Annotated in this window: 52 protein-coding genes, 1 other RNA gene and 1 riboswitch (1 of these 54 running past the window's edge); of the genes, 16 read left to right on the top strand and 37 right to left on the bottom strand. The window is 61.1% G+C overall.

All coding sequences use genetic code 11. The features are described 5' to 3' along the window. The 4 genes from AC2FNL_RS16240 to rpsL form a co-directional block, all read right to left on the bottom strand. Window positions 1-386 (bottom strand): GTP-binding protein (locus AC2FNL_RS16240; RefSeq protein ID WP_480860308.1); only part of this gene is annotated, 386 nt, incomplete at its 3' end. A 60-nt stretch (window positions 387-446) separates the two neighbouring features. Then, the gene (gene fusA, locus AC2FNL_RS16245) at window positions 447-2,564 is read right to left on the bottom strand and encodes an elongation factor G (RefSeq protein WP_093964349.1); all 2,118 of its coding nucleotides are present in this window, start codon (window positions 2,562-2,564) and stop codon (window positions 447-449) included. An 18-nt stretch (window positions 2,565-2,582) separates the two neighbouring features. After that, entirely contained in the window at window positions 2,583-3,053 is a 471-nt protein-coding gene (gene rpsG / locus AC2FNL_RS16250) for a 30S ribosomal protein S7 (RefSeq protein WP_093964348.1), read from the bottom strand. A gap of 15 nt (window positions 3,054-3,068) precedes the next feature. Then, a complete protein-coding gene (gene rpsL, locus AC2FNL_RS16255; RefSeq protein ID WP_005980675.1) occupies window positions 3,069-3,440 on the bottom strand; it encodes a 30S ribosomal protein S12 in 372 nt (123 codons plus the stop codon). A 374-nt stretch (window positions 3,441-3,814) separates the two neighbouring features. On the opposite strand from rpsL, the gene AC2FNL_RS16260 reads away from it, so the two are divergent. Further along, window positions 3,815-4,621, top strand: a complete 807-nt coding sequence (locus tag AC2FNL_RS16260) for a putative rhamnosyl transferase (protein ID WP_496834319.1) — start codon at window positions 3,815-3,817, stop codon at window positions 4,619-4,621. Here AC2FNL_RS16260 and AC2FNL_RS16265 read toward each other — a convergent pair. From AC2FNL_RS16265 to rplJ, 6 genes are all read right to left on the bottom strand, one after another. After that, entirely contained in the window at window positions 4,606-5,475 is an 870-nt protein-coding gene (locus AC2FNL_RS16265) for a DMT family transporter (protein WP_496834685.1), read from the bottom strand. The two genes, AC2FNL_RS16260 and AC2FNL_RS16265, sit on opposite strands and share 16 nt — an antisense overlap. A 168-nt stretch (window positions 5,476-5,643) precedes the next feature. Further along, window positions 5,644-6,753, bottom strand: coding sequence for an HlyD family secretion protein (locus AC2FNL_RS16270; RefSeq protein WP_170365024.1), 1,110 nt, complete (start codon window positions 6,751-6,753; stop codon window positions 5,644-5,646). Between the two features lie 195 nt (window positions 6,754-6,948). Further along, complete coding sequence (gene rpoC, locus AC2FNL_RS16275) at window positions 6,949-11,190, bottom strand: DNA-directed RNA polymerase subunit beta' (protein WP_496834320.1); 4,242 nt, start codon at window positions 11,188-11,190, stop codon at window positions 6,949-6,951. A gap of 50 nt (window positions 11,191-11,240) precedes the next feature. Further along, on the bottom strand, window positions 11,241-15,377 hold the full coding sequence (gene rpoB, locus AC2FNL_RS16280; RefSeq protein ID WP_093964344.1) for a DNA-directed RNA polymerase subunit beta: 4,137 nt from the start codon (window positions 15,375-15,377) through the stop codon (window positions 11,241-11,243). 251 nt (window positions 15,378-15,628) lie between these two features. Further along, on the bottom strand, window positions 15,629-16,006 hold the full coding sequence (gene rplL / locus AC2FNL_RS16285) for a 50S ribosomal protein L7/L12 (RefSeq protein WP_093964343.1): 378 nt from the start codon (window positions 16,004-16,006) through the stop codon (window positions 15,629-15,631). 79 nt (window positions 16,007-16,085) lie between these two features. After that, window positions 16,086-16,604, bottom strand: coding sequence for a 50S ribosomal protein L10 (gene rplJ, locus AC2FNL_RS16290; RefSeq protein WP_093964423.1), 519 nt, complete (start codon window positions 16,602-16,604; stop codon window positions 16,086-16,088). 332 nt (window positions 16,605-16,936) lie between these two features. Between rplJ and AC2FNL_RS16295 the strand changes: the two genes are divergently transcribed. Then, a complete protein-coding gene (locus AC2FNL_RS16295; protein ID WP_496834322.1) occupies window positions 16,937-18,208 on the top strand; it encodes a DUF2254 domain-containing protein in 1,272 nt (423 codons plus the stop codon). Window positions 18,209-18,273: 65 nt separating this feature from the next. On the opposite strand, the gene rplA is transcribed toward AC2FNL_RS16295, so the two are convergent. From rplA to AC2FNL_RS16345, 10 genes are all read right to left on the bottom strand, one after another. Beyond that, the gene (gene rplA, locus AC2FNL_RS16300) at window positions 18,274-18,972 is read right to left on the bottom strand and encodes a 50S ribosomal protein L1 (protein ID WP_170369229.1); all 699 of its coding nucleotides are present in this window, start codon (window positions 18,970-18,972) and stop codon (window positions 18,274-18,276) included. A 1-nt stretch (window position 18,973) separates the two neighbouring features. Then, window positions 18,974-19,423 (bottom strand): 50S ribosomal protein L11, encoded by a 450-nt coding sequence (gene rplK / locus AC2FNL_RS16305; RefSeq protein ID WP_093964340.1) that lies wholly within the window; start codon window positions 19,421-19,423, stop codon window positions 18,974-18,976. A gap of 230 nt (window positions 19,424-19,653) precedes the next feature. Then, the gene (locus AC2FNL_RS16310) at window positions 19,654-20,481 is read right to left on the bottom strand and encodes a DUF2189 domain-containing protein (protein WP_170369228.1); all 828 of its coding nucleotides are present in this window, start codon (window positions 20,479-20,481) and stop codon (window positions 19,654-19,656) included. A 221-nt stretch (window positions 20,482-20,702) separates the two neighbouring features. Then, on the bottom strand, window positions 20,703-21,236 hold the full coding sequence (gene nusG, locus AC2FNL_RS16315; protein ID WP_093964422.1) for a transcription termination/antitermination protein NusG: 534 nt from the start codon (window positions 21,234-21,236) through the stop codon (window positions 20,703-20,705). A 247-nt stretch (window positions 21,237-21,483) separates the two neighbouring features. Next, the gene (gene secE / locus AC2FNL_RS16320; protein ID WP_093964338.1) at window positions 21,484-21,681 is read right to left on the bottom strand and encodes a preprotein translocase subunit SecE; all 198 of its coding nucleotides are present in this window, start codon (window positions 21,679-21,681) and stop codon (window positions 21,484-21,486) included. 89 nt (window positions 21,682-21,770) lie between these two features. Continuing rightward, entirely contained in the window at window positions 21,771-21,929 is a 159-nt protein-coding gene (gene ccoS / locus AC2FNL_RS16325; RefSeq protein ID WP_093964337.1) for a cbb3-type cytochrome oxidase assembly protein CcoS, read from the bottom strand. Window positions 21,930-21,934: 5 nt separating this feature from the next. Then, window positions 21,935-24,112, bottom strand: a complete 2,178-nt coding sequence (locus tag AC2FNL_RS16330; RefSeq protein ID WP_496834323.1) for a heavy metal translocating P-type ATPase — start codon at window positions 24,110-24,112, stop codon at window positions 21,935-21,937. Between the two features lie 4 nt (window positions 24,113-24,116). Continuing rightward, complete coding sequence (locus AC2FNL_RS16335) at window positions 24,117-24,575, bottom strand: FixH family protein (protein WP_496834324.1); 459 nt, start codon at window positions 24,573-24,575, stop codon at window positions 24,117-24,119. A 3-nt stretch (window positions 24,576-24,578) separates the two neighbouring features. Further along, entirely contained in the window at window positions 24,579-26,006 is a 1,428-nt protein-coding gene (ccoG, locus tag AC2FNL_RS16340) for a cytochrome c oxidase accessory protein CcoG (RefSeq protein WP_496834325.1), read from the bottom strand. A 101-nt stretch (window positions 26,007-26,107) separates the two neighbouring features. After that, window positions 26,108-26,983, bottom strand: coding sequence for a LysR family transcriptional regulator (locus tag AC2FNL_RS16345; RefSeq protein WP_496834327.1), 876 nt, complete (start codon window positions 26,981-26,983; stop codon window positions 26,108-26,110). 99 nt (window positions 26,984-27,082) lie between these two features. Here AC2FNL_RS16345 and AC2FNL_RS16350 point away from each other — a divergent pair, with 99 nt between their 5' ends. Next, window positions 27,083-27,244, top strand: a complete 162-nt coding sequence (locus AC2FNL_RS16350) for a hypothetical protein (RefSeq protein WP_005980631.1) — start codon at window positions 27,083-27,085, stop codon at window positions 27,242-27,244. A gap of 150 nt (window positions 27,245-27,394) precedes the next feature. Here the strand turns inward: AC2FNL_RS16350 and ccoP are convergent, their stop codons facing one another. Genes ccoP through ccoN form a run of 4 tightly spaced genes read right to left on the bottom strand, consistent with a single transcriptional unit; the run spans window position 27,395 to window position 30,802 of the window. Continuing rightward, window positions 27,395-28,258 carry a cytochrome-c oxidase, cbb3-type subunit III gene (ccoP, locus tag AC2FNL_RS16355; protein ID WP_093964332.1) on the bottom strand — a complete coding sequence of 288 codons (864 nt, stop codon included), beginning with the start codon at window positions 28,256-28,258 and terminating at the stop codon, window positions 27,395-27,397. Further along, entirely contained in the window at window positions 28,255-28,440 is a 186-nt protein-coding gene (locus AC2FNL_RS16360) for a cbb3-type cytochrome c oxidase subunit 3 (RefSeq protein WP_093964331.1), read from the bottom strand. The genes ccoP and AC2FNL_RS16360 overlap by 4 nt, the downstream gene beginning before the upstream one ends. An 11-nt stretch (window positions 28,441-28,451) precedes the next feature. Further along, window positions 28,452-29,180 (bottom strand): cytochrome-c oxidase, cbb3-type subunit II, encoded by a 729-nt coding sequence (gene ccoO / locus AC2FNL_RS16365; protein ID WP_093964330.1) that lies wholly within the window; start codon window positions 29,178-29,180, stop codon window positions 28,452-28,454. Between the two features lie 14 nt (window positions 29,181-29,194). Continuing rightward, on the bottom strand, window positions 29,195-30,802 hold the full coding sequence (ccoN, locus tag AC2FNL_RS16370; protein WP_093964421.1) for a cytochrome-c oxidase, cbb3-type subunit I: 1,608 nt from the start codon (window positions 30,800-30,802) through the stop codon (window positions 29,195-29,197). Between the two features lie 196 nt (window positions 30,803-30,998). On the opposite strand from ccoN, the gene AC2FNL_RS16375 reads away from it, so the two are divergent. Beyond that, entirely contained in the window at window positions 30,999-31,838 is an 840-nt protein-coding gene (locus tag AC2FNL_RS16375; protein WP_093964329.1) for a universal stress protein, read from the top strand. A gap of 51 nt (window positions 31,839-31,889) precedes the next feature. Here the strand turns inward: AC2FNL_RS16375 and AC2FNL_RS16380 are convergent, their stop codons facing one another. Both AC2FNL_RS16380 and glyA read right to left on the bottom strand, forming a co-directional pair. Then, window positions 31,890-32,144 (bottom strand): GlsB/YeaQ/YmgE family stress response membrane protein, encoded by a 255-nt coding sequence (locus AC2FNL_RS16380; protein ID WP_093964328.1) that lies wholly within the window; start codon window positions 32,142-32,144, stop codon window positions 31,890-31,892. A 58-nt stretch (window positions 32,145-32,202) separates the two neighbouring features. After that, window positions 32,203-33,525 (bottom strand): serine hydroxymethyltransferase, encoded by a 1,323-nt coding sequence (gene glyA, locus AC2FNL_RS16385; protein WP_496834328.1) that lies wholly within the window; start codon window positions 33,523-33,525, stop codon window positions 32,203-32,205. Window positions 33,526-33,623: 98 nt separating this feature from the next. On the opposite strand from glyA, the gene AC2FNL_RS16390 reads away from it, so the two are divergent. Further along, window positions 33,624-34,496, top strand: a complete 873-nt coding sequence (locus AC2FNL_RS16390; protein WP_496834329.1) for a LysR family transcriptional regulator — start codon at window positions 33,624-33,626, stop codon at window positions 34,494-34,496. On the opposite strand, the gene fnrL is transcribed toward AC2FNL_RS16390, so the two are convergent. Continuing rightward, window positions 34,493-35,236, bottom strand: coding sequence for a transcriptional regulator FnrL (gene fnrL / locus AC2FNL_RS16395; protein ID WP_496834331.1), 744 nt, complete (start codon window positions 35,234-35,236; stop codon window positions 34,493-34,495). The genes AC2FNL_RS16390 and fnrL overlap by 4 nt on opposite strands. A 61-nt stretch (window positions 35,237-35,297) precedes the next feature. Between fnrL and hemN the strand changes: the two genes are divergently transcribed. Further along, the gene (gene hemN / locus AC2FNL_RS16400) at window positions 35,298-36,653 is read left to right on the top strand and encodes an oxygen-independent coproporphyrinogen III oxidase (RefSeq protein ID WP_496834333.1); all 1,356 of its coding nucleotides are present in this window, start codon (window positions 35,298-35,300) and stop codon (window positions 36,651-36,653) included. Window positions 36,654-36,865: 212 nt separating this feature from the next. Next, a complete protein-coding gene (locus AC2FNL_RS16405; RefSeq protein ID WP_496834335.1) occupies window positions 36,866-38,794 on the top strand; it encodes an elongation factor G in 1,929 nt (642 codons plus the stop codon). Here AC2FNL_RS16405 and AC2FNL_RS16410 read toward each other — a convergent pair. From AC2FNL_RS16410 to AC2FNL_RS16430, 5 genes are all read right to left on the bottom strand, one after another. Then, complete coding sequence (locus tag AC2FNL_RS16410; RefSeq protein WP_496834336.1) at window positions 38,791-40,368, bottom strand: ABC transporter ATP-binding protein; 1,578 nt, start codon at window positions 40,366-40,368, stop codon at window positions 38,791-38,793. The genes AC2FNL_RS16405 and AC2FNL_RS16410 overlap by 4 nt on opposite strands. Continuing rightward, window positions 40,365-41,471, bottom strand: a complete 1,107-nt coding sequence (locus AC2FNL_RS16415) for an ABC transporter permease (protein ID WP_496834337.1) — start codon at window positions 41,469-41,471, stop codon at window positions 40,365-40,367. Before AC2FNL_RS16415 ends, AC2FNL_RS16410 begins: the two co-directional genes overlap by 4 nt. Continuing rightward, window positions 41,472-42,566 (bottom strand): microcin C ABC transporter permease YejB, encoded by a 1,095-nt coding sequence (locus AC2FNL_RS16420; RefSeq protein WP_170341405.1) that lies wholly within the window; start codon window positions 42,564-42,566, stop codon window positions 41,472-41,474. A gap of 1 nt (window position 42,567) precedes the next feature. After that, window positions 42,568-44,478 (bottom strand): extracellular solute-binding protein, encoded by a 1,911-nt coding sequence (locus AC2FNL_RS16425; protein ID WP_496834686.1) that lies wholly within the window; start codon window positions 44,476-44,478, stop codon window positions 42,568-42,570. Window positions 44,479-44,650: 172 nt separating this feature from the next. Continuing rightward, complete coding sequence (locus AC2FNL_RS16430) at window positions 44,651-45,154, bottom strand: c-type cytochrome (protein ID WP_093964320.1); 504 nt, start codon at window positions 45,152-45,154, stop codon at window positions 44,651-44,653. Window positions 45,155-45,273: 119 nt separating this feature from the next. On the opposite strand from AC2FNL_RS16430, the gene AC2FNL_RS16435 reads away from it, so the two are divergent. Beyond that, a complete protein-coding gene (locus AC2FNL_RS16435) occupies window positions 45,274-46,107 on the top strand; it encodes a prephenate dehydratase (protein WP_496834338.1) in 834 nt (277 codons plus the stop codon). 56 nt (window positions 46,108-46,163) lie between these two features. Here AC2FNL_RS16435 and AC2FNL_RS16440 read toward each other — a convergent pair whose 3' ends face one another. Together AC2FNL_RS16440 and nudC are read right to left on the bottom strand one after the other, a co-directional pair. Beyond that, window positions 46,164-46,631, bottom strand: a complete 468-nt coding sequence (locus AC2FNL_RS16440; protein ID WP_093964318.1) for an SRPBCC family protein — start codon at window positions 46,629-46,631, stop codon at window positions 46,164-46,166. Window positions 46,632-46,669: 38 nt separating this feature from the next. Continuing rightward, on the bottom strand, window positions 46,670-47,653 hold the full coding sequence (gene nudC, locus AC2FNL_RS16445; protein ID WP_496834340.1) for an NAD(+) diphosphatase: 984 nt from the start codon (window positions 47,651-47,653) through the stop codon (window positions 46,670-46,672). A 212-nt stretch (window positions 47,654-47,865) separates the two neighbouring features. On the opposite strand from nudC, the gene AC2FNL_RS16450 reads away from it, so the two are divergent. Next, window positions 47,866-49,695, top strand: coding sequence for a 5'-nucleotidase C-terminal domain-containing protein (locus AC2FNL_RS16450; protein WP_496834342.1), 1,830 nt, complete (start codon window positions 47,866-47,868; stop codon window positions 49,693-49,695). Window positions 49,696-49,734: 39 nt separating this feature from the next. Further along, window positions 49,735-49,833: signal recognition particle sRNA small type (gene ffs, locus AC2FNL_RS16455), an RNA gene on the top strand. Between the two features lie 81 nt (window positions 49,834-49,914). Here ffs and AC2FNL_RS16460 read toward each other — a convergent pair. Then, window positions 49,915-50,772, bottom strand: coding sequence for an alpha/beta hydrolase family protein (locus AC2FNL_RS16460; protein ID WP_496834343.1), 858 nt, complete (start codon window positions 50,770-50,772; stop codon window positions 49,915-49,917). 84 nt (window positions 50,773-50,856) lie between these two features. Between AC2FNL_RS16460 and AC2FNL_RS16465 the strand changes: the two genes are divergently transcribed. Together AC2FNL_RS16465 and AC2FNL_RS16470 are read left to right on the top strand one after the other, a co-directional pair. After that, a complete protein-coding gene (locus tag AC2FNL_RS16465) occupies window positions 50,857-51,429 on the top strand; it encodes a TetR/AcrR family transcriptional regulator (protein WP_496834345.1) in 573 nt (190 codons plus the stop codon). Window positions 51,430-51,459: 30 nt separating this feature from the next. Next, window positions 51,460-51,675, top strand: a riboswitch (cobalamin riboswitch). 86 nt (window positions 51,676-51,761) lie between these two features. Next, complete coding sequence (locus AC2FNL_RS16470) at window positions 51,762-52,169, top strand: hypothetical protein (protein WP_170588675.1); 408 nt, start codon at window positions 51,762-51,764, stop codon at window positions 52,167-52,169. Window positions 52,170-52,172: 3 nt separating this feature from the next. Here the strand turns inward: AC2FNL_RS16470 and AC2FNL_RS16475 are convergent, their stop codons facing one another. Then, window positions 52,173-52,676 (bottom strand): protein-tyrosine phosphatase family protein, encoded by a 504-nt coding sequence (locus AC2FNL_RS16475; protein WP_170391127.1) that lies wholly within the window; start codon window positions 52,674-52,676, stop codon window positions 52,173-52,175. A gap of 155 nt (window positions 52,677-52,831) precedes the next feature. Between AC2FNL_RS16475 and AC2FNL_RS16480 the strand changes: the two genes are divergently transcribed. From AC2FNL_RS16480 to recR, 3 genes are all read left to right on the top strand, one after another. Next, the gene (locus tag AC2FNL_RS16480; protein ID WP_496834348.1) at window positions 52,832-54,586 is read left to right on the top strand and encodes a DNA polymerase III subunit gamma/tau; all 1,755 of its coding nucleotides are present in this window, start codon (window positions 52,832-52,834) and stop codon (window positions 54,584-54,586) included. Window positions 54,587-54,672: 86 nt separating this feature from the next. Further along, entirely contained in the window at window positions 54,673-55,017 is a 345-nt protein-coding gene (locus tag AC2FNL_RS16485; RefSeq protein WP_005980576.1) for a YbaB/EbfC family nucleoid-associated protein, read from the top strand. A 46-nt stretch (window positions 55,018-55,063) separates the two neighbouring features. After that, window positions 55,064-55,657, top strand: a complete 594-nt coding sequence (recR, locus tag AC2FNL_RS16490) for a recombination mediator RecR (protein ID WP_170341385.1) — start codon at window positions 55,064-55,066, stop codon at window positions 55,655-55,657. Window positions 55,658-55,728: 71 nt separating this feature from the next. Here the strand turns inward: recR and AC2FNL_RS16495 are convergent, their stop codons facing one another. After that, on the bottom strand, window positions 55,729-56,226 hold the full coding sequence (locus AC2FNL_RS16495) for a lactoylglutathione lyase family protein (RefSeq protein ID WP_496834350.1): 498 nt from the start codon (window positions 56,224-56,226) through the stop codon (window positions 55,729-55,731). Between the two features lie 196 nt (window positions 56,227-56,422). Between AC2FNL_RS16495 and AC2FNL_RS16500 the strand changes: the two genes are divergently transcribed. Next, on the top strand, window positions 56,423-56,531 hold the beginning of the coding sequence (locus AC2FNL_RS16500) for a hypothetical protein (protein WP_093964309.1). It continues 380 nt past the right edge of the window; only the first 109 of its 489 coding nucleotides appear in the window; its start codon is at window positions 56,423-56,425; the stop codon falls past the right edge of the window.

The following is a 56,531-nucleotide window of genomic DNA, read 5'->3' on the forward strand; positions in this document are numbered from 1 at the left end:
AACACGACCATCTTCGGGATGCCAACCTGGCGGCCCAGCAGGATGTGCTCGCGGGTCTGCGGCATCGGGCCGTCAGCGGCGTTCACAACCAGGATCGCACCGTCCATCTGAGCGGCACCGGTGATCATGTTCTTCACATAGTCGGCGTGGCCGGGGCAGTCGACATGCGCATAGTGGCGGTTGTCGGTCTCGTATTCCACGTGGGCGGTCGAGATGGTGATGCCGCGCGCTTTCTCTTCCGGCGCACCGTCAATCTGGTCATACGCCTTGAAGTCGCCGAAATACTTGGTGATTGCTGCGGTCAGCGTCGTCTTGCCGTGGTCAACGTGGCCAATCGTGCCGATGTTGACGTGCGGTTTTGTACGCTCAAACTTTTCCTTTGCCATGATGGCCTCCTTTTTCGGAAATGAAGGGAGCCCGGGCAGCAGGCTCCCTCTATTTTTCGGTTATGCGTATTTTGCCTGGATCTCTTCCGCGATGTTCTGCGGAACCGGATCATAGTGGTCGAACTGCATGGTGAACTGGGCGCGGCCCGACGACATCGAACGCAGAGTGTTGATGTAGCCGAACATGTTGGCCAGCGGCACGAATGCGTCGATCGCAATCGCGTTGCCGCGCGGCTCTTGTCCAGACACCTGGCCCCGACGCGAAGTCAGGTCGCCGATGATACCGCCGGTGTACTCTTCCGGGGTGATCACTTCGACCTTCATGATCGGCTCCAGCAGTTTCGCGCCGGCCTTTTTCAAACCTTCGCGCATGCACATCCGCGACGCGATTTCGAACGCCAGAACGCTCGAGTCGACGTCGTGGAATTTACCGTCCAGCAGGGCAACCTTGAAGTCGATCACGGGGAAGCCGGCCAGCGGGCCGCTGTCCATGACGGACTGGATGCCTTTTTCGACACCGGGGATGTATTCCTTCGGAACGGCACCACCAACGATGCGGCTTTCGAACGAATAACCTTCGCCCGGCTCGGTCGGAGTGATCTCGAGCTTGACCTCAGCGAACTGACCCGAACCACCCGACTGTTTCTTGTGGGTGTAGGTGTGTTCGATCGGCATCGAGATGGTCTCACGATAGGCCACTTGCGGCGCACCGATGTTGGCTTCGACCTTGAACTCGCGCTTCAGACGGTCAACCAGGATGTCCAGGTGAAGTTCGCCCATGCCCTTCATGATGGTCTGACCCGATTCCAGGTCGGTTTCCACGCGGAAGGACGGGTCTTCGGCGGCCAGACGGGCAAGACCCTGAGACATCTTTTCCTGGTCGCCCTTGGTTTTGGGCTCGACCGCGATCTCGATCACCGGATCGGGGAAGGTCATGGTTTCCAGAACCACGGGATCCTTCGGATCGCACAGGGTGTCACCGGTGGTGGTGTCTTTCAGACCCGCCAGAGCGATGATGTCGCCTGCGAACGCTTCTTCGATCTCTTCCCGGTTGTTCGAGTGCATCATCATCATACGACCGATGCGCTCTTTCTTGCCTTTGGTCGAGTTCAGGATCGAGTCGCCCTTGTTCAGAACGCCCGAGTAGATCCGGGTGAAGGTCAGCGAGCCAACGAAGGGGTCGTTCATGATTTTGAACGCCAGGCCCGAGAAGGCCATGTCATCGTCAGCGCGACGCGCGATGTTACGGACTTCTTCCTCGTCACCGGGTTTGAAGCCCATGTAGTCGACAACGTCCAGCGGGCTGGGCAGATAGTCGATCACGGCGTTGAGCAGCGGCTGAACACCTTTGTTCTTGAACGCCGAACCACCCAGAACCGGCACGAAGTGCAGCGCCAGGGTACCCTTGCGCAGCAGTTTGCGCAGGGTCGGAATGTCGGGCTCGTTGCCTTCCAGGTATTCCATCATCGCGTCGTCGTCTTCTTCGACGGCCGCTTCGATCATCTTGCCGCGCCATTCTTCAGCCATGTCCTTCAGGCTGTCGCGGATCGGAGCCTTGACCCAGCTTGCGCCCAGGTCTTCGCCCTGCCACAGCCATTCTTCCATGGTGACCAGGTCGATCAGGCCTTCAAGTTCGTTCTCTGCACCGATCGGGATACCGACGGGAACGGCGCGCGCGCCGGTGCGGTCTTCGATCATGCGAACGCAGTTGAAGAAGTCGGCGCCGATCTTGTCCATCTTGTTGACGAAGACCATGCGCGGAACCTTATAGCGGTCAGCCTGACGCCACACGGTTTCGGTCTGGGGCTCAACACCTGCGTTTGCGTCCAGAACGCAGACGGCACCGTCGAGAACCGCCAGCGAACGCTCGACTTCGATGGTGAAGTCAACGTGGCCGGGGGTGTCGATGATGTTCAGGCGGTGCTTGGGGGTATCGGCGGTCTGACCGTCCTCGGTGCGCTCCCAGAAGGTGGTGGTCGCAGCCGAAGTGATGGTGATGCCGCGTTCCTGCTCCTGCTCCATCCAGTCCATGGTGGCTGCACCATCGTGCACCTCACCGATGTTGTGGGATTTGCCGGTGTAATACAGGATACGCTCCGAGCAGGTGGTCTTGCCTGCATCGATGTGCGCCATGATACCGAAGTTACGGTATAGTTCGAGCGGATATTCGCGTGCCATTTGGATAAGCCTCTGGGATTACCAACGATAGTGGCTGAAGGCTTTGTTCGCCTCGGCCATCTTGTGGGTGTCTTCGCGCTTCTTAACGGCAGTACCGCGGGACTGTACGGCGTCCAGCAGTTCGCCGGCGAGGCGTTCTTCCATGGTGTTTTCGTTGCGGCCGCGCGCGGCGGTGATCAGCCAGCGGATGGCCAGAGCTTCGCGGCGCTCGGGGCGCACTTCGACCGGAACCTGGTAGGTTGCACCACCAACCCGGCGCGAGCGAACCTCGACCGACGGCTTGATGTTGTCGAGTGCTTCGTGGAACACCTCGACAGGAGCGCGCTTGATCTTGCTCTCAACGCGGTCGAAGGCGTTGTAGACGATACGCTCTGCGACCGACTTCTTGCCGTCGATCATCAGGTTGTTCATGAATTTGGTCAGGACCTTGTCGCCAAATTTGGCGTCAGGCAGGACTTCGCGTTTTTCGGCGGCGTGACGACGTGACATATCAGCCTCTCCTTCTTACTTGGGACGCTTCGCGCCGTATTTCGAACGACGTTGCTTACGGTCTTTGACGCCCTGGGTATCCAGAACACCACGCAGGATGTGGTAGCGGACACCCGGAAGGTCTTTCACACGGCCGCCACGGATCAGAACAACCGAGTGTTCTTGCAGGTTGTGGCTTTCACCCGGGATGTACGAAATGACTTCGTAACCGTTGGTCAGGCGCACCTTGGCAACCTTACGCATAGCCGAGTTCGGCTTCTTCGGCGTGGTGGTGTACACGCGGGTGCAGACGCCGCGCTTCTGCGGGCACTGCTCCAGGTGCATGGACTTCGAGCGTTTTACTTTGGGCTGCCGCGGTTTGCGGATCAGCTGTTGAATAGTTGGCATTCCGGTTTCTTCCCCGTTTTGCAACACACATGACATGCACGCGCGTTGCGTGCGGCTAACTTCGCTGCGCCAATGCGTCCACAAGCGCAAAACCCGCGAGCGCTCCCATTCCGAGGTGAACGTCGCGGTTGGTTATCAGAGGGCGCGAACTGCAAAATTGTCCGGGCCTTGACCAGTTCAATACTGAAATCGGTTTTGGGGCGGCCCCCGGTACCGAGATGACGGGCGTATAGGGGGAGTCGGCCCGACTGTCAACAGCCCCGGCAGATGGCCGCCCGCCTCGCAGCCGTGCGTCGCGGCGGAAGCGACATCGGTTGCGGTGTCACATCCCTCGGGGCATAGTCCGCACTGGTGTTTTCCTACCGGAAGTGAAGATGCAAGTCATTGGTCTGTGCCGTTTCTCCTACCCGGCCATCGGCGGGTTCCAGACCATGCACGAGTCGGTCGAAGCGCGCCGGCGCCACTTGTACGACCCCCGACGTCTGGACGAGCGGTTCCGCCTGTTCGAGACCTGCGCCCTGCCCGCCCTGCGCGCCCAAACCGATCCGCGGTTTCAGTTTGTGATCGTGACCGGGACCTGCCTGCCTCGGGTCGCCCGTGATCGTCTGAACGACCTGACTTCGGGCATGAAACAAGTGCAAATCGTCTCGCGGGAACCCGGCCGGCACCGCTCTGTCATGAAGGACGTCCTGAACCGGGCACGCTTGAACCCTGACCTGCCATGCCTGCAATTCCGTCATGATGACGACGATGCGGTTGCGGTGGATTTCGTCGAATTGCTCCGCCGCGCGGTTCAGGACGCCGAAGGGCTGGTACGGCGCAACAAGATGGTTGCCATCGATTTCAATCACGGCTTCCTTGCCCGGTTCGACGCCAGCGGAATCCAGGCCACGCCGGTTCACCGGTCGCTGCTGGGTGTTGGTTTTGGGATGTATGTGCACGGCGGGTGTGAGCTGACGATCATGAACTTTGCCCACCAAAAGATCGGCAACTTCATGCCAGTCATCAGCCAGAACGAACCACCGATGTGGGTGCGCAGTCTCAACGGGTTCAACGATTCACCCAACACCCGCACAAGCAAGGCCAAGCTGGAACCTCTGACCCCCGCTCTGGCAAAGCAGTTCGAAACCCGGTTTGCAATTGATCAGACGGTGGTCCGACGCGCCTATTCGGACGCCTGAAGTGCCCGCTCGCGAAAGAGGGTGAACAGGCCCGCGCTGACCACCAGTGCGGCGCCCAGCATGGTGATCCGGTCGGGCCAATCTCCGAATACTGCCCATCCCAGACCCAAGGCCCAGATCAGGCTCGAGTATCGGAACGGTGCGACAAAGCTAACCTCGCCAACGCGCATCACCATTACGCTGAAGAGATACCCGAGCAGGACGAAAACAGCCGCCGAGGCAATCAGCATCCCCGACCCGGCCGTCATCGGAACCCAACCCTGAAAAGCCGAGGCAATTGCCGCTCCGGTGGTAATCGTCAATGAGGTTGCCAAAGTGACGACCATCGACGGCACCTCTGGCGACATTCGGCGGGTGATCAAATCCCGAGCCGTCACGCAGATGACGGCAATCAGGGCATACATGGCATAGATGCTGAATCCGTCCGGACCCGGTCGCACGATCAGCAGCATGCCTGCAAATCCCAATGCTATGGCCATGATCCGCCGCCACCCGATCTGTTCCGAAAAGAACAGGGCCGCACCCAGGGTTACGGTCAGCGGCAGGGCCTGCAGAACCGCGGTCACATTGGCCAGTGGCATGTGCATCAACGCCGTGAGGAAGAGGAACGTCGCCGACAATTCCGCCACGCAGCGAAAAGCCACCAACCAGCGGTCGTGCCGCCCAAACCGCAGATGCAATGCCCCCAGATGCCGCGCCAACGCAAAAACCAGGATCGTCGCCAACAACCCGCGCAGAGCCACCAGCTGGAACAGTGGCACCTCCTGACCGGCCGCCTTGACCAGTGTATCGTTCACAGTGAATGCGGCCATGCTGCCCATCATCAGCAGGGCGCCTTTGACGTTCGGTGTCATTGCCATGGCCCGGTTTCAATCTGGTCCCGGCATTGGCATCTTACCTGAGCAGATTGTCAACTTGTGATCCGGCCAATTCGATTTTGTTTGGTCCGATCGCAGACCCGAGGTTCAACGGATCGTAGCTGTACCTGTTCACTTTTTTGGGGCGGGTCCCTGTGTTTCCGCCTACAGGTAGTTCAGCTTCTGGGTGACCCAGAACAGTATCTCTGCAAGTGGCGAAATCGGCCCGGCCTTGTCAGTCATCACAAGCGCGGTGCCCGACGCGCCGAATTGAAGTGTTTCCAGAGGTACATCGCCAGGAAGTTCGATGAGGACCGGAAAGCTAGTGATCCCGACAAGTTCGCGCATTGAAGGTAAACCGGACCGGAGATCCAGTGCGCCCTCAGACAGGGCCGGCGGAAACCCTGAAATAGTTCCCGTGATCTCGGATCCCGGCTGGGTTCGCAGCGCCACGCGGATTTCATCGCCAAGGCCGACATTGGATCGGCTGGATTGGGGCAGCGAGGCCACCAACGCGTGGTTCGTAGGATCTATGAAGGTCAATGCACCCTGGAAGGTTGTCGCGCGATTGCCCGGGCGCAGCGTGACCGCACTGACGATCCCGTCGCCCGGCGCAAAGACCTCCGTCTGCTTGAGGTTCCATTCGGCCTGCGCAAGCGCCTGTTCGGCCTCCACGACCGCCACATCCTCACCGTCGATCTGAGCCGCGATCCGGCGCTCCAGCCCCGCTTTTCGGGCTTCTGCTGCACGAATGCTTGCGGTGAGCTGTTCGATCGTTGCAACCGCTTCCTGCAGTTTGAAGGTGGTGGATGCGCCACGCTCTTCCAGTTGAACGATGTCATCCCGCCGCTGCTGCCCAAAAACAAGTTGCGCGGTCAATGAAGCGATATCTGCTTCGGCAGCCGCCAGATCCGTGGTCAATTGGTCCGCTGCAGACCGGGCGGCTTCCAGAGATGCCTCCAGCCGCGCTACCTCGAGCACGTAGAATTCGGGATCGATTCTGAACAAAAGATCGCCTTCGTTGACCTTCTGGTTCGGCTCAACCGCAACTTCGACGACCGTTCCGGAGACATTGGGCACAATGCTTGTCTGAACGCCCAGAACCGACACAGGCCCCGTAGGCGCCGTGTGGTTCAGAGCGCCTATGACAACCAACGCGACGACGGCGGCCCCACCGTATGACACGGTCTTCCAGAAGCCATTCCAAGGCAGCAGGCTGAACTTGGAAAAGACCAGCCAAATCACGCCAAAATACAATCCGAGGACTATGAGCATCCGTGCAAGACCCGTGTTGAATTCCAAACAGCGGTTACGGGAGCAACTCCATTACCACATTCCGATTTTTGAGTATCCAGCAGTTCCGTTTGAAATCACAGTGTTTGGATGGACCCCTGACCGCTTCCGGTACCGGCCAAAACAAAAAAGGCCCCGCGGAACCGCAGGGCCTTTCTGAGTTTCTCGTCGCCGATATTATTCGCGGCTTTCCGGAGTTTCCACCAGCGAGTCCAGCTCGTCGCCGACCATGTCATCATCCATCATCGGAGCGGCCAGCGCGGCTGCGGCCTCGGCCTCTTCGCGACGTGCCTCGATGACGACATTGTCACGCTGCTGCGCGATCTGGCGAACACGCTGCGTTGCACCACCGGTACCGGCCGGGATCAGACGGCCGACGATGACGTTCTCTTTCAGGCCAACCAGCTTGTCCTTCTTGCCCTGAACCGAAGCTTCGGTCAGCACACGGGTGGTTTCCTGGAACGACGCCGCCGAGATGAACGAACGCGTTTGCAGCGAAGCCTTGGTGATCCCCAGCAGGATCGGCTCGCCCTGGGCCGGACGACCACCGCGGGCGATGGTCTTCTCGTTGGCAGCATCGAACTCCTGCTTGTCGACATGCTCGCCCTTCAGCAGAGTGGTGTCACCCGAGTCCAGGATCTCCCACTTCTGCAGCATCTGGCGTACGATGACTTCGATGTGCTTGTCGTTGATCTTCACGCCCTGCAGACGATAGACGTCCTGCACCTCGTCGATCATGTAATCCGCCAGCGCTTCGACACCCATGATGGACAGGATGTCGTGCGGAGCCGGGTTACCGTCCATGATGTAGTCACCCTTCTGCACGAAGTCGCCTTCCTGCACCGGGATGTGCTTGCCCTTGGGCACCATGTACTCGATCGTCTCCAGCGACTCGTCGACCGGCTCGATGCTGATGCGGCGCTTGTTCTTGTAATCGCGGCCAAAGCGCACGTAACCATCGGCTTCCGCGATGATTGCGTGATCTTTCGGACGACGCGCTTCGAACAGTTCGGCCACACGCGGCAGACCACCGGTGATGTCCTTGGTCTTGGCGCCTTCACGCGGAATACGCGCAACAACGTCACCGGCTTCGATCTTCTGACCGTCTTCGACCGACAGGATCGCGTCCACAGACATCGGATAGTGAACCGGGTTGCCCGCATCGTTGCGGACCGGCTCGCCATTGTCATCCACAAGAATGATCTCGGGCTTCAGATCGCTGCCTTTGGGGGCGGCGCGCCAGTCGATCACGATCTTCTGGGTCATGCCGGTTGCATCGTCGGTCTCGTCGCGGACAGCAATGCCCGAAACCAGGTCGACGTATTTTGCGGTACCGGCTTTCTCGGCGATGATCGGCAGGGTGTAGGGGTCCCACTCGAACAGCTTGTCGCCGCGCTTGACCTTGGTGCCTTCCTTGACGAACAGCTTCGAGCCGTAGCCCAGCTTGAAGCTGGCGCGCTCTTCGCCGTGTTCGTCGTTGATCACCAGCTTCATGTTCCGGCCCATGACCAGGCTTTCGCCGGCGGCATTGACCAGGATCTGCGGGTTCTCAAAGGCAACGACACCGTCCTGGTTCGCTTCCTGGAACGACTGCTGACCACCTTGCGCAACACCACCGATGTGGAAGGTCCGCATCGTCAGCTGCGTACCCGGTTCACCGATCGACTGCGCGGCGATGATGCCGACAGCCTCACCGGTGTTCACCATGGTCCCGCGTGCAAGGTCACGACCGTAGCAGGTTGCACAGACGCCTTCCTCGGACTCACAGGTCAGAGGCGAGCGGATGCGCATCGAGGCAACACCGGCCTCGTCGATCGTATCGGCCATGCGTTCGTCGATCAGCTGTCCTGCGGCGACGATGACCTCGTCGGTCCCCGGACGCAGAACGTCATCCGCGGCCACACGGCCCAGAACGCGTTCTGCCAGCGACGCGACGACTTCACCGTCATTGACCGCAGCCTCGGCCGTGATCGCACGGTCGGTTCCACAATCAACCTCGCGCACGATGCAATCCTGCGCCACGTCAACAAGACGACGGGTCAGGTAGCCCGAGTTCGCCGTCTTCAGAGCGGTATCCGACAGACCCTTACGGGCACCGTGGGTCGAGTTGAAGTATTCAAGAACGGTCAGACCTTCCTTGAAGTTCGAGATGATCGGCGTCTCGATGATGTCGCCGTTCGGCTTGGCCATCAGGCCGCGCATACCGCCCAGCTGCTTCATCTGGGTTACCGAGCCACGCGCACCGGAGTGCGCCATCATGTAGACCGAGTTCGGCTCTTTGTCGGCGCCGTTCTCGTCCTTCTGGATTGCCGAGATGGTGCGCATCATGGCTTCGGTTACGCGGTCGTTACACTTCGACCAGGCATCGACAACCTTGTTGTACTTTTCGCCCTGAGTGATCAGGCCGTCCATGTACTGCTGTTCGAAGTCTTTCACCTGTTCGCGGGTTTCGTCCACGATTCCCCACTTGTCCTCGGGGATCACCATGTCGTCCTTGCCGAACGAGATACCGGCCTTGAACGCTTCCTTGAAGCCCATCGACATGATCTGGTCGCAGAAGATCACCGACTCTTTCTGACCGCAGTAGCGGTAGACGGTGTCGATCACCTGCTGCACTTCTTTCTTCCGCAGCAGACGGTTGACCAGTTCAAACGGTGCCTTGTTGTTCTTGGGCAGCAAAGCCCCCAAGCGAACACGGCCCGGCGTGGTTTCAAAACGCTTCTGAACCTCGTTGCCTTCTTCGTCGATCTGAGTGATCCGCGCGGTGATTTTCGAGTGCAGGTGCACCTCGCCCGCGTCCAGCGCGTGCTGGACTTCGTCGATCGAACCAAAGACCTTGCCTTCACCCGGCATGCCTTCGCGTTCCAGGGTCACGTAGTAGAGACCCAGGATCATATCCTGCGACGGAACGATGATCGGCGCGCCGTTTGCAGGCGACAGAACGTTGTTCGTCGACATCATCAGAACACGCGCTTCCAGCTGCGCCTCAAGGCTCAGCGGAACGTGCACGGCCATCTGGTCCCCGTCGAAGTCGGCGTTGAAGGCCGAACAGACCAGCGGGTGCAGCTGGATGGCTTTACCTTCGATCAGAACCGGCTCGAACGCCTGGATGCCAAGACGGTGCAGCGTCGGCGCACGGTTCAGCATGACTGGGTGTTCGCGGATCACCTCGTCGAGGATATCCCACACTTCGGGACGCTCTTTCTCGACCAGTTTCTTCGCCTGTTTCACGGTCGAAGACAGACCCTTGGCTTCAAGGCGCGAGTAAATGAACGGCTTGAACAGTTCCAGCGCCATTTTCTTGGGCAGACCACACTGGTGCAGCTTGAGTTCCGGACCGGTCACGATGACCGAACGGCCCGAGAAGTCGACGCGCTTACCCAGAAGGTTCTGACGGAAGCGGCCCTGCTTGCCTTTCAGCATGTCCGACAGCGATTTCAGCGGACGCTTGTTGGCGCCGGTGATCACGCGGCCACGACGGCCGTTGTCGAACAGAGCGTCCACGGATTCCTGCAGCATCCGCTTTTCGTTGCGGACGATGATGTCAGGCGCGCGCAGTTCGATCAGACGCTTCAGACGGTTGTTCCGGTTGATGACACGACGATACAGATCGTTCAGATCCGACGTTGCAAAACGGCCACCATCCAGCGGAACCAGCGGGCGCAGTTCCGGCGGAATGACCGGGATCACGGTCATCACCATCCACTCGGGCCGGTTGCCCGACTCGAGGAAGGATTCAACAACCTTCAGACGCTTGATGATCTTCTTTGGCTTCAGTTCGCCGGTCGCTTCGGCCAGATCAGCACGCAGCTGCTCGGCTTCGGCTTCCAGATCGATCTGGGCCAGCATCTCACGGATGGCTTCAGCACCGATGTTCGCGGTGAACGCGTCCATGCCATAAGCATCCTGCGCGTCCATGTACTCTTCTTCGGTCAGCATCTGGCCGTAGGTCAAGTCTGTCAGACCGGGCTCGATGACGACATAGTTTTCAAAGTACAGAACGCGTTCCAGATCGCGCAGCGTCATGTCCAGCATCAGACCGATGCGGGACGGCAGCGATTTCAGGAACCAGATGTGAGCGACGGGCGCGGCCAGTTCGATGTGGCCCATACGCTCGCGGCGGACTTTCTGCAGGGTGACTTCCACACCGCATTTCTCGCAGACAACGCCGCGATACTTCATCCGCTTATATTTGCCGCACAGACATTCGTAATCTTTGATCGGGCCAAAGATACGCGCGCAGAACAGACCGTCACGCTCGGGCTTGAACGTCCGGTAGTTGATGGTTTCGGGTTTCTTGATCTCGCCATAGGACCAAGACAGGATCCGCTCGGGCGACGCCAGCGAGACCTTGATCTCGTCGAAAACCTTCGGGGGCGTCAGCGGGTTGAACGGGTTGTTGGTGATTTCCTGGTTCATTTGTTACCTCAAATCTTGCGGAAGGGGGGACGGGAGAAAGGGCAGCGCCCTTACTCCTCAACCTCCGCATCCAGGAGTTCCATATTCAGGCCGAGGCCACGGACTTCTTTAACCAGAACGTTGAACGATTCCGGTACGCCCGCCTCGAAGTTATCCTCGCCCTTGACGATCGACTCATAGACCTTGGTCCGGCCGGCGACGTCATCCGATTTCACGGTGAGCATCTCCTGCAGGGTGTAGGCGGCGCCGTAAGCTTCCAGCGCCCAGACCTCCATCTCACCAAAGCGCTGACCACCGAACTGCGCCTTACCACCCAGCGGCTGCTGGGTCACCAGGCTGTACGGCCCGGTCGAACGCGCGTGGATCTTGTCGTCCACCAGGTGGTGCAGTTTCAGCAGGTACTTAATACCCACGGTCACCGGACGCGCGAACTGCTCGCCGGTACGACCGTCGAACAGGATCGACTGACCGCTTTCCGAGAAACCTGCGCGGATCAGTGCATCGTTGACGTCGGCCTCTTTGGCGCCGTCAAAGACCGGGGTTGCGATTGGAACACCGCGGGTCACGTTGCTGGCCGCTTCGATCAGCTGATCCTCGTCCATGCCGCTGATGCCCTCTTCGTAGACATCCTCGCCATAGGCGTGTTTCATCGCGTCACGGACCGGCGTCAGGTCGCCCGAGCGGCGGTATTCCTGCAGCGCCTCGTCGATCTTCAGACCCAGACCGCGCGCGGCCCAACCCATGTGGGTCTCAAGGATCTGACCGACGTTCATACGCGACGGCACGCCCAGCGGGTTCAGACAGAAGTCGACCGGAGTACCATCTGCCAGGAACGGCATGTCCTCCATCGGCACGACCTTCGAGATCACACCCTTGTTCCCGTGACGGCCGGCCATCTTGTCGCCCGGCTGCAGCTTGCGCTTCACGGCGATGAAGACCTTGACCATCTTCATCACGCCCGGTGGCAGGTCATCGCCACGGCGGACCTTCTCGACCTTGTCCTCGAAACGGGCATCCAAAGCGCGCTTCTGCACCTCGTACTGCTCGTTCAGAGCCTCGACGATCTGAGCGTCCTTCTCGTCTTCCAGCGCCAGCTGCCACCACTGACCGCGGGTCAGCGATTCGAGCAGCTCTTCGGTGATCTCCGAGCCCGCCTTGACGCCTTTCGGCCCCTTGACGGCGGTTTTACCCAGGATCATCGACTTGAGACGCGCATAGATGTTGCGGTCAAGGATCGCCAGCTCGTCGTCCCGGTCACGGGCCAGACGTTCGACTTCCTCACGCTCGATCTGCAGCGCACGCTCGTCTTTCTCGACGCCGTGACGGTTGAAGACGCGGACTTCGACGACCGTACCGTAATCGCCCGGCTTCACGCGCAGCGAAGTGTCGCGCACGTCAGATGCTTTTTCACCAAAGATGGCGCGCAGCAGCTTTTCTTCCGGGGTCATCGGGCTTTCGCCCTTCGGAGTGATCTTGCCGACCAGAATATCGCCCGGCTCGACATCCGCACCGATGTAAACGATGCCCGCCTCGTCGAGGTTGCGCAGCGCTTCTTCACCGACGTTCGGAATGTCGCGGGTGATCTCTTCCGGACCCAGCTTTGTATCACGGGCGGCGACTTCGAATTCCTCGATATGCACCGAGGTGAATACGTCGTCACGCGCGATACGTTCCGAGATCAGGATCGAGTCTTCGTAGTTGTAACCGTTCCACGGCATGAACGCGACGACCACGTTCTTGCCCAGAGCCAGTTCACCCATATCGGTCGACGGACCATCGGCAATGACCTCGCCCTTCTGGACGGTGTCACCCACCTTGATCAGCGGACGCTGGTTGATGCAGGTGTTCTGGTTCGACCGCTGGAATTTGCGCAGACGGTAGATGTCCACACCAGCGTCGCCCAGTTCCAGATCTTCAGTGGCGCGGATAACGATACGCTGGGCATCGACCTGGTCGATGATACCGGCACGTTTCGCCTGGATCGCAGCACCAGAGTCAATCGCAACCTTTTCCTCGATCCCGGTACCGACCAGCGGTGCCTCGGCCCGCAGCAGCGGAACCGCCTGACGTTGCATGTTCGAGCCCATCAGAGCGCGGTTGGCGTCGTCATTTTCAAGGAACGGGATCAGCGAGGCCGCAACCGAGACCAGCTGCTTCGGCGACACGTCGATCAGGTCAACATTCTCGCGCGGGGCAAGCGTGTAGTCACCGGCCTGACGGGTCGAGACCAGATCGTTGATGAACTTGCCATCCGTATCCAGCGTCGCGTTGGCCTGCGCCACGGTGTGACGCATTTCCTCGGTCGCGGACATATAGTGGACCTCGTCGGTCACCTGCCCGTCTTTCACGACGCGATAGGGGGTTTCGATGAAACCGTACTTGTTCACGCGAGCAAAGGTGGCCAGCGAGTTGATCAGACCGATGTTCGGACCTTCCGGCGTTTCAATCGGGCACATCCGGCCATAGTGGGTCGGGTGCACGTCGCGCACCTCAAAGCCCGCACGCTCGCGCGTCAGACCACCCGGGCCAAGCGCCGACAGGCGGCGTTTGTGGGTGACTTCCGACAGCGGGTTGGTCTGGTCCATGAACTGCGACAGCTGCGAGCTGCCGAAGAATTCACGCACCGCGGCCGCCGCCGGTTTCGCGTTGATCAGGTCCTGCGGCATGACGGTGTCGATCTCGACCGACGACATGCGCTCTTTGATGGCGCGTTCCATGCGCAGCAGGCCGACGCGGTACTGGTTTTCCATCAGTTCGCCGACCGAGCGCACACGACGGTTGCCCAGGTGGTCGATATCGTCGATGTCACCTTTGCCATCACGCAGTTCGACCAGCGCTTTGATGCAGGCCACGATGTCTTCGCGTCGCAAGGTGCGCAGCGTGTCCGGCGCATCCAGAGCCAGGCGCATGTTCATCTTTACACGACCAACAGCAGACAAGTCATAGCGTTCGCTGTCGAAGAACAGTGTGTCAAACAGGGCCGACGCAGCCTCGACGGTGGGCGGCTCGCCCGGGCGCATGACGCGGTAGATGTCCATCAGCGCGCTTTCGCGGCCCATGTTCTTGTCCTGCGCCATGGTGTTGCGGATGTACGGACCGACGTTGATGTTGTCGATGTCCAGAACCGGAATATCGGTGATGCCGGCATCGATCAGCTCCTTCACGGTGCCGCCGATCAGCTCGCCATCCTTGTCATATTCCAGCGTCAGCTCATCACCGGCTTCGACATAGATCGCACCGGTTTCTTCGTTGATGATGTCCTTGGCGACGAACTTGCCCACGATGTGGTCGAACGGCACCAGAAGGTCGGTGACCTTGCCCTCGTCGATCAGTTGCTTGACCGCGCGCGGGGTGACTTTCTTGCCGGCTTCGGCAATCACTTCACCGCTTTTTGCGTCGATCAGGTCATAGGTGGGACGGGTGCCGCGCACACGTTCGGGGAAGAACGGGGTGACCCAGCCCTTCTTCTTGTTCAGCTTGTAGGACACGGTGTCGTAATACGCGTCCATGATCGCTTCCTGGTCCAGGCCCAAGGCATAGAGTAGCGTGGTCACCGGCAGTTTGCGGCGACGGTCGATCCGGGCATAGACGATGTCCTTGGCGTCGAACTCGAAGTCCAACCAGCTGCCGCGGTACGGGATAATGCGGCAGGCAAACAGCAGCTTGCCCGAGGAGTGGGTCTTGCCCTTGTCGTGGTCGAAGAACACGCCGGGCGACCGGTGCATCTGGGACACGATCACACGCTCGGTGCCGTTCACGATGAAGGTGCCGTTCGGCGTCATCAGGGGCATGTCGCCCATGAACACGTCCTGTTCCTTGATGTCCTTGACCGATTTGGCCCCGGTGTCTTCGTCGACATCGAACACGATCAGGCGCAGGGTGACCTTCAGCGGCGCGCTGTAGGTCATGTCGCGCTGCATGCACTCTTCAACGTCGTATTTCGGCTTTTCCAGCTCGTATTTCACGAATTCCAGTACGGAAGTTTCGTTGAAATCCTTGATCGGAAAGACCGATTGGAACACGCCGTTGATACCTTCGCCGTCGGTCGGCTGGTCGGCATCGCCAGAGCGCAGGAATAGATCATAGGAGGATTTCTGGACCTCGATGAGGTTCGGCATTTCCAGGACTTCGCGGATTTTGCCGTAGTACTTCCGAAGACGTTTCTGGCCAAGGAACGATTGAGCCATGTCAGATGTCACCTTTCGATGTTCTCAGCGGGCAAAAACACCGTCGGGCCCCGGCGCCTTGCACATACGAGACGACACGTCCGGATCAATTCGTGGCCACCGTCCCGAATGGTAGCCTCCCGATCCGCGAACCGCGTCTTAGAAAACGCCCCAGCACATGAGGCCCTTTCTAAGACAGGTTCGGCTGGACCCGGATTTCTCCGGGCCCAGCCAAATTCCACGGCGCATCCGCGATGCACCGAAAGACAGGCTTAGGCCAGCTCGACCTCGGCGCCAGCTGCTTCCAGCTTGCCCTTGATCTCTTCGGCTTCTGCCTTGTCCACGCCTTCTTTGATCTTGCCGCCGGCTTCGACCAGTTCCTTGGCTTCTTTCAGGCCCAGGCCGGTGATGCCGCGAACTTCTTTGATGACGTTGATTTTCGAAGCGCCGGCGTTCTTCAGAACGACGTCGAATTCGGTTTTCTCTTCCTCAGCTGCACCGCCGGCATCGCCAGCTGCGCCTGCGACCATGACGGCGCCGCCAGCTGCGGGCTCGATGCCGTACTCGTCCTTGAGGATGGTTTTCAGTTCTTGTGCTTCCAGCAGGGTCAGACCAACGATCTCTTCTGCCAGTTTCTTCAGATCAGCCATTGTATCAGCTCTTTCCGTTTACAGTGTGTGTTCCAACGTCAGGGCATGTGCCCCACGCAGATCATTCAGTGCCAACCGCTTACGCAGCTTCCGCCTTCTCTTCGATGGTGGAAAGGATGCTTGCGATGTTGCTTGCAGGTGCGCCAATTGCACCGGCGATGTTCGAAGCAGGCGCGCCGATGCAGCCCACGATCGAAGCAATAAGCTCTTCACGCGACGGCATTTTCGACACGGCTGTGACACCAGCCCGGTCCAGAGCGTTCTCGCCCATTGCACCGCCAAGGATCTCGAACTTCTGGTTCTCCTTGGCGAAGTCCTCGGCCACCTTGGCTGCTGCCACGGGGTCCTCGGAATAGGTCAGAACAGTCATACCCGTCAGCAGGTCAGCAATGCTCGCACATGGCTTACCGTCGAGGGCGATTTTGGCGAGCCTGTTCTTGGCAACACGCACGGAGCCGCCCGCGTCACGAGCACGTGCGCGAAGGTCCTGCATCTCGGCAACTGTCAGACCGGCGTAGTGAGCAACCACTACGACGCCAGAGCTTTCGAAGATTTGGCCGAGTTCCTCGACCACTTTCTCTTTCTGGGCTCTATCCACAGTTCTCTCCAAGTTAGGGGCGATGTTTCACCCCGGCTCATATTTGCCGAGGGCTGCGCCCCGGCGTTCAGGTCCGTTGTTACGGGATTGGCCAAAATGCGCCCGAGGGTCTGGACCCTCGAAATTCTTTGGTCTTACCCGTCTCAGGCAGGCAATTAAGGGGCCGGAAGGACCCACCCACCGTCTTGGACGAAACGAAATAAAGCGCACGACGAATCGCACGCTTTACTCCGCAGCCCTCTTTAGGGCAGATGGCCGGGGTTTCCAAGGGGTAAATTGGCCCGCACCCCAAGCCGGTAGACAATGACCGCAAACCCGAACAGGATCAACGGATGATCAAGTTGAAATCCATTTCCAAGCCGCAATTCCTGTTTCGTCAGATTTCTCGCCAATTGTGGGTTCGCACCAGCCTGATCGCCGCTCTCGCCGTGGTCAGCGCAGGGATTGGCACCTACCTCGGCGGCTTCGTCCCCGACTTTCTCACACAACGGCTGAGCACCGAGGCCGTGGCAAAGATCCTCGGCATTCTGGCGTCGTCCATGCTGGCGGTCACGACCTTTTCGCTGTCGATCATGGTCGCAGCACAGCGATGGGCCTCAAACCAGTCCTCCCCGCGCGCGCAGCAGGTGATCGAAGAAGACAGTGTCTCGCAAAACGTGCTGGCCACGTTTCTCGGCGCATTCATCTTCGCGCTCGTATCGCTGATCCTTGTCGAAACCGGGGTCTACACCCAGCAGTCCATCGCCGTCGCGCTCGCGTTCACCTTGGTGGTGATCTTTTTGGTGACACTGGCGCTCTTGCTCTGGATCGACCAATTGCCCAGCTATGGCAGCATCTCCGAAACGGCACGCAAGATAGAAAAGAACGCCAGGGACACCATGGCCCGAGCCATGGAACTGCCGAGCCTCGGAGCCATTCCGTATCAAGCCGCCGCGGATGTTCCGCAAACCGGTCACGACGTGCGGGCCAGTTCGACAGGGAATGTGCGCCACGTGGATGTCGGTATGCTGAATTCCTGCGCCGAAGAGAATGACTGCGAGATCTGGATCATGGCGCTGCCGGGACAGTTCGTGACCGAAGGCCAACCCCTGGCCAGAGCGGCCCGGAAAATGGATGGTGAAACCATCCGGGAAGCCTTCGTGATCGGGACCGAGCGCAGCTTCGATCAAGACCCCCGCTTTGGCATTCAAACCTTGTCCGAAATCGCGCAGCGCGCGCTCTCGCCGGGTATCAACGACCCAATGACGGCAATTCAGATGGTCGAGAGGTTGCTGCGGGTTCTTCTGCCACTTGGCTCGCGGCCCACCCAGCCCGCCGACCCGCAGTTCCAGAGAATCCATGCCCCGGAGATCGCGATCGACACGTTTCTGCGTGACGCTTATGCGGCCATTTCCCGGGATGCCGGTGACAAAGTCGAAGTCCACGAGGCCATTCTCAGCGCGCTGACCCGACTGACGCAGACTCAAGACGGAGCAATGAAAACCGCGGCCCGGGCGGCTGCGAACCAGGCATTAACCGTTGCCGAGCGCGACCTCAGGCTGGAGGCCGACAAGGCACGCGTACGCGAAATACCCAATCAGGTCACAGTCGAACCTGCTATCTGAGAGCAAACTAAAACCCCGGGCAGCATGACCGCCCGGGGTTCGACTTTTCGAAAGAACGTGTCGGCTTATTCGCCCGCAGCTTGCGCCACATCCACGGTCACGCCGGGGCCCATGGTCGAGCTCAGCGCGATTTTCTTCATATAGGTGCCCTTGGCGCCCGACGGCTTCGCCTTGGCAACGGCCGAGATGAAGGCACGGACGTTTTCTGCCAGCTTGGCTTCGTCGAACGACGCCTTGCCAACGCCTGCGTGCACGACACCACCTTTTTCCGCCTTGAACTGAACTTCACCACCCTTGGCTGCTTCCACGGCCGCTTTCACGTCCATGGTCACGGTGCCAACCTTGGGGTTCGGCATCAGGTTGCGGGGGCCCAGAACCTTACCCAGACGGCCGACGATCGGCATCATGTCCGGGGTTGCGATGCAACGGTCAAAGTCGATGTTGCCGGCCTGGATGCTTTCCATCAGGTCCTCGGCGCCGACGATGTCCGCACCGGCTTCTTTCGCCTCGTCAGCCTTGGGGCCGCGCGCGAAGACAGCAACGCGCATGTCCTTGCCGGTGCCGTTCGGCAGACCGACGACGCCGCGCACCATCTGGTCTGCGTGACGGGTGTCGACGCCCAGGTTCATGGCGATTTCGATGGTTTCGTCAAACTTCGACGTTGCGTTGGCCTTGACCAGTGCAACTGCCTCTTCGACCGACAGGTTTTCCTTGCCGGCGACGGCTTCGCGCGCTGCGCGGGTACGTTTACCGAGTTTTGCCATCTTACTTCACCTCGATGCCCATGGAACGGGCCGAGCCCAGGATGATCTTCATTGCGCCTTCGACGTCGTTGGCGTTCAGATCCTTCATTTTGGCTTCGGCGATCTCGCGCACCTGCTTGGTGGTTACGGTTGCCACGGTCTCACGGCCGGGGTTCTCCGCGCCACGAGGGCGGTTACGCTTGCCGACCGGCTTCAGACCGGCCGCCTTCTTCAGGTAGTAAGACGCGGGAGGCGTCTTGATGTCCATGGTGAAGGACTTGTCCTGATAGTAGGTGATCACGGTCGGGCACGGAGCGCCGGGCTCCATGTCTGCGGTCTTGGCGTTGAACGCCTTGCAGAATTCCATGATGTTGATGCCGCGCTGACCCAGCGCCGGACCAACTGGCGGCGACGGGTTCGCCTGACCTGCAGGAACCTGCAGCTTCATCGTACCAGCAAGCTTCTTGGCCATTTGGTTTTCCTTTCAACGTGAATGGGACGCGTCCCATCCGGTTTTATGTTGCGTGGTCCGATCCGGAATCGCGATCCCTGCGATCTCCCACGAGAGAATCTCGCCCGAAGACGATAGGGGCGGCGTTTACAGGGGAACGAATGGGTTGGCAAGAGCATGCCACTGAAAACAGGATGGCTGGCGAAGCCTCCTTCCCAACGGCGTCCGTCGGCATGCAGGCCCCGCCCCCGCTATGGACCGGCAGACGACTCCGGCTGCACGGCGCGCTGGTAGAGATGCCAAGTGGTATGCCCAAGGATCGGCAACGTAAAGACAAGCCCAAGGAACGCCGGCACCAACGACAACAGCATAGTGACCGAGATGATGGCCGCCCAGCCTAGCATGACCACAGGGCTTTCGGCGACAACGCGGAGCGATGTAAGCATGGCCGTTACGAAATCGGTGTCGCGATCCAGCAGCAAGGGCATGGCAACAACAGTCACCGAAAACAGTACGGCGGACAGAAACGCACCGACGCAGGTGCCAACAGCCAGGAAAGCCCAGCCTTGGGGGGTAAAGAACACGGTGTTCAGGAACCCATCGAAATCCGAAAACGAGGCATTCTGCAGGATGATCGCCAACCAAAGCCGAACCTGGTAGATCCATACCCAGAAAACGAACAGCGTAACGAAGGCCATCCAGCCCATTTCCCGCTTACGCTGATTGGCCATGACCGTCAGTATTTCCGACCAGCCAAAATCCTCTCCGGCCTGAAGTCGACGCGACATCTCATAGAGGCCTGCAGCAGCGAAGGGGGCGACCAGCGGAAATCCCACGACGGCGGGAATGATCATCCAAATCTTGCCAAGCCAGACCAGGCTCCAGACCAGCAGAAATCCGAAGACGGCATAGAACAGTCCGAAAAAGCCGCTCATGATGGGACGCGCCAGGAAGTCGGAAAACCCGGCCTTCAGCGAGTCGGTGATGTCGGCGGCGGTGACCGTGTTGACCACAGGCATCGTCCGCTGAGGCGGGGTCGGCCTGTCGGGTGGCGCGGGGCCTGCAGCCTTGGATGTCATGACAGAGTCCTCCCAAAGCATCACTGCGCGCAAATCCTCTGGCCCATGAGCCCGGCTGCGCAACGGTCATGCCTGTACCAAGTATAAGTGTGCATCAGGCAAGGAGTTAGGGCAAGCGGCCAAGGCTGTGGCGAAACCTTACCGGCAACCACATGAAACAGTTGCGCCGCCTGTTACGGCGGCGCGTTCGATTCCTGCAAAGTCAGTTCCTGAAAGAAAAATCAGCTCTGCTTGGTGACCTGCGTAAAGTCCAGTTCGACCGGAGTTTCGCGCCCGAAGATCGAGACGGTAACTTTCAGCTTCTGGTTCTCGTCGTCCACGCCCTCGACCATACCGTCGAAATCCTCGAACGGGCCGTCGTTGACTTTGACCTTCTCGCCAACTTCGAAGCTGATCATCAGCTTGGGTGCTTCCTCACCTTCCTGAACACGGTTGAGGATCTGGTTCACCTCGGCGTCGCGCATCGGCATCGGGCGGCCCTGCGGACCCAGGAAACCGGTGACCCGGTTGATCGAGTTGATCAGGTGATAGCCCTGATCCGACATTTCCATGTGCACCAGAACGTAGCCGGGCATGAAACGGCGTTCAGTCGTGACCTTTTTGCCCCGGCGCACCTCGATCACCTCTTCGGTGGGAACCAGAACCTCGTCGATCTCGTCCTCAAGGCCGTGCTCGGCCACCGACGTGCGGATCTGCTCTGCGATCTTCTTTTCGAAATTCGAAAGAACGCTGACCGAGTACCACCGTTTCGCCATGAACCTGTCGTCCTTGTTTGCCTTTGGCGCGCCGCGTCGGGCGGACGCACCTGAATTGAAATTTTGTCGCGGCCCGGCCGCGGGTTCCGGAATAAAAAGCGGCGCGCAGTCCGAATCGCCGCACGCCCATCCCGAAAGGTCCCGCGTCAACTACTCTGACATTGCCTGCTGTGCAAGGGGGCAGTGCCGGTCCAGCACCCGAAACGGGCGCGTCTCGGCGCGATCCGACGGGACCCGGCAGTCGGCCTTAGCTGAACATACCCAGGATCAGTTGCAGACCGCCGCGAATGCCCAGATCCACCAGAGCAAAGAACACGGCTGTCAGTGCCGCCATGATGAACACCATGACCGTGGTCAGCAGGACCTCGCGCCGCGTCGGCCAGACGACCTTTGCAACTTCGGCACGGACTTGCTGAATGAACTGGATCGGGTTTGTGGTGGCCATTAGGCTTGGTCTCTCTGCTAGCGGATGGGCCGGACATAGCCGGGCATTGCGGCAATTTCAAGGGCCGTCGGCATCACGATTGCACCCGGTCAGGACTTGGGGCGATCATCCCACTCGTTGCTCAGAATCCGTCGGGCATCGCCTTCGGGGTCGTCATATTGGTTGCTGCGGACCGTATAGATGAACGCCACCAGCCCAACACCGCCCAACAGCAGCGAAATCGGTATCAGATAGGCCAGAACTTCCATTCGGATCACCTCAGGCGCAGAGCGTTCAGGGATACGGTAATCGACGATGTGGACATCGCCAAGGCCGCGATCAAGGGCGTCGCAAGGCCGGCAACGGCCAAAGGCACCGCGATGACATTGTAGATCGTCGCAATCTGAAAATTCTCGCGGATGCGCTTCGTCGCCCGGACAGCAGTATGGCAGGCATCGGCGATCGGCGACAGGTCATTGCCCAGCAGAACGATGTCCGAAGCCACGCGGGCCGCATCCAGTGCCGAAGCCGGAGAGATCGAGGCATGGGCCGCCGCCAGCGCGGCTGTATCGTTCAGCCCGTCGCCGACCATCAACACCCGGCGGCCTTGGCCTGCCAGCTTCTGAATGTGTCGCGCCTTATCCTGCGGCAGTGCCCGCGCGATCCAGGTCTCGATCCCCAGCTTCTCGGCCAGAGCTTTCACGGCGTTGGTCGTGTCCCCGGACATGAGGATGACGTCCTTGCCCGCATCGCGCAAAGCCGCAACCGCGTCGGCGGCACCCGGGCGTAAAGAGTCGGCAAAGCGGAACTCGACCGGGCGATCGCCTCCGACCGCCAACCAGGCCGCGGTGTGATCACCTTCCGTCGCGCCCACCCATTCGGCCCGGCCCAGCCGCACGAGTTGCCCCTGAAACTGGCCCTCGGTCCCATGACCGGGAATCTCGGTGACGTTTTCAACATCGGCCGGGGTATACCCCTCGGCCCGAGCGGCCTGGGTCAGGGCAACCGCCAGCGGATGCGCCGAAGCCTGTGCCAAGGCCAGAGCGATCTCGAACTCGCGGCCTGTGTGTTCGCCACCGTTGACCAGTTCCGGCGCGCCCGAGGTAAGCGTTCCGGTCTTGTCGAACACCACGGTGTCGATCTCGGCCAACCGCTCCAACGCCGTGGCGTCCTTGATCAGCATCCCCTTGCGGAACAGCCGCCCCGAGGCCGCGGTGGTGACCGCAGGAACCGCCAACCCCAACGCACAGGGGCAGGTGATGATCAGCACAGCGGCGGCGATGTTCAGCGCTGTGCGCAAATCGCCAGAATAGATGTACCAGCCAACAAAACTGAGTGCGGACAAGATATGAACCCCGGGGGCATAAAGCTTGGCCGCCTTGTCCGCCAAGGACGTATAACGCGACCGTCCGGATTCCGCGATGGCCACAAGATCGGCCATGCGGTGCAGCGAAGTCTCTTCGCCCACCGCCGTTGCCTGAATGGTCAGCGGCCCGGTCAGGTTGACCTCACCCGCGCTGACTTGCGTGCCCGGCTGGGCAAATACCGGCAGGGTTTCACCGGTCAGCAACGACCGGTCCAACTCGGATTCGCCGGTCACGATCTTGCCGTCCACCGGCATCCGCCCCCCGGGTCGCACCAGGATCAGGTCACCGACGGCCAGTTCGGCAACAGCGACCTCGTGCTCGGTCCCTTCAACAAGACGGATAGCGCGCGGCACCTCGAGGGCTGTCAGCTCTTCCGCGGCGGAGCGGGCCGCGGCACGGGTGCGGTAATCCAGATAGCGCCCCGCCAGCAGAAAGAAGGTCAGGGTCAAAGCCGCATCGAAATAGGCGTGCTCACCGCTCAGCGCCGTTTCCCAAAGCGAAGTGACTAAGGCCAGCAAGATCGCCAGAACGATCGGCACGTCCATGTTCAGGCGGCGAACACGCAGCGCGCTCCACGCGTTGGCAAAAAACGGTTGGGCCGAGAACGCGATGGCCGGAAGGGCGATGGCGGCCGAAATCCAGTGAAACATGTCGCGCGTCGCGTCGGTGGCGCCGGACCAGACGGACACAGACAGCAGCATAACGTTCATCGATGCAAAGCCGGCGACCGCGAGGCGCATCAGCAGATCCCGTCCGGCCTTGTCCGATTGCGTGGCTGACAGAGCACCCGGATCCAGCTCATGCGCCTCGTACCCGGCCCGATCGAGGACCGGGATCAGATCCGTTGCCCGAACCTCGGGCCCCGCCTTGATCAGAGCGCGCTTGAGCGTCAGGTTGACCCTCGCGTCCTGTACGCCGGGGTGCGCGTTCAACGCACGTTCGACATTGGCAATACAGGCCGAGCAATGAATGCCCGGCAGTGACAGCGCGATCTGAACGTCGACCGGAACCGGCCTGGCCGGTTCCGCGGGAGCCGCGATGCAGCCCGGACAGGCTGCGGTCCCGGATGTCACCTGCGACGACATTAGCCTAACCCTTGATGTACAACGGAATGCGCCGACTGAATTCCGCGCCGTCCGCATCGCGCGCGACAATACGGACATTCCAGTTGCCTTTTCCAAGCGTCGCCGGGGTGGAATACGCCACACCGTCAAAGGTGAAGTCCGGCGAAAAATCCTCGCGCATATGAGTTGCGCGGCCGACCACGGCCTGCAGTTCGGCCACCCGCACAGGCACGCCTTGCGCATCCGTGATGCGAAGGATCAGCAGGCCGCCCTTGGTTTCCACCTCTGCACCCCAGCCCAGAGACTGCTGCTCCTGCAGCTTTTCATTGAACTCCTGACTGGCAACGTAGGAGTTCTTGACCTCGAGCCCGGGGAATGTCGCGACTGCCTTGTAGGCCAGCACCAGATTGACTGCGATGATGACCCCGAAGGCCCCGACAAAAACCGCAAGAGCGTGCTTTCCGGTGAATTTGCGCTCGGCCATTATTCAGTTCCCCCGCCCGTTGAACGTGGTGTCTTTGTAGGCGCGCTCGCCGCTTTGCAGGTCTTCGACCCAGATCCGGACCGGTGTCGTTTCAGCCATTGCGGGCGCTGTATCTTTCGTGGCGACGATGTAGACCCGGGTCAACTGTGCCGTGTCCGCAGTTACATTTACCGTATCCAGTTCCGTTCCTTCAATCTGAACCTGCAGGCTTGGGTCACCGACCAGAGACAGTTTGAACAGGCGGTCTTCGCCATGTTTGTTCCGCAACCGCACGTCGTAGGTGTTGCGGATCGAACCGTCGGACATGGTCACGAATGTCGGATTGCGCACTGGCGCCACCGTCAGATCGATATCCGACCGGATGAACAGCGCAAACAGCAGGCCAAAACCCACCAGCGACCAAAGCGCGGTATACATGATCGTCCGGGGCCGCAGGATGTGCTTCCACACATTTTTTGGGGGGTGGCCCGCGCGTTCACGCGTTTCGTCGCTGAGCGCCATATAGTCGATCAAACCGCGCGGCTTGCCGATCTTGGCCATCATGTCGTCGCAGGCATCGATGCACAGCGCGCAGGTTATGCACTCCAGCTGTTGGCCATCACGGATGTCGATCCCGACCGGGCAGACATTGACGCAGGCCATGCAGTCGATGCAGTCGCCCAGTTCAGAGTCGGCCGTCCGTTTGCCCTTGCCGCGCGGCTCGCCCCGCCACTCTCGGTAGCCAACCACCAGCGTGTCCTCGTCCATCATCGCCGCCTGAATTCGCGGCCACGGACAGGCATAGATGCAGATCTGCTCTCGCGCGAACCCGCCGAAGAAAAAGGTCGTGCCGGTCAGAACCAGCATGGTGGTATAGGCGACCGGATGAGCGTTGCCAGTCACAAGGTCCCGCGCAAGGGTCGGCGCATCCGCGAAATAGAACACCCAGGCCCCGCCGGTCGCCAGACCGATCAGGAACCAGACCACCCATTTGGTCAATCGCAGGCGAGCCTTGCGGAAATCCAGCTTCTTCTGACGATGCAGGCGCAGGCGGGCGTTTCGATCGCCTTCGATCCAGCGCTCGACCAGAATGAAAAGGTCGGTCCAAACCGTCTGTGGGCAGGCATAGCCGCACCACACCCGCCCCAAGGCCGACGTAAACAGGAACAGCCCCAAGCCGGCCATGATCAGCAGACCGGCCACAAAGTAGAATTCGTGTGGCCAGATCTCGATCCAGAAGAAGTAAAAGCGGCGGTTCGCAAGATCCAGCAGCACCGCCTGATCCGGAAGGCTAGGCCCCCGATCCCACCGGATCCACGGCGTCACATAGTAAATGCCAAGCGTGACGGCCATTATGATCCATTTGAGGTTCCGAAACTTGCCGGAAACGCGCCGTGGAAAGATCGGTTCCCTTGCGGCGTAAAGGCTGGGGGCTGGGGTGTGATCGCTCACGGCATGGCTCCGGATCTTGCTGTTTGTCGGGCGACTTGTTCCAGATCATACACCGGACAACTTTGACATGGGTCAAAAGCGCATCGCGCAGACACCTTTTGTCACACCTGGTTCGCTTGGCGTTTCAGCCACCCGACGAACGTCTTCACCGCCTTTCTCTGCGGCGTTTGCGCCGTCACGATGTGGTAGCCTCGGGCGTCCGGTGCGACATGAAGTTCAACTAGTCTTCCGGCCACGATATCACGTTCGACGAAATGTCGCACCGTCACCGTGACCCCCTGCCCCGCGCGCACGCCCTCAAGGACCAGATTGCCCGGCAGACTGGTCCGTCCAGCGCCGGGGTCCATGGCCGTCCCATGTTGTGCCAGCCATGTGCTGGCTTCGGTCGTGCCCACCTCTTCCAGCCACGGCAAACGGGCCAGATCAGCCGCCGGCCACTCGGACTTGGAACCCAGAAGACTGGGCGCGGCAACGATGACCATCGGGGTTTTCAACAACATCTCGGACCGGACGCCCGGCCAACCGCCCGCCCCGTATCGAATCGCGACATCCACCCCGCCGGGGCGCAGATCGACCAGTTCCGGTGACGGATCCAAGGTCAGATCTATCCCGGGGTGATCCGACCGGAAAATCGGCAGCCGCGGCATCAGCCATGAAGCTGCAAATGAGGAGGTCAGCGAGACGTGCACCGGCCGATCCTCTCCCGCGTGCACCAGGTCCGAGACCGCCGCATGGATGGCGCCAAACCCCAGCTGAACGCTGCGGGCCAGGTGTTCGCCATCCGACGTCAGGACCAGCGTTTTGCCCGACCGGTCCAACAGGGTCACGCCCAGATGCGCCTCAAGCGCGCGCAACTGCTGGCTTATGGCGGCATGACTTACATTCAACGCATCGCCGGCCTTGACGATATTTCTGTGCTCGGCAAAAGCAGAGAAAGCCCGTAGCGCCGACAAGGGCGGAAGGTTCAGCCAGTCCATATGTAACCTCTGCTTACATCTGAACACGGTAATTGAGTCGCAAATATCCGGTCAAGAGCCGATGCTGGAACCCGAGTTCATCGCATCAGGAGAAAGACCATGCTGAACATCTACGCTGCTTCCTTCATGACCGCCACGCGGTTGAACGCCCCCAAGCTGCGCGACGCGCCCAAACCGAATGCGCCAAAAAGGAAAAGATGGCTGCCCGCCGGACACTGGTGGATCAGCAAGAGCCGCGAGTTGGATCCGCGCAACCTTTAGGATCGGTTTGCGTGCCCGCGCTGGACCGGGGCCATTGTCAGCACTATTTTCGGAAAATGCGGTGCCGGCTGTTCAGGAAACGCGCGAACAGATGGAACAGCCGGCACCTAGGCCTTCGGGCGGCACGCCGCCCGAAGGTGTTCCTGGATTTTATTGACCGCCACCCAACTGGTGGACATAGGCCGACACGGCGCGGATCTGCGCCTCGGTCAGACGCGTGTCCCAGGGGGGCATGACGCCAAACCGGCTGTAGGTCACCGTTTCAGTCAGCGTTTTCTCATCGCCGCCATACAGCCAGATCGCATCCGTCAGGTTCGGCGCGCCCTGCGCGATATCGCCTTTGCCGTCTTCACCGTGACAGGCCGCGCAATTGTCCTCGTAGACAACCTTGCCCGCCTGCGCCGCAGCATCGTCGGTTTGGGCTTTGGTCAGCGACATCACATATTGCACGACCTGGGTGATTTCCTCGGACTCGAGGATCTCGCCGAACGCCGGCATTTCGGAGTAGCGCGCGTCGTCGCTTTCTTCGTTGCGAATGCCGTAGCTGACCGTGGTGACGATGTCATCCAAGGTGCCGCCCCACAGCCAGGCGTCGTCCAGAAGGTTCGGGAAACCCTTTGCGCCCTGCGCGCCCGAACCGTGGCACTGAGCGCACCAGGTGCGGAACACGGCACCACCGGCGTTGACCGCATATTGCTGCAGCTCGGCATCCTTGGCGATATCATCCAGCGGTGTCTCGACCAGCTTGGCGTTCCACGGAGCGTTGGCCTCTTCAAACGAAACCATCTCCTTCTGCACCAGTTCACGCGAGGACCAGCCAAGCACACCGGCGGTTGCAGATTGCACCAGCGGCCACGCCGGATACATGATCGTGTAGATCACACCCCAGAAGATGGTCGCGTAGAAGGTCCACAACCACCAACGCGGCATCGGGTTGTCGAATTCCTCAATGCCATCCCAGCTGTGACCGGTCGTCTTGGGATCACCCGGCTGTTTTTCAGGTGTCTTGCTCATTTCCGCGCCTCCTCGGATGTGGCGGGTTTGTCTTGATGCCGGAACGGGATGTTTGCGGTGTCCTTGTATTCCTTGCTGGCACCGGGGCGGAACACCCAGATGACGATGCCGACAAAGAAGGCGAACAACAGAAGCAGCATCCAGCTATCCGCGAATTGCCTCAGGATCGTGTATTCTTCCATTACACCCTCCTTTAGCGGCTTGCATCCGGGGTGAAGGTCGAGAAGTCGACCAGCGTTCCCAGCATCTGCAGATATGCAACCAACGCATCGGCTTCGGTCAGTTCCGGCTGACCATCGAAGTTGCGCACGTTGACGTTTTCGCCATAACGCTCCAGCAGCCCGTCATAGTCGCTGTCCGGATCGGCCTGCGCGCGGAAATCGGCAACTGCGTTTTCCAGCATCTCGTCCGTATAGGGCGTGCCCAAAACCGCATTGGTGGCCATGATGTCACCGATATACCGGCCGTCGATCTTGCGGTTTTCCAGGAAGCCGTATTTCGGCATCACGGATTCCGGCACCACCGATTGCGGATCACGCAGATGGTCCACGTGCCATTGATCCGAGTAGCGGCCACCCACACGGGCCAGATCAGGCCCGGTGCGTTTGGACCCCCACTGGAACGGGTGGTCGTACATCGACTCGGCCGCCAGCGAGTAGTGGCCATAGCGCTCGACCTCGTCCCGCATCGGGCGGATCATCTGACTGTGGCAGACATAGCAGCCTTCGCGGATGTAGATCTCACGCCCCGCCATCTCGAGCGGGGTGTAAGGGCGCATGCCCTCCACCTTCTCGATTGTGTTCTCAAGGTAGAACAGCGGGGTGATCTGAACGATGCCACCGATGGTCACGACCAGGAAGCTGAAGATCAGCAGGAGGGTCGCGTTGGTCTCGAGGATCTTGTGTTTGTCGAGAATTGCCATTGCTCCGGCCCTCCTTATTCAGCCGGGACCGCGACGGTCAGGCTGGCCTCTTTGGCCGGGGCCCGCCGGACGGTCATCCACAGGTTGTAGCACATGATCAGCGCACCAGCGACGAACAGAACACCGCCCAGCGCACGCACCACATACATCGGGAACTTGGCCGCCACGGTGTCGGCGAACGAGTTCACCAGGAAGCCGTTGGCATCCACTTCGCGCCACATCAGGCCTTCCATGATACCGGTGACCCACATCGACGCGGCGTAGAGCACGATACCGATGGTGGCGAGCCAGAAGTGCCAGCTGACCATCTGCAGCGAGTACAGACGCTCACGTTTCCAAAGAACCGGCACAAGGAAGTACAGCGCACCAAAGGTGATCATGCCGTTCCAACCCAGCGCGCCCGAGTGCACGTGGCCAATGGTCCAGTCGGTGTAGTGCGACAGCGAGTTCACCGCGCGGATCGACATCATCGGGCCTTCGAAGGTGGACATGCCGTAGAAACCGACCGAGATCACCATCATCCGGATGACCGGGTCGGTGCGCAGCTTGTCCCAAGCGCCCGACAGGGTCATCAGACCGTTGATCATGCCACCCCACGAAGGCATCCACAGCACGACCGAGAACACCATGCCCAGCGTCGAGGCCCAGTCAGGTAGCGCGGTATAGTGCAGGTGGTGTGGACCGGCCCAGATATACAGGAAGATCAGTGCCCAGAAGTGGATGATCGACAGCTTGTAGCTGAAGACCGGACGTTCGGCCTGCTTGGGAATGAAGTAATACATCATGCCCAGGAAGCCCGCGGTCAGGAAGAAGCCCACGGCGTTGTGCCCATACCACCACTGGATCATGGCATCCTGAACGCCCGACCAGACGATGACCGATTTCGAACCCCAGATGCTGACTGGAATGGTCATGTTGTTGACAAGGTGCAACATCGCGACGGTAACGATGAACGCAAGGTAGAACCAGTTCGCGACATAGATGTGGGGCTCTTTCCGCTTGACGATCGTCCCAAGAAACACGGCCAGATAGGCCACCCAGACGATGGTCAGCCACAGGTCCACATACCATTCAGGCTCGGCATATTCCTTGGACTGGGTCCCGCCCAACACATAGCCGGTCGCGGCAAGAACGATGAACAGCTGATAGCCCCAGAACACGAACCAGGCAAGGTTTCCGCCCCACAGACGCGCGGCGCTTGTGCGCTGCACGACGTAGAAGGATGTGGCGATCAGGGCGTTGCCGCCGAACGCGAAAATGACCGCTGATGTGTGCAGCGGGCGCAACCGGCCAAAGTTCAGAAGCCCCTGCGCCCATTCGAAGTTCAGCACCGGAAAGGCCAGCTGGAACGCGATGAAGGTTCCCACCAGGAACCCTACGACACCCCAAAAGGCGGTTGCGATCACGCCATAGCGGATCACGCCATCCATGTACTCACCCGAACGATCGACAAGAATATCCGGCTCATCCGTGTTTCGCAGCGTCCAGATGAACAGGCCACCGGCGATGAGCATCACCAGTATCGCGTGCACCTGATACGCCAAATCCCGCGCATAGTTGGATCCGATCGCTGCGAACAGCACGACCAGACCAAGCGCGATCAGCTTGATGTAATTCGACATATTGCGTCCCTTTGCCATGCTCCGGGCGATTCTTGTGCCGCATGGAGCTTTCGTTGACTGGTTGCTGTATGATCCATGCACAACCAATGCTGCTTTGATCTGCATCAAGACAATAGCCTGAAAACTGTGACAGGCATAAGCAAATGAATGGGTTACCTGGTCGCACAGGTTTCAGAACCCGAAACACGAGGTCGAAATGGCTTATAAATCTCTTCTCACCGTCATGACGGAAACCAAGTTTGCCAAGCCGGCTCTGGCCCAGTTGGTCGCCTTGGCCGAAGCGCAGGACGGCCATGCCGAAGCGCTGTGCCTCGGTGTCGACCGTAGCCAGACCGGCTACTACTACGCGGGCGCAAACGCCCTGATCCTTCAGGAGACCTTGAAGCGCGCAAATGCCGAGGCCGATGAAGTGCTTACCTTTGCCGAGGATTTCCTGGGCAAGTCGGGCGTACGCTGGTCCGCTGAAAACGGCGTGGCGCAGATCGCCGACTTGGGTCGGCACGTCGCGCACCGGGCCCGTTTCTCGGACCTTGTCGTTTTGCCGCAGCCCTATGGCAAAGATCGCGGCGCCGAGGCCGAACCGATCATCGAGGCCGCCATGTTCGAGGGTCACGCCCCGGTTCTGGTGGTACCGGATGAGGCGAAACCATTCGCCAGCCCTCGGACGGTGCTGATCGGCTGGAATGAGAGTGTCGAGGCGATGAATGCCATTCGGCGCGCGCTGCCGTTCCTGCGGGCGGCCGAACTGACCCGGATCGTCGTGATCGACCCGCCGCGTCACGGCCCTGATCGCTCGGACCCGGGCGGTATGCTGTCGCAAATGCTGTCCCGCCATGGCGTGAAATGCGAAATCGACGTGCTGAGCAAGACGATGACGCGTGTGTCCGACATTCTGAACCGTCACGCCGCAGACGTCGAAGCCGACATGATCGTGATGGGCGCCTATGGTCACTCGCGGTTCCGCGAGGCCATTCTGGGTGGCGCGACACGGAACATGTTGGAACAGTCCTCGGTTCCGGTTTTCCTGGCCCACTGAACTGCGGGCACGGCAAAAGAAATAACCGCCCCAGACGGGGCGGTTATTTCGTCAGACCTTTTTGACCAAACCGATCAGGAACAGAAGGATGACGGCTCCGATCGTTGCAAAGAAGATCGACGACACCATGCCGCCGCCGACGGAAAACCCGAGTGCGGGAAAAATCGTTCCGGCGAGAAAAGCGCCAACGATCCCGACGATGATGTTCCCGATCACGCCAAAGCCGCGCCCCTTCATGATCCTGCCCGACAACCAGCCCGCGATCGCGCCGATGATCAGCATTGCCAATAGGCTACTGAATTCCATGCCTTGCTCCTGAATATTGTTTCACGCAAAGGCATTAGAACACGGCCGGGCCGTTGGGTCACGCACGAACGTAGTGCATCCCCTGGAACCCGGATCGCAGATCCCGCACCTTGGGCGCAACCGATGCGGGATCATCCGCCGACAGTGCCTCGGCGAACAGGGCCACAAGGTCTCCGGCATGTTCGGGGGTCACTCCCCGCCGGACCAACTCGGGCGTTCCGATCCGCAATCCGTTCATGTCACCCGCAACCGAGGCGATCGGCAAACCGATACCACATGCCAGGAACCCAGCCCGCCGCAGGTGTTTTGACACCGCCTGCCCGCCCCCATAGTCGGCGGCCTTCAGCGCGAATTGGTGCGAGGTGGTGACGCCACCAGCCCCCTTGAACACTGGCAATCCCTGATCTTCCATCTCGCTGGCAATTGCCTGCGCAAGATCGATCATCGCTTGCCCATAGGCCGGCCCGCAGTCGACCCAGTCCAGCAACGAAATTGCCAGAGCCGCCGATTTCGCGGCATCGAAATTGGCCGTCATTCCGGGAAAGGCGATGGCGTCCAGCCGTTCGGCAATTTCGGCGTCGTTGGTGACGATCAGCCCACCCGCAGGGCCGCCCAGGCTTTTGTAGGTGCTCATCGTCATCAGATGCGCGCCTTCATCCAACGGATTCGCCCAAGCCCCGCTGGCAATGATCCCGCATTGGTGGGCCGCATCGAACAAAACCTTGGCCCCGATTTCGTCGGCAATTTCGCGCACGGCCGACACAGGATGCGGAAACAGGTTCAGCGAGCCACCGACGGTGATCAACCGGGGCCGGTGCGTTCTGGCCATGTCGCGCAGCGCGGCCAGATCCAGACTGTATCCGTCCGCATCCACTGGTGCATTGATCGTTTGCAGCCCATAAAGCCCTGCGCAGCCACCCTGATGGTGGGTCACGTGCCCGCCGATCGCTGCCGGCGGCGCGATGATCGTATCGCCGGGCCGTGTCAGAGCCATGAAGCCATACAGATTGGCCAAGGCGCCGGATGCGACCCGGATTTCGGCGTATCGCGCGTTGAACACGCGGGCCGCAAGCTCGGCCGCGATCACCTCGATCTCCTCGATGGCCTCAAGCCCCATTTCGTATTTGTCGCCCGGATAGCCCAAAGATGGACGACTGCCCAGACCCGCGGCGAGTGCAGCTTCAGCCCTTGGATTCATGACATTCGTCGCCGGGTTCAGATTGAAACACTCGGCATCATGAATATCCGAGTTTCGCGCGATCAGCGCGTCGATCCCGGCCTCAATCGCCTCCGAGCTGCTGTCGGCAACCTTCCGGGCGATGGTCTGAACAAGGTTTTCGCAGTGGCCCGGAACCCAGGCACGGTGAGCAAGGTGCTGCATCTGATACTCCGTCTTTGCGACCAACGATGCAAAGATCCTGACTTGCGCGCAAACCAGTTTTCCGAAAAATTAGGGTCAGCAAAATTGAGCCTAAATCCATGCCCGTTGCTCCACCGCGCCCCAAACCCCTACCTCTGAACGCGCTGCGGGCGTTTGAGGCCGCTGCCCGCCTGGGCGGATTCTCCGCGGCGGCCACGGAACTTGGCGTCAGCGCAGGCGCGGTATCAGCCCATGTCAAAACGTTGGAAGACGAACTGGGTGCGCCCCTGTTCGAGCGCACCGCGAGAGGCGTTGCCCTGACCGCGCTGGGGCACAAGGCGTTGCCAGACCTGACCAAGGCCTTCGACACCTTGGGACAAGCCACGTTGACAATGCGCGCCCAGGCACAGCCGCAGGTGGTGCATATCGTGACGCTACCCTCGATTGCACAGCTATGGCTGTCGCCAAGGTTGCCCGAACTTCGAGCCGCAGAGCCGGAAATCGAAGTTTCACTCACGGCCGAGGAAAATCCGCCCAACCTCAAGCGTGCGCCCTTCGACATCTACCTGTTTTTCGGCGGAGGCCTGGGGGACCCCATCGCCGAAGACGCCATCTTTCCGGTTTGCGCGCCGGCCTTGGCGCGTCGCCTGACTACGCCCGAGGACCTGGCGAATGTGACCTGCCTGTCCGACTCTACCTGGTTCGACGATTGGCAAACCTGGGTGGCCGCGGCGCGACCCGGATGGACGTTCACACCCCGCGGACCGGTCTTCTCTTTGTACGCGCTGGCCGTCGAAGAAGCGCTGAACGGTGCGGGTGTGTTGATGGGACACAAGGCGCTGGTTCAGCCGCATCTGGACAGCGGTCGACTGGTGGCTCCGTTCGAAACGGTGGTCACTCTTCCCGACAGGCTCAAGCTGTGGTCGCCACGTGCGGTCCGGTCGCAGACACCGGTTGGGCGCGTTGTCGAGTGGCTCAGAAAAACCGCTTAGACCAGAAACCCGCCGTCCGAATCATCCCCGGCCTCTTCCATCAGGCGGCCGATATCTGGAACGGTCACGTGGCGCTTGCCCTGCAGCAGGATCACTTCATCCTTTTTCAGCGCAGATATCTGACGGCTGACGGTTTCGAGCGTCAGACCAAGGTAGTCGGCCATCGCCTCGCGGGTCAGCGGCAGGTCGAAGACGATTGGGCCGGATGAACCCTTCTGGCTGGCAGACGCATCCCGGCGCGCGATGATCGACAGCAGGCTGGCAATCTTCTCGCGCGCGGTCTTGCGGCCAAGAACCAGCATCCATTCACGCGCCGCGTCCAACTCGTCCAACGTCATCTGCAGCAAGCGGTGGGCAATATGCGGCGTGCGGCCCATGAGGTCCTCGAACGGTTTCTTGCGGAAACAGCACATGACCACGTCGGTGGTGGCTTGCACGTCATAAGGCGCCGAGTCGCGCCCCGGCCGCCCTACGAAGTCGCTGGGCAGCAGCAGGCCCACCATCTGGGTGCGTCCGTCCTCCATGGTTTGGGTCAGAGACGCGATCCCGGACACGACCGAGCCGACGAAATTCATTTGATCGCCCGACCAGATGATCGTCTGACCGGCCTCGAAGCTGCGGTAATACTTGATCTCTTCCAAAGCGACCAACTCGTCCGCATCGCAGCGCGCGCAAACGGCTCGATGCCGAATTGGGCAGTCTTCGCAATTGGAGTGGTCAACAGGGGTATTCAGAGTCATGCGCGCGTCCACTTGATCTCGGTCAAGGTTTTCTGGTCGTCGAGCCTATACCGGTGTCGTCATGATAGTAAAACCTCAATTGGCAAAGCTTGGACTATTTGACGCGAAGGTACCGCGTTATACCAGCTATCCGACCGCCCCCCACTTCAACAACGACGTGGGGCCCGACATGTTTGGCGACTGGATTTCCGCCATCCGGCCGGGCAGTTCGATCTCGCTCTATGTCCATGTGCCGTTCTGCCGCCGGCTGTGCTGGTTCTGCGCCTGCCGCACCCAGGGCACCCAGACCGACAACCCGGTCATCGCCTATGTCGATGTCCTCAAGGCCGAGTTGGACCTGCTGGCCTCGCGCCTGCCCAGCGGAGTGACCCTGTCGCGCCTGCATTGGGGCGGGGGCACGCCCACGCTGCTGAACCCCGACCTGATGCGCGAACTGGCCGCGCATATTTTGGGCATTGTCCCACTGGGACACAACGCGGAATTCTCGGTCGAGATCGACCCCAACGAGGTGGATGCCGCCCGACTGGATGCGCTGGCCGAGGCCGGGATGAACCGCGCCTCGATCGGGGTTCAGGATTTCGATGACGAGATCCAGAAGACGATCGGGCGCATCCAGAGCTATGACACCACCCGCGAGGCGATCGACATGATCCGCGAGCGCGGCGTGCCCAGCCTGAACGCTGACATCCTGTATGGACTGCCACACCAGACCAAGGCGCGGATGACCGAAAGCGTGCAAAAGCTGCTGTCGCTCAACCCCGACCGGGTGGCCCTGTATGGCTACGCGCATGTGCCGTGGATGGCGAAACGCCAGCAGCTGATCCCGTCCGACGCCCTGCCGACGCCGGAACAGCGGCTTGATCTGTTCGATACCGCCCGCCGTCTGTTCCTGTGGGACAATTACGAAGAAATCGGCATCGACCATTTCGCCACCAGGGATGACGGGCTGACCCATGCACTGAAAGCCGGGCGGCTCAAGCGGAACTTCCAGGGCTACACCGACGACCAGGCCGAGGTTCTGATCGGCGTCGGCGCCAGCTCGATCTCGCGCTTCCCGCAGGGCTATGCGCAGAACGCGCCAGCCACGTCGGCCCATACCAAAGCGGTACGCGATGGCCGGTTCTCGACCTCGCGCGGGCATCTGTTCAAGGATCAGGACATTCTGCGCGCCCGTTTGATCGAGGCCCTGATGTGCGACTTCCGCATCGAAACGGCCGAAATCCTGCGCGACCACGACATCTCGGCGGCCGAGCTGACGGCGATGTACCAGCGCGCCAATGACGCCTTCGACGGGCTGTTGCAAGTCACCGATGACGGGCTGTTCATCCCGCCCGAGGCGCGCGCCTTGACCCGGATGATCGCCCGCACCTTCGACGCCTATGACCTGAGCAAGGCGGGCCACAGCTCGGCGATCTGACGACAGGCGGCAGGCCGCATGCCGGCCAGTCGCCACAATGCAAAAAAGCGGGGGGTTGACGCGCGCGGTGGGTTTTCCCCACACTCGGAAGACGGGCGGCAGGCCGCCCGACGCCGAGGCAGGCCATCATTCAGACAAAACTCGCCGGCGCATCCGCGTCCGACAGCGCCTTTCGTGCAACCACTCTGCAACTTGACGAAGGGACAGCACCCATGCGCGTTTTTACCGTCCTCGGCCCCAGCCAATCGGGCAAGACAACACTGGTCGAGGCCATCAGTCGCCTTGATGGCCGGCCCACCACATTCGACCTGTCCGGAACCGTGCATCTGCACGGTTTTTCTTATCTGGACGAACCGTGGTGCGCGATAGATGTCGACGGCGGGGGCGATGCGCTGGCCTATGCCGGGCCCGCCATGGCCATTTCCGACGCGGCGGTGGTGGTTGTCCCGCCGGACCCGGACGCGGCGGTTTTATGCGCCCCCTATCTGCGGCTGGTCGAGGAGGCGGGCATTCCCTGCTTTCTGTTCATCAACCGGATGGACAACCCCAACGGCCGCATCCGCGACATCATCGCCGCGCTGCAGACCTATTGCAGCCATCACATCACCCTGCGGCAGGTGCCGATCCGTGAAGGCGAAGCCATCATCGGCGCCGTCGACCTGATCTCGGAGCGCGCGTGGAAATATCAGGAAGGTCAGCCCTCGGCGCTGATCGAACTGCCGCAATCGATGGCCGATCGCGAGGCCGAAGCCCGCACCGAACTGCTCGAAACCCTGTCGGATTTCGACGACAACCTGCTCGAGCAGCTGATCGAGGACAAACAGCCGCCTAGCGCCGAGATCTATGACTTGGCAGCGCAGGTGTTGCAGAACCACCAGCTGATCCCGGCCTGCCTGGGCGCGGCCAGCCATGGCAACGGGCTGACCCGCCTGATGAAGGCCCTGCGGCACGAGGCGCCCGAGTTCGACATCGCCGCCGACCGGGACGCGGCGCCCGAGGCCGCCCGCGCCATCGCCGGGTTTGCCGACGTCAAGAAGCACATCGGCAAGATCATCGTCCTGCGGGGGCTGGGCGACGGGATCAAGGCGCATGACCCGCTGGGCGGCGAAACCGTTGGCAACCTGACCGCGCTGGACGCCAAAACCCAGATCGACGGGCTGAAGGCCGGCGAGATCGGGCTGGCGGTGAAATCCGACCACCTCAACCCCGGCAATATCTATGACAGCAGTGACTCCACGCCGCTGCCGGACTGGGCCACGGCGCATCCGGTCGCCCATCGGCAGGTGGTTTCGCCGGCCCATGAACGCGACGACGTGCGCCTGTCCAACGCGCTGTCCCGGCTGGTCGAGATCGACCCGGGCCTGACGCTGGAACAGGACGAGCTGAGCGGCCATGCCGTTCTCGGCTCGCAAGGGCCGCAGCACATGCGTCGGGTGATCGCCAAGCTGGCCGAGGATTTCGGGATCGAGATCGAGACCTCTCCGGTCGAGACCGCGTATCGCGAGACCATCCGCGCCACCGTCGAACACCGGCACCGCCACCGCAAGCAATCCGGCGGCGCGGGGCAGTTCGCAGACGTGGTGATCTCGGTCGCGCCGCTACCGCGCGGATCTGGCTTTCAGTTCGACGAGGTGGTCAAGGGCGGCGCGGTGCCCAAGAACTATATCCCCTCAGTCGAACAAGGCGCGGTCGATGCATTGGCGCAGGGCCCTGAGGGTTTTCCCGTGGTGGATGTGAAGGTCACGCTGCATGACGGCAAGCATCACAACGTGGACAGTTCCGATTTTGCCTTCCGGACGGCCGGCAAAAACGCCGTGCGCGAGGCCTTGCCGCAGGCCAAACCCGTCGTGTTGCAGCCGATCCTGAACGCCGAGATCCACGTTCCGTCGGCCTTCGTGGGCGATCTGGTGCCCACGATCAGCTCGCTTCAAGGGCAGGTTCTGGGGTTCGAGGGCAACCCGAACGCGCCGGGCTGGGAAATCTTCAACGCCAAACTGCCCGCCGTGGCCGAGGACGAGCTGCACCGCACGCTGGCCAGCGCCACGCGCGGGACCGGCTGGGTCAAGCTGCAGTTCGACCACTATGAAGAGCTTCGGGGCCCGGTGCCGAAATCGGCGGCGCGCGAAGCGGCCAACGCCTAGCCCGCCGCTGCGATCAGTTCGCGAGTATAGTCATCCTGGGCGTTGACGAAGAGGTCTTCGGCAGCGCCCATCTCGACCACGTCTCCATTGCGCATGACTATCACCTTGTGTGACATCGCCCGCACCACCTTCAGGTCGTGACTGATGAACAGGTAGGCCAGCCCGTATTTCTTCTGCAGGTCGCGCAGCAGTTCGACGATCTGCACCTGTACCGTCATGTCCAACGCACTGGTAGGTTCATCCAGAACCAACAGCTTGGGCCGCAGCACCATGGCGCGGGCAATCGCGATGCGCTGGCGTTGCCCGCCCGAGAATTCGTGCGGGTAACGGTCCATGGCCGCCGGGTCCAGGCCCACCTCGGTCATCACCTCGGCCACCAGCTCGCGCGGGGCGCGGTGCGGATCAACCTTGTGGATCGCCAGACCCTCGGCAATGATCTGCTGGCAGGTCATGCGCGGGCTGAGGCTGCCGAACGGGTCCTGAAAAACGATCTGCATGTCCTTGCGCAGGCGGCGCAGTTCACGCGTGGACCAGCGGCGCACATCCTGCCCGCGGAAGGTGATCCCGCCCTCGGAGGCGATCAGCCGCATGATCGCCAGCGCCAGCGTGGTCTTGCCCGAGCCGCTTTCGCCCACGATCCCAACGGTTTCGCCCGCCCGCACGCTGAGCGTAGCGTCGTTCACGGCCTTCACATAGCCGACCGTGCGCTTCAGGAACCCGCGCTGGATCGGGAACCAGACCTTCAGATGCTCGGTCCGGGCCACTTCTTCGGCCGCGGGGTCGATCGGGTCGGGTATGCCCGTGGGTTCGGCCGCCAGCAGCTTGCGCGTATAGGGATGCTGAGGGTTGTCGAAGATCTCGGCCACAGGGCCGGTCTCGACGATCTCGCCATCCTTCATCACGCAGACCCGGTCAGCGATGCGCCTCACGATGCCCAGATCATGGGTGATGAACAGCATCCCCATGTTTTCCGATTTCTGCAGCTCGGCCAGCAGTTCGAGGATCTGCGCCTGAATGGTCACGTCCAGCGCGGTGGTCGGCTCATCCGCGATCAGGATGTCGGGCTGATTGGCCAGCGCCATGGCGATCATCACCCGCTGCCGCTGTCCGCCGGACAGCTGATGAGGATAGGCGTCCAGCCGTTCCTCGGGGTCGCGGATGCCGACCTTGTTCAACAATTCGACGATCCGGGCCCGCGCCGCGTCGCCCGTCAGCCCCTGGTGCAGGGCCAGCGATTCCGCCATCTGCTTCTGGATCGTGTGCAGCGGGTTCAGCGAGGTCATCGGCTCCTGAAAGATGAAGCTGATGTCGTTGCCGCGCACCTCCATCAGGCGCTGCTCGGATGCGCCGATCATCTCTTGCCCGTCATAGGTGACCGACCCTTCGACAATCGCGCTGTCGCCCAGCAGCGACACGGTGGACAGAGCCGTGACCGATTTGCCGGAGCCGGATTCGCCCACCAGCGCCACGGTTTCCCCGCGATCGACATGGAACGACACACCCCGAACCGCCGTGGTCACCTGCCCATCCTGACGGAACGAGACCTTCAGGCTTTTGACATCCAACAAGCTCATGAGAAGGTCTTTCGCGGGTCGAACGCGTCACGCACGCCTTCGAAGATGAAGACCAGCAGCGACAGCATGATGGCAAAGGTGAAAAAGGCAGTGAAGGCCAGCCACGGCGCCTGCAGGTTCTGCTTGGCCTGAAGGGTCAGTTCACCCAGCGAGGGCGCCGAGGACGGCAGGCCAAAGCCCAGGAAATCGAGACTGGCCAGCCCGCCGATCGTGCCGGTCACGATGAACGGCATGAAGGTCAGCGTGGCCACCATCGCGTTGGGCAGCATGTGGCGGAACATGATGGTCAGGTTGCCTACGCCCAGCGCCTTGGCCGCGCGCACATATTCCAGGTTGCGGGCGCGCAGGAACTCGGCCCGCACTACGCCCACCAGGCCTGTCCAGGAAAACAGCACCATCAGGATCACCAGCAGCCAGAAGCTGCGCCCCAGCACCGCGAACATGATGATGATGACATAAAGCGACGGGGTGGATGACCAGATCTCGATGATGCGTTGGAAGATCAGGTCCAGCCAGCCGCCGAAAAAGCCCTGCAACGCGCCGGCGAATATGCCGATCAGGCTGGCCGCACCGGTGACGATCAGGGTGAACAGGATCGACAGGCGGAAGCCATAGATGACGCGCGCCAGCACGTCGCGCTTGGTGTCGTCAGTGCCCAGCAGGTTCTGCCGGTTGGGCGGCAGCGGCGCGGCGCCGGGACGATCGACGCTGGTGTTGAAAGAATAGGGGATCGGCGGCCAGATGGCCCAGCCACGCTCGAAACCCTCGGCTTGGAACGTTCCCGCCTTGATTTGCTCGATGATACCTTCGGGGTCATCGAAACAGTCATCCAGCCCGCCGCTGTCGATCAGGCAACGGACCTCGGGGTCGCGGTAGATCGCCTCGGTCTGGAAGTCGCCGCCGAACTCGGTCTCGGCGTAGAAGTTGAAGATAGGCGTATAGAACTCGCCCCGATACTTCACAAGGATCGGTTTGTCATTGGCGATGAATTCCGCGAACAGCGACAGACCGAACAGCACCGAAAAGATGATCAGCGACCAGAAGGCCCGGCGGTTGCGGCAGAAATTGCGCCAGCGACGTTGGTTCAGAGGAGAAAGTGCCATTTACCCCTCGCGTTTCTCGAAATCGATGCGCGGATCGACCAGCACATACATCAGGTCGCTGATGATGCCGACGACCAGACCGAGCAGACCGAAAATGAACAGCGTCCCGAAGATCACCGGATAATCGCGCGCCACTGCGGCCTCAAAGCCCAGACGACCGAGGCCATCCAGCGAGAAGATCGTCTCGATGATGATCGACCCGCCGAAGAACACGCCGATGAACACCGCCGGGAAGCCGGCGATCACGATCAGCATCGCGTTGCGGAATACGTGGCCGTACAAAACGCGCTGCTCGCTCAGCCCCTTTGCGCGGGCGGTCATGACGTATTGCTTTTTGATCTCGTCCAGAAACGAATTCTTGGTCAGTAGCGTCAGCGTGGCAAACGCGGAAATCGTAAGTGCGATGGTCGGCAGGGCGATGTGCCAGAAGTAGTCGGCCACTTTGCCCAGCAGGCTGAGGTCTTCCCAATTGTCCGAGGTCAGCCCGCGCAGCGGGAAGATCTGCCAGTAGGAGCCGCCCGCAAACAGCACCAGCAGCAGGATCGCAAACAGGAAGCCGGGGATCGCATAGGCCACGATGATGGTCGCGCTGGTCCATGTGTCAAAGCGTGAACCATCCTTGACCGCCTTGCGGATGCCCAGCGGGATCGAGACCAGATAGGCGATCAGCGTCGACCACAGGCCCAGCGAGATCGAGACCGGCATCTTCTCAAGCACCAGGTCGATCACCGAGACCGAGCGGAAGTAGCTTTCGCCAAAATCCAGCGTCAGATAGTTGCCCATCATGTTCAGGAACCGCTCGACCGGCGGTTTGTCGAAGCCGAATTCTTTCTCCAGTTCGGCGATGAATTCCGGCGGTAGGCCGCGGGCGCCCACGTATTTGTCATCGAAAACGCCACCGCCGGGTTCGGCCCCGGCACCCGCGTCACCGGACCCCGCAAAACCCGCGAATACATCGCCCTGCCCTTCGATCTGGGCGATGATCTGCTCGACCGGACCGCCGGGCACGAACTGCACCAGCGTGAAGTTGACGATCATGATGCCCAGAAGGGTCGGAATGACCAGCAACAGGCGTCGAAGAATATATGCGCCCATGTTAACGCAGCGCGCCTTCTGCTTTCAGGGCCGCTTCCTTTTCGGGATTGATCCACCACAGATCAAGGTATCCCAGCGCATAGGGCGGCAACTGATCGGGGTATTCGTACATGTTGTAGTAGGCTGTCCAGTATTCCGCTATATACCCATCCGGTATGATGAAGAACTCATAGCGCAAGGCGCGATCCAAGGCCATAAGCGCTGCGTCCTGATCAGTTTGATTGTTGGTCGCGAAAGACGCCTCGATGATGGCGTCCACCAACGGGCTGGCAAGGCCTGCCGGGTTGAACAGGCTGAACTCGGCCTCTTTCGAGCCATACATCTGACTGAGGCCACCGCCAGTGGACAGGAACGCGCCATAGCGTGTTGAATAAACCATGTCATAGTCACGCTCGCGGCTGCGCAGGGTGTACTGCGCCGGATCGACCTTTTTGGCCGACGCATCCACGCCCAGCGCCTGGAGGTTTTGGACAAAGGTCTCGATCATCGTGGCTGTCGATGTCGGCAGGTTGGACGGATAGGGGATGTTCACCCGCAGGGTCTGACCCTGAGCATTGCGGCGCAAGTTGCCGTCGCCTACGGGCCATCCGGCTTCGTCCAACAATTTTGAGGCTTTGCGCAGGTTGCGCCGATCGTTCAGGCGCGCCGGGCTGGATTCGTGAACGGTCGTGACCGGTTCGGACAACAGCTCGGGTGGAACCACGTCGCCCAAAGCCTGCAGAAATGCCAGCTCTGCCCCCTGCGGTGTATCCATCGCTTCAAGCGGCGTGCCTTCGATGAACGAATCGCGGGGCGAGTTCAGCCCGAACAGCAGAGATTCATTGGCCCATTCAAAGTTGAATGCCAGCGCCAGTGCCTTTCGAACATTCTTGTCCGCGAATTGCGGACGCGCGAGGTTGAACACAAATCCCGACGGGGTCGGCGGACTGCCATTCGCAATCGCGTCCTTGACGACATAGCCCTCTTTCAACTTGGGGAAGTCATAGCCGGTCGCCCACAGTTTGGGATCGCTTTCGATCCGCAGCGTGTATTCGCCTGCCTTGAAGCCTTCAAAGGCGGCTGTCTGGTCCGCGAAATACTCGACTCGGATGGTATCATAGTTGTGCCGGCCCTTGTTGAACGGCAAGTCCTTGCCCCAGTAGTCGTCCCGGCGTTTGTAGACGATGCGCCGGTTGATATCGTAGCTGTCCAATTTGTAAGGCCCAGATCCAACGGCGACTTCCAGGCGCGGCTCGTCGAGGCGACGGGACGGATCGGCCTCGAACCACGCTTTCGAGAATACCGGCGTCGCGCCGACGGTTTCGATCCGGCTGCGGGCCGTCAATTCGGGATTGAACGTGAACTTGACTGTATGCGTATCCAGTGCCTCGGCGCCGGTCACCATCCGCCCGACGGCCTGTGCGTACGACGGCAGGCCCTGTTCGATGAACAGGCGGTGGCTATAGACCACATCCTCGGCGGTGACAGGCGTGCCATCCCAGAACGTCGCTTCGGGGCGCAGGTGGAAAATGACCCAGTTGCGGTCGGCGTCATACTCGAGGCTCTCGGCCAATACGCCGTAGTACTGACCGACACTGTCATCGGTGCTGTCCATCAGCCGATCGTATTGCAGTGTCGTCAACGCTCCGGGGCGACCTTTGCGCGAATATGGGTTCAGGGAATCAAACGTGCCCGATGCGGCCAATGACAGTTCGCCGCCCTTGGGTGCATCCGGATTGGCATAGTTCAGGTGCGTGTAGTCGGCGGGGTAGTCGAGATTGCCGAAGTACGAGTAGCCATGGCTGCGAATGATCTGGTCCTCGTCGGCCCGGGCTGGCCCCGCCTGCCCCAGAACCAACGCCGCCGAAATGCCCAATGCCGCGACCCAATGACGAAAACCTTGTTCGCGCGCGCCAGGCAGATGGGAAATCATACGGGTCATCCTTCGATGTTGTCTTCTGTCCATGTCCTTGTGCGCAAGCTAAAAGCCCAGCACTGACACTTGCAAGTTTAGAATGCGTGAGCGCTTTGTGAAGTTTTGCTCAGACAAAAAAAGCCGCTGCACATGGCAGCGGCTTTCGCTTTTCGGTGTCTGGGTGGGCAGATCAGCCGCCAATCGTCTGCAGGTACGCGATCAGGTCTGCGCGTTCCTGAGCCTTTTTGAGACCGGCAAAGCTCATCGAAGTGCCTTGGATATAGCCTTTGGGGTTTGCAATGAACGCATCCAGCTCTTCCGGGGTCCAGTTGCCGCCATGCGACTGCATCGCCGCCGAGTAGCCGAAGCCCGCAGCCGCCGCCACAGGGCGGTCCACGACGCCATACAGGTAAGGACCGGTACCATTGGAGCCTTCTTCCAGCTTGTGGCAAGCCGAACACTTGCGGAAAACCTTCGCGCCCTTTTCCGGGTCAGCTGCGGCCAGCAGGTCGGCAAAGACCACTTCTTCGCCGTCAGCGCTTTCGCCCGAGCTTTCGGTTTCAATAACATAGGCGGCTTCGCCGTGCCCGCCGACATGGTAGAGAACATCGCCCCCCCATTTTGCCAGGAGGAGTACAAGGAAGGCACCGAACAGGCCGGCTGCGGCCTTGGTAACTGTCATCGTGTCGAACATTGATCGCGAGTCCATTTCAGCTGTCTTCGGGGTGTCTAAGGCTTCCCCTTGCAAGAGGCAAGGTATAGACACCGCGACGAAACGCCCAATTCTGGAACTTGTTGCACGGAATCGACCAAATGACCAAACGCATCGCCTTTCAGGGGGAACCCGGCGCCTACAGTCACGAAGCCTGTCGCAATGCGCGTCCGGATATGGAGGCCCTACCCTGCCGAACGTTCGAGGAGGTAATCGAATCGGTGCGCTCGGGCGAGGCCGATCTGGCCATGCTGCCGGTCGAGAACAGCACCTATGGACGGGTGGCCGATATCCACCGCCTGCTGCCGCATAGCGGGCTGCACATTGTGGACGAGGCCTTCGTGCGGGTTCACATCAACTTGCTGGGCGTGCCGGGCGCAAAACTCGAAGATATCACCGAAGCCCATTCACATCTGGTGCTGTTGCCGCAATGCGCAAGCTTCCTGAAGGCCCATGGCATCCGCGGGCGGGTCAGCCCTGACAACGCCCGCGCGGCGCGCGAGGTCTCGGAAGCGGGTGAGAAACATTCGGCGGCCCTGGCCAGCGAACTGGCTGGCGAAATATACGGCCTTGAACTGCTGGCGCGCCACATCGAAGACAGCGACGACAACACGACCCGCTTTCTGGTGATGTCGCGCGAGGACGACCGCAGCCGCCGTGGCGAGCACGGGATGATCACCAGCTTCGTGTTCCAGGTCCGGAACATTCCGGCGGCGCTGTACAAGGCCATGGGCGGTTTTGCCACCAACGGCATCAACATGACCAAGCTGGAAAGCTACATGGTTGATGGCTCGTTCACGGCGACTCAGTTCTACGCGGACATCGTCGGCCACCCGGAAGACCGCAATGTTCAGCTCGCGATGGATGAACTGCAGCATTTCACCACGAATGTCGAAGTGCTGGGCGTGTACCCCGCTGCTCGACCACGCGGTTAGTCTGCTCCCACGCGCAAGCCGCTTGGGACTGCTGGAGGCCGGTCAAACGCCGGCTCTCAAGCCCCGTGCAGATAGCGTTCTTCCATTTCGCGCGCAAAGTCGCTCAGTCGCATCTGGAACTGGCGCCGGAATCTGGCCTTGCCCAGCTTCAACGACTGCAGAAGCAGACGCGCAGGCAAGGTCTTGGCCGCCAGTGACATCTCGATGCTCAGCCGCGTCTGCTTCTGCGACAGCGACAGAAAATCAATCGTGGTCAGGCCGTTCATCCCCTTGCTTGTCGATCGAAACCGCATGGCTGTGGGGCGATCGAACTCGGCCACCTCGACCGCGACGTGGCGAGGCTTGCCACGGATCATGATATCGGCTTCCCAGCACGACCCGACCCAGTGACCCGGCATCTCGACGGTGCGTCGAACCTCGACACCGCGGCGCATCGCCATGCGCTCGAACCGTTCGAAATCCGCGACCATGTCGAACACCGCATCGATCGGCGCCTGGATATCTTCGCGTGCTGAAACCTGCATGTCGGCCTTTTCTGCTCGGTCAGGGTGTTAGTGTTTCGTCAGTCCAGCGTATCTGCAAGCCAGTTACGCAAAAGAAAATGCGCGATTGCCCCCTTCCGCGCCGGCAGAAGCTTGGGGTGCTCGCCTGCAAAAGCCTGCATCATCTCGGATTTGGTGACCCACATCGCGTCCTCGATCTCGACCGGGTCGATCGTGATCTCGCGGGACAGCGCCTGCGCTGCACACCCGAACATCAGCGACGACGGAAATGGCCAGGGTTGACTTGCCAGATAGCTGACGGGTCCGACCGGAACTCCGGCCTCCTCAATGACCTCGCGTCGCACGGCGGCCTCAAGGGTTTCGCCCGGTTCGACGAAACCGGCCAGCAGTGAATACATACCGTCGGGCCACCCCGGAGATCTGCCCATCAGGACAGAATCACCATGCGTGACCAACATGATCACCACCGGATCGGTGCGTGGAAAGTGCTGCCCGCCACAGGCCGGGCACAGCCGTTGCCACCCGGCCTGTGAAATGTTGGTCGGGTTGCCGCAGCGCGCGCAAAACCTGTGCGTCTCGTGCCAGCCGATCACGGCCTTGGCGGTGGCTGCCAATTCGGCGTCCCGGGCCGACAGCCGGGTCATGATCCGACGAAGCTCGGCGAACACGTGGCCCACGGGCAGCCCCGGATGCTGCTGTTCGGTTCGGTCCACGAACGCTCCAACGCCCGACAGGTCCAACCCGTCGGCAGACCAATTCGAAATGTCCATTGCAAACAGCGGCGCACCCGCATCACTGCGCCCCAGCAAGATCGGTTGGTCGATCGCCCCGCCGGGTCCGTTCGTAACCAGATCGTGGTCCATCGGAACCAAGGCCAACTGGTCCAACGCTTCGCCCATGACCAGCGGTTTGCCCCGCCACATCAGGATGCACCGCGCCGTGGTATCGGACCGTGCTGCCTCCAAAGCTCTGGCATCGGTACGGATCTGCGCCGCCCGGTCCAGTCCAGAGCCGCCAAATGTCACGCTTTCCGCCCGTTTCATGCCTGTCCCTTTGGAATTTGCACAAGGGCTGCCACGACTTGGGCACTGGTGCAATGGGAATTCACACTCGCAAAAAGCATCGTTGTCGCAAAGGACGCATGGAAGCCCTGACGATTACCTGTATTCTACCTTTAAGTGAAAACGTATGCACAACAGCACCTAAAAGAAGAAAATTGGCTCTGAAATCCTCCCTGCTTCAGGCACATCCCCACTTGAAAACCGCGCACATCCGGATTCTTGCAACGACCGATCTGCACATGAATCTGAGCAGTTTCGACTATTATGCGGACCGGCCGGAACCAAGTGTGGGCTTCACCCGAACCGCCAGTTTGATCCGCTCTGCACGTCAAGAGGCGGAAGAGGCGAATGCAACTGTCCTGTTGTTCGACAACGGCGATTCCCTTCAGGGGACACTTCTGGGTGACTGGGCGGTCGCGCAGACCGACGCGACCCACCCGTTGATGTCAGCCTTTGGGCGCTTGGGCTACGACGCAATTGCGCTGGGGAACCACGATTTCGGCTTTGGTCTGCCAGCTCTGGGCCGGATCGTTTCTCGGGCACCTTGCCCGGTTTTGTGCAGTAACATGCAGTGTCTGACCGGGGTAGCGCCCTGGCAGAAACAGGCAATCCTGACCCGTCATGTCCACATCAACGGCCATAGCATTCCTGTCCGAATTGGCGTGTTCTCGATCCTGCCGCCGCAGACGGTGAAGTGGGAAGCACCACAATTGGAAGGCCAGGTTGCAGCCGAGGATGCTGTCGCCACGGCGCGCCGGATGGCCGAGAAATTGCGTTGTCAGGGCTGTGACCTGATTGTGGCCCTTGCACATTCAGGGATGGGCGAGCCGGACGCCGCGCCGATGTCGGAAAATGTGGTCGCACAGCTTTCTGCACTGGACGGTATTGATGCAATCGTGGCCGGACACACGCACCTGACCCTGCCCGACCCAAGCGATGGTAACCCACGGCAGGTCAGTCCCGTGGTCATGCCCGGATCAGCGGGGTCGCATTTGGGGGTGATCGACCTTTCGCTTGCTATGAACGCCGCGGGAGAAGCGAGAATTGCTGGTCACAGCGCGCATCTGCGCGCGATCTGCCCGGGCGGGGCTGAAGCCGGAGATCGGGTCGTTCCTGAAGACCCTGAGATGGTCGAACTTTTTGCCGCAGCCCACAAAGCGACCCGCAAAGCCGCTGCCCAGCCGGTGGGCCGGATCAATCGTCCTCTGCATAGCTATTTCACCTTCTGCGGGGTGGATCACGGGCTGAACTTGGTCGCCGCAGCCCAGGCCGCGGCCCTGCGACCGGTTCTGGCCGGAACGGCCTTTGAGACTCTGCCAGTTCTGTCCGCAGCTGCACCTTCGAAATTCGGAGGCCGGGCCGGCCCAAGGCACTACACCGAAGTCCCGGCTGGCGATGTCACCGTACGGCACGTCTCGGACATGCATGTGTTCCCAAACCAACTGGCCGCCATGCTGCTGGATGGCCGCCAGATCGCCGAGTGGCTGGAGATGTCGGCTGCCCAATTCTCCCAACTCGGCGATAGCGACGAGCAGGTTCTGATCAACCCCGAGGGCACCGGGCACAATTTCGACGTGGTGCATGGGGTGACCTACAGGTTCGATCTGACGCAGCCCGCGCGATATGATTTGGGCGGCCAGTCGATCGACACGTCGCATTCCCGCCTGCGCGATCTTGCCTATCAGGGTCGCCCCGTCGATCCGGATGAACAATTCGTCGTTGCATCAAACAGCTACCGAGCCAATGGCGGCGGCAACTTTCCCGTCCCAGACCCGTCCCGCCTGATCCCGGTGCCGCCGCTGAGCCTTCAGGGTATCTTGCGCGACTACCTGGCGGGACGATTGGGTCCGGATCCGTTGGAAAACACCGCCCAAAGCTTTTCTTTTGTTCCGCAGGCGGGCCGGTCCGTGATTCTGAAGACCGGGCCAAGCGCTGCAAACTACCTGCACGAGCTGGACCACTTTGCGGCCACCACCGACGGGCAGGACGCGCGCGGGTTTCTTCGGATACGCCTGTCTTTGTGACGGGTTGCCAAGCGGCTGCGTGATGCCTATATCGGCGGTCGAGAGGTTGGCGCGGGCAAGCGCCTCGCCAACCTGGTCAGGTCCGGAAGGAAGCAGCCACAACGAGCCCCGCTTGGGTCGATGTCCAACCTCTCACTTGACGCCGCGCCGCGTATTCGGCCGGGTCAATCCAACCTCTGCATTTTGTCGTTGTTCCTGAAAACCGCGCTTACGGGCGAGTCAGGCGATCAATCGCGGCCAAACGGCACTGCTGCGGCGGGCGAAGGCGCCGATATGACCGATTTCGGACAGTCCGAAATCCTTGGCCTCCAACAAGTGCCGACGGGCGGTCGGACCATAGAGTTCAGCCAGCCGCCAGACGGCGGGCGGTGGCACTGTCTGGTCATCCTCAAACGCAATGATATCCGCCGTGGCGTTCGCCCGGCTCCAATCCGCCTGGGGAAGCGTGTCACCAAGTTCGGGCAGATAGCTGGTGGGCGATGTACACCACTTGCGCCATTGCCAATAGACGCCAGCCGGCAAGTCGGCTCCGAATCCCAGTAGTTTCCCTGGCAGGTACCCCAGGAGACGCACCAGAGGTGGCACATGGCCATACCAGAACAGAGTCGCCAAGCCCTTGTAGGGCCACGGGTGATCAGCCACCGTCACCAAACCTGCGCACACACAGATCATCCGGTCGATCTGTTCGATTTCCGGTTGCAGCGGACCCAGCATTCCACCGACCGAATGCCCGATCACCCACAGTTTTGCCTGCGGGTAGCGACGGCGCATCTCGGCACGCGCTGCGGGCATGTCGATCAGCGCCCAGTCCGCCATCGTGGCCTTCGAGTCCTTCAGCCGCCCGGTCAGCGAATGCTCGAAATCCCGGTAATCATATGTCAGGCAAGCCATACCGCGCTCGGCGGCCAGCCAGCGAGCAAAGTGCTGATAGTAGTCACGTGGCACTCCTGTTGCGCCGTTCAGGACCACAACGGTTTGCGGCTCGACCGCCGGAGTGTAAAGCCGCGCCGCCAGCTGGGTCTGGCCCGACGGAAACTGAAAGTCTTCCACGTCAACCGCGTGCTGCGAATCCAACATCTTTGCCTCCAAACACTCTGGACCGATCGGTCTAATACTTTGTGTCTGGACCATTTGGTCTAGGGCTGTCAATATTCGGCCTGCATGACCCAACGTCCACCAAACACCAAAGATCGCCTGATCGTGACTGCCGCCAAACTGTTCCAGCGCTCGGGCTATAACGGTGTCGGTCTGGCGGAATTGCTGGCCGAAGCGCAGGCCCCCAAAGGTTCGCTGTATCACCATTTTCCAAAGGGCAAGCCGGATCTGGCCCTGGCGGCGGCCAGTTGGGCCTCGGACGGGATGTTGAACATGATCGCTGCGGCATTCGACGACGCCGCGGATTTTCGCGACGGGGTCACCACCCTGTGCCACAAAATCGCGAAGCTGTTCGATACCTCGGCGCAATGGGAGACCTGCCCCATCGCCGCCACCCTGTTCGAAAGCCCCGACAACCGCGCGTTTCGGGAGCATGCCGACCGTCTGTATGAAAGCTGGATCATCGAAGTTCGAAACCACGCCGCGCGGCTCGGAGTTTCCGACCCCGAAAATGCTGCGGATACCCTGTTCATCGTGATGCAGGGCGGCTGGCAATTGGCCCGTGCCCGCAGGGATTCGAATGTGCTGCGCAGACTGCCTGATCTGTTCCCTTGGGACTCACTCCGGCAACCGGGCTGAAACCGTCTTGACTCGATCGCGGATACACCGCTAGCGATGAGGGGATGGTTCCCGTGCCGTTTCGGCCCGGGATGAAAAGGGAACACGGTGCGGTCCAACCCGGAACTCCGGAGCGGACCAAGGCCGCGACTGCCCCCGCAACTGTAGGCGGAGAGCGATGCCGAAAAACCACTGACCGCAAGGTTGGGAAGGTCGGCAAAGCAAAGACCCGCAAGTCAGGAGACCTGCCATCAAACGTGAAACCGAAACTCGGACGGGGTGTCCGGGCAGGGTCTGGCCTTGAAACCGGCGTCTGTCCAAATCCACCCCGCCCAGCGCGCGGAGGGCGCAACATGATTTGGAAGACCGACACCCATGAATTCGCGGCAACAATCTGCCAGCGCACCGGAAAGACCTGCCCGGCACTGGCGCGCATGGCACGGGCCATCGCGCAGGCAATGGCGACGGCGCAGGCCGCTACATCCCCCGACTTCCAAGTGGAAGGCAGCAGCGAACTGGCCCATTGCGAACATGGCTGCACGGCGCGGTTCGATGCACGTCCCGAACGGATCCGCGTGTATTGCGGAGCGGCCGCCGATACCCCGTCCGACTGCCTTGATACCTTTGCCGACATGCTGTTTGACGACCAGCGCGACGCCCTGCCCGCACAGGTCATTGGTGATCGACCCTGTGCGATGCTGCAGGCCACGGCGATCATGCCCGTGGTCAGGGCCAAGCGCGAGTTCCGCGCAACCGCCTGAAGGTCAGGTCGCCAGTGCCTCGCGCGCCGGGGCGATGGCCCAGTCCATCTGAGCATCGGTTTCGACCGCGCAGGGGCGTACGGCCCGCAGGCGTTTCAGGGCCTGTTCCGGCTGCTCGCCGCTTTCGATCATCAAGCGCAGAACAACCATGCCCGACCGCCCGCAACCGCCCCGGCAGTGGACCAGTACCCGCCCGCCGCCCGACAGCGCATGGCGGGCGGCGGCACTGACTTCGGGCCAGCGGCCGGATATCTCGGTCGACGGCGCCGAGAAGTCGGCGACCGGCAGATGCGCCCACCGACAGGCGCGCCGATGAATGTCACAGCCCAATTCGCCTGCACCCACAGAAACCAGTTCGGCAAGGGTTGTCATCGAAATCACCAGCCCCGGCGCCCAGGCTGAAATCAGGTCCAGGTCTCCCTCATAGTCGCCGCCACCGCCGGGAACCGAGGTCAGGGCCAGCGTACCGCCACCCACCTGCAATGCATGAACCACAAGATTTGTCATCAGACGTTCCCCCCGAAACTGGCTGATTGAACTTGATCCGCGCAGTATGCCTCACACCGCGCGCTCGCCAAAGCGAAAAACCTGCACCGGCGCTGTGGACGCGGGGCACCGGGAACTCTACCCTGCATCGTCAGTACGAATCCGTCAGAGCAGACATGACCACACAGTCCAGCCCCGCCTATCAGGTTCTCGCCCGAAAATACCGCCCGGAAACCTTTGCCGACCTGGTCGGTCAGGATGCCATGGTGCGCACGCTGAAAAACGCGTTCGAGGCGGACCGGATCGCGCAGGCCTTCATCATGACCGGCATCCGCGGCACCGGCAAGACGACCACGGCCCGGATCATCGCCAAGGGCATGAACTGCATCGGCCCCGACGGCAATGGCGGCCCAACGACCGAACCCTGCGGCCAGTGCGAGCATTGCGTGGCCATCATGGAAGGTCGCCATGTGGACGTGCTGGAAATGGACGCCGCCAGCCGCACCGGCGTGGGCGACATCCGCGAGATCATCGACAGCGTGCGCTATCGCGCCGCCAGCGCGCGCTACAAGATCTACATCATCGACGAAGTCCACATGCTGTCGACCAGCGCCTTCAACGCGCTGCTGAAAACGCTGGAGGAACCGCCCGAACACGTAAAGTTCATCTTTGCCACGACCGAGATCCGCAAGGTTCCGGTCACCGTGCTGTCGCGCTGCCAACGGTTCGACCTGCGCCGGATCGAACCCGAAGTGATGATCGGCCTGCTGCGCAAGATCGCCACCGCCGAGGGCGCGGAAATCTCGGATGACGCGCTGGCCCTAATCACCCGCGCCGCCGAAGGCTCGGCCCGGGATGCGACCTCGCTGCTGGACCAGGCAATCAGCCATGGTGCCGGCGAAACCACCGCCGATCAGGTGCGCGCGATGCTGGGACTGGCCGACCGGGGCCGCGTTCTTGACCTGATGGACATGATCCTGCGTGGCGATGCGGCCGGGGCCTTGACCGAACTGGGCGCGCAATATGCCGAGGGCGCCGACCCGCTGGCGGTGCTGCGCGATCTGGCCGAAATCACGCATTGGGTCTCGGTGGTGAAGATCACCCCTGACGCGGCAGAAGATCCCACCGTCTCACCCGATGAGCGCACCCGCGGACAGCAGATGGCCGAGGCGCTGCCGATGCGGGTGCTGACCCGGATGTGGCAGTTGCTGCTGAAGGCGCTCGAGGAAGTCTCGGCCGCCCCCAACGCCATGATGGCCGCGGAAATGGCGGTGATCCGCCTGACCCATGTGGCCGATCTGCCCAGCCCGGAAGAGTTGATCAAGCGCCTTCAGGACAGCCCTCCACCGCCCGTCGGCGGGCCGGGGGGCGGCGTTCCGGTCGCCGGAAACAGCGCCCCGCCCGTGACCGCGACGGCCTCGGCCCATGCGCCGGCCCCGCGCGGTGCGGGCGGTGCGCCGACGGCGGCGTTGGCTCAGGACGTGCAGACCGCGCTGGCGCGTTATCCAACTTTCGAGCATGTGGTCGAGCTGATCCGCGCCAACCGCGACGTGAAGCTGCTGGTCGAGGTCGAAAACGGCGTCCGCCTCGTCTCGTACCAGCCGGGCCGGATCGAGTTCACGCCCACCGAAAAGGCGCCCACCGACCTGGCCGCGCGGCTCGGGTCGGCGCTGCAGCGCTGGACCGGCAATCGCTGGGCGGTCTCGATCGTGTCGGACGGCGACGCCCCCACCATCGCCGAACTGCGCGACGCGGCCGAGCTGGCGCTGAAGGCCAAGGCCGAAGAACACCCCCTGGTGCAAGCGGTTCTGACACAGTTCCCCAAGGCCCGCATCACCCGGATCGAAACCCCCGAGGACCGTGCCGCCAAGGTCGAAACCGAAGCCCTGCCCGAGGTCGAAGACGAATGGGACCCGTTCGAGGAAGACTGATCATCCGCGCAGAAGGCGCGCTGCCCTTGTGAAGGACGCGGACGGCCCGTATTTAGGCCGCAAATCGAATGACAGGAGACATACAGATGCTCAAAGGACTCGGCGGTCTGGGCGACATGGCCAAGATGATGAAATCCGCGCAGGAACTGCAGACCAAGATGGCGCAGATGCAGGAAGAGCTGAACACCATCATGGTCGTCGGCGAATCCGGCGCGGGCCTGGTCAAGGCCACGGCCTCGGCCAAGGGCGAGCTGAAAGGTCTGGACATCGACCCGTCGATCTTCAACAGCGACGACAAGGAAGTGGTCGAGGACTTGATCCTGGCCGCCATCAAGGATGCGCAGACCAAAGCGGCCGAGCGGTCACAGGAAGAAATGGCCAAGCTGACCGAAAGCATGGGTCTGCCGGCGGACATCAAGCTGCCGTTCTGATCGTCGCCCCTCAAACCCCCGCTGCCAAAGCCACGCAGGACAGGCCATGAGTTCGAACAGTGACATCGACGCCCTGATCGACCTGATGGCCAAACTGCCGGGGCTGGGCCCGCGCTCGGCCCGGCGGGCGGTGCTGCACCTGATCCGCAAACGCGCCCTGCTGCTGACGCCGTTGTCGGACGCCATGCAGCAGGTCGCCGCCACCGCGCGCGAATGCCTGAACTGCGGCAATGTGGGCACCACCGACATCTGCGACATCTGCAATTCCGAAGACCGCGCCACCGGAGAGTTGTGCGTGGTCGAAGACGTGGCCGACCTGTGGGCGATGGAACGCGCGGGCGTGTTCAAGGGCCGTTACCACGTGCTGGGCGGAACGCTCTCGGCTTTGGACGGCGTCGGCCCGGAAGACCTGCGCATTCCCCGGCTGCGCGATCGGGTGACCGCCGAAAACATCACCGAAGTGATCCTGGCCCTGAACGCAACCGTCGACGGCCAGACAACGGCCCATTACATCGCCGATCAGCTGGAGGGCCAAGTCCGTCTGACCTCGCTGGCGCAGGGCGTGCCGATCGGGGGCGAGCTGGACTATCTGGATGACGGGACGATCACCGCAGCGCTGCGGGCGCGTAAAGAACTGTAGCCGCCGCGTGCTGCCTGCAAGCAGCACGCTCTCGCCCCACCTCGATTGCAAGGTACGGCTTTACCCATCGGTCAGGTGTAGGCACCCGAAGAGTAGGTCAATTCATAGGAATGGCTGTAGATCTCGAAGACTATCCCGAACGGATCCTCGACATAGACCATGCGGTAGGGTTTCTCGCCGGGGTAGTAGTACCGGATAGGCATGCGTTGCTTCCCGCCGGCCGCCACGATTTTTGCCACCAAGCCTTCGACATCAGGATCCTGGACGCAGAAATGGAACGTTCCATTCCTGCGAAAGTCGATGTTGTTTTCCGGCGCGTAGTTCCCATCAAACTCAAAAAGCTCGATCCCGATACGATCGGCGGTCGCCAGATGCGCGATACGCAGTTTTTTCCAGTTCGGGCCAAACACGTCCGTGCACATCACGCCGATGTCCGTGTCATCCTCAACCACGTCGGTTGGCGGCATGATCACGTAAAATCCCAAAACCTCGGAATAGAATTTCACAGCTTCGTCCACGTTCGGGACGGACAACCCGATGTGAGAGAATGTTCTTGGATGTTGAGGCATGGCTTGCTCCTTGGTCTGTTGAGCAAGACGTATTTTGCGACGTCCTGGTTTCAAGCGCCCGCCCCGCAAGGCAAAGCCGTGTTGTTCCATGCACATAGATCATCATGCACTGCAGCCGAGGCCTAGAATGATCTTTCCGTCGACACCGCACCGTGTACTATCCCCTAGCCTGACCCATTTGATATCGGAACCCGCCATGAAACGCCTTCTCGCCCTGACCTTCGCCGCCTTCACCGCCACTTCCGCCTGGTCACAGCAACTGGTCGACAAGGGGTTCGTCGAAGGCTGGAACATCATGATGGACC

It is taken from the genome of Ruegeria sp. CRTD044 (genome assembly GCF_059613485.1).

Bases quoted from the DNA above. Each gene is read 5' to 3' on its own strand.
- fusA (WP_093964349.1), bottom strand. From the start codon at position 2,564: ATGGCACGCGAATATCCGCTCGAACTATACCGTAACTTCGGTATCATG.
- rpsG (WP_093964348.1), bottom strand. From the start codon at position 3,053: ATGTCACGTCGTCACGCCGCCGAAAAACGCGAAGTCCTGCCTGACGCC.
- rpsL (WP_005980675.1), bottom strand. From the start codon at position 3,440: ATGCCAACTATTCAACAGCTGATCCGCAAACCGCGGCAGCCCAAAGTA.
- AC2FNL_RS16260 (WP_496834319.1), top strand. From the start codon at position 3,815: ATGCAAGTCATTGGTCTGTGCCGTTTCTCCTACCCGGCCATCGGCGGG.
- AC2FNL_RS16265 (WP_496834685.1), bottom strand. From the start codon at position 5,475: ATGACACCGAACGTCAAAGGCGCCCTGCTGATGATGGGCAGCATGGCC.
- AC2FNL_RS16270 (WP_170365024.1), bottom strand. From the start codon at position 6,753: ATGCTCATAGTCCTCGGATTGTATTTTGGCGTGATTTGGCTGGTCTTT.
- rpoC (WP_496834320.1), bottom strand. From the start codon at position 11,190: ATGAACCAGGAAATCACCAACAACCCGTTCAACCCGCTGACGCCCCCG.
- rpoB (WP_093964344.1), bottom strand. From the start codon at position 15,377: ATGGCTCAATCGTTCCTTGGCCAGAAACGTCTTCGGAAGTACTACGGC.
- rplL (WP_093964343.1), bottom strand. From the start codon at position 16,006: ATGGCTGATCTGAAGAAACTGGCAGAAGAGATCGTTGGTCTGACCCTG.
- AC2FNL_RS16295 (WP_496834322.1), top strand. From the start codon at position 16,937: ATGATCAAGTTGAAATCCATTTCCAAGCCGCAATTCCTGTTTCGTCAG.
- rplA (WP_170369229.1), bottom strand. From the start codon at position 18,972: ATGGCAAAACTCGGTAAACGTACCCGCGCAGCGCGCGAAGCCGTCGCC.
- rplK (WP_093964340.1), bottom strand. From the start codon at position 19,423: ATGGCCAAGAAGCTTGCTGGTACGATGAAGCTGCAGGTTCCTGCAGGT.
- AC2FNL_RS16310 (WP_170369228.1), bottom strand. From the start codon at position 20,481: ATGACATCCAAGGCTGCAGGCCCCGCGCCACCCGACAGGCCGACCCCG.
- nusG (WP_093964422.1), bottom strand. From the start codon at position 21,236: ATGGCGAAACGGTGGTACTCGGTCAGCGTTCTTTCGAATTTCGAAAAG.
- secE (WP_093964338.1), bottom strand. From the start codon at position 21,681: ATGGCCACCACAAACCCGATCCAGTTCATTCAGCAAGTCCGTGCCGAA.
- ccoS (WP_093964337.1), bottom strand. From the start codon at position 21,929: ATGGAAGTTCTGGCCTATCTGATACCGATTTCGCTGCTGTTGGGCGGT.
- AC2FNL_RS16330 (WP_496834323.1), bottom strand. From the start codon at position 24,112: ATGTCGTCGCAGGTGACATCCGGGACCGCAGCCTGTCCGGGCTGCATC.
- AC2FNL_RS16335 (WP_496834324.1), bottom strand. From the start codon at position 24,575: ATGGCCGAGCGCAAATTCACCGGAAAGCACGCTCTTGCGGTTTTTGTC.
- AC2FNL_RS16345 (WP_496834327.1), bottom strand. From the start codon at position 26,983: ATGGACTGGCTGAACCTTCCGCCCTTGTCGGCGCTACGGGCTTTCTCT.
- AC2FNL_RS16350 (WP_005980631.1), top strand. From the start codon at position 27,083: ATGCTGAACATCTACGCTGCTTCCTTCATGACCGCCACGCGGTTGAAC.
- ccoP (WP_093964332.1), bottom strand. From the start codon at position 28,258: ATGAGCAAGACACCTGAAAAACAGCCGGGTGATCCCAAGACGACCGGT.
- AC2FNL_RS16360 (WP_093964331.1), bottom strand. From the start codon at position 28,440: ATGGAAGAATACACGATCCTGAGGCAATTCGCGGATAGCTGGATGCTG.
- ccoO (WP_093964330.1), bottom strand. From the start codon at position 29,180: ATGGCAATTCTCGACAAACACAAGATCCTCGAGACCAACGCGACCCTC.
- ccoN (WP_093964421.1), bottom strand. From the start codon at position 30,802: ATGTCGAATTACATCAAGCTGATCGCGCTTGGTCTGGTCGTGCTGTTC.
- AC2FNL_RS16375 (WP_093964329.1), top strand. From the start codon at position 30,999: ATGGCTTATAAATCTCTTCTCACCGTCATGACGGAAACCAAGTTTGCC.
- AC2FNL_RS16380 (WP_093964328.1), bottom strand. From the start codon at position 32,144: ATGGAATTCAGTAGCCTATTGGCAATGCTGATCATCGGCGCGATCGCG.
- glyA (WP_496834328.1), bottom strand. From the start codon at position 33,525: ATGCAGCACCTTGCTCACCGTGCCTGGGTTCCGGGCCACTGCGAAAAC.
- AC2FNL_RS16390 (WP_496834329.1), top strand. From the start codon at position 33,624: ATGCCCGTTGCTCCACCGCGCCCCAAACCCCTACCTCTGAACGCGCTG.
- fnrL (WP_496834331.1), bottom strand. From the start codon at position 35,236: ATGACTCTGAATACCCCTGTTGACCACTCCAATTGCGAAGACTGCCCA.
- hemN (WP_496834333.1), top strand. From the start codon at position 35,298: ATGATAGTAAAACCTCAATTGGCAAAGCTTGGACTATTTGACGCGAAG.
- AC2FNL_RS16405 (WP_496834335.1), top strand. From the start codon at position 36,866: ATGCGCGTTTTTACCGTCCTCGGCCCCAGCCAATCGGGCAAGACAACA.
- AC2FNL_RS16410 (WP_496834336.1), bottom strand. From the start codon at position 40,368: ATGAGCTTGTTGGATGTCAAAAGCCTGAAGGTCTCGTTCCGTCAGGAT.
- AC2FNL_RS16415 (WP_496834337.1), bottom strand. From the start codon at position 41,471: ATGGCACTTTCTCCTCTGAACCAACGTCGCTGGCGCAATTTCTGCCGC.
- AC2FNL_RS16420 (WP_170341405.1), bottom strand. From the start codon at position 42,566: ATGGGCGCATATATTCTTCGACGCCTGTTGCTGGTCATTCCGACCCTT.
- AC2FNL_RS16425 (WP_496834686.1), bottom strand. From the start codon at position 44,478: ATGATTTCCCATCTGCCTGGCGCGCGCGAACAAGGTTTTCGTCATTGG.
- AC2FNL_RS16430 (WP_093964320.1), bottom strand. From the start codon at position 45,154: ATGTTCGACACGATGACAGTTACCAAGGCCGCAGCCGGCCTGTTCGGT.
- AC2FNL_RS16435 (WP_496834338.1), top strand. From the start codon at position 45,274: ATGACCAAACGCATCGCCTTTCAGGGGGAACCCGGCGCCTACAGTCAC.
- AC2FNL_RS16440 (WP_093964318.1), bottom strand. From the start codon at position 46,631: ATGCAGGTTTCAGCACGCGAAGATATCCAGGCGCCGATCGATGCGGTG.
- nudC (WP_496834340.1), bottom strand. From the start codon at position 47,653: ATGAAACGGGCGGAAAGCGTGACATTTGGCGGCTCTGGACTGGACCGG.
- AC2FNL_RS16460 (WP_496834343.1), bottom strand. From the start codon at position 50,772: ATGTTGGATTCGCAGCACGCGGTTGACGTGGAAGACTTTCAGTTTCCG.
- AC2FNL_RS16465 (WP_496834345.1), top strand. From the start codon at position 50,857: ATGACCCAACGTCCACCAAACACCAAAGATCGCCTGATCGTGACTGCC.
- AC2FNL_RS16470 (WP_170588675.1), top strand. From the start codon at position 51,762: ATGATTTGGAAGACCGACACCCATGAATTCGCGGCAACAATCTGCCAG.
- AC2FNL_RS16475 (WP_170391127.1), bottom strand. From the start codon at position 52,676: ATGACAAATCTTGTGGTTCATGCATTGCAGGTGGGTGGCGGTACGCTG.
- AC2FNL_RS16480 (WP_496834348.1), top strand. From the start codon at position 52,832: ATGACCACACAGTCCAGCCCCGCCTATCAGGTTCTCGCCCGAAAATAC.
- AC2FNL_RS16485 (WP_005980576.1), top strand. From the start codon at position 54,673: ATGCTCAAAGGACTCGGCGGTCTGGGCGACATGGCCAAGATGATGAAA.
- recR (WP_170341385.1), top strand. From the start codon at position 55,064: ATGAGTTCGAACAGTGACATCGACGCCCTGATCGACCTGATGGCCAAA.
- AC2FNL_RS16495 (WP_496834350.1), bottom strand. From the start codon at position 56,226: ATGCCTCAACATCCAAGAACATTCTCTCACATCGGGTTGTCCGTCCCG.